The sequence below is a fragment of the Paenalicyclobacillus macrosporangiidus genome, from assembly GCF_900116805.1.
Lineage (GTDB): Bacteria > Bacillota > Bacilli > Alicyclobacillales > Alicyclobacillaceae > Alicyclobacillus_H > Alicyclobacillus_H macrosporangiidus.
The window spans coordinates 57672-115342 of sequence record NZ_FPBV01000008.1 but is presented as its reverse complement, the minus strand read 5'-3'; the positions used below and the strand labels follow the sequence as shown (position 1 = coordinate 115342).

At 65.0% G+C, this 57671-nt stretch carries 52 protein-coding genes, 1 pseudogene and 1 other annotated feature (2 of these 54 cut by a window edge); of the genes and pseudogenes, 44 read left to right on the top strand and 9 right to left on the bottom strand.

The genetic code is table 11. From position 1 onward, the window contains the following. From BM357_RS08925 to BM357_RS08905, 6 genes are all read left to right on the top strand, one after another. A protein-coding gene (locus BM357_RS08925; protein WP_245783913.1) for a S1C family serine protease crosses the window boundary here: on the top strand, positions 1 to 727 show its 3' portion. The gene continues 476 nt to the left of window position 1, outside the view; 727 of the gene's 1203 nt are visible here — the last part of the coding sequence; its start codon lies beyond the left edge, outside the window; the stop codon is at positions 725 to 727. A 159-nt stretch (positions 728 to 886) separates the two neighbouring features. After that, on the top strand, positions 887 to 1258 hold the full coding sequence (locus BM357_RS08920; RefSeq protein WP_074951856.1) for a hypothetical protein: 372 nt from the start codon (positions 887 to 889) through the stop codon (positions 1256 to 1258). A gap of 132 nt (positions 1259 to 1390) precedes the next feature. After that, positions 1391 to 1924 carry a YceI family protein gene (locus BM357_RS08915; protein WP_074951853.1) on the top strand — a complete coding sequence of 178 codons (534 nt, stop codon included), beginning with the start codon at positions 1391 to 1393 and terminating at the stop codon, positions 1922 to 1924. Continuing rightward, positions 1924 to 2472 (top strand): NADPH-dependent FMN reductase, encoded by a 549-nt coding sequence (locus tag BM357_RS08910; RefSeq protein ID WP_342741612.1) that lies wholly within the window; start codon positions 1924 to 1926, stop codon positions 2470 to 2472. The genes BM357_RS08915 and BM357_RS08910 overlap by 1 nt, the downstream gene beginning before the upstream one ends. Positions 2473 to 2537: 65 nt before the next feature. Next, a complete protein-coding gene (locus BM357_RS19270) occupies positions 2538 to 2723 on the top strand; it encodes a hypothetical protein (RefSeq protein WP_139234641.1) in 186 nt (61 codons plus the stop codon). 98 nt (positions 2724 to 2821) lie between these two features. Next, positions 2822 to 3553 carry an SDR family NAD(P)-dependent oxidoreductase gene (locus BM357_RS08905; RefSeq protein ID WP_074951850.1) on the top strand — a complete coding sequence of 244 codons (732 nt, stop codon included), beginning with the start codon at positions 2822 to 2824 and terminating at the stop codon, positions 3551 to 3553. A gap of 52 nt (positions 3554 to 3605) precedes the next feature. On the opposite strand, the gene BM357_RS08900 is transcribed toward BM357_RS08905, so the two are convergent. Then, entirely contained in the window at positions 3606 to 4793 is a 1188-nt protein-coding gene (locus BM357_RS08900; protein ID WP_074951847.1) for a pyridoxal phosphate-dependent aminotransferase, read from the bottom strand. Between the two features lie 175 nt (positions 4794 to 4968). Between BM357_RS08900 and BM357_RS08895 the strand changes: the two genes are divergently transcribed. From BM357_RS08895 to BM357_RS08820, 16 genes are all read left to right on the top strand, one after another. Beyond that, positions 4969 to 6297, top strand: coding sequence for an MFS transporter (locus tag BM357_RS08895; RefSeq protein WP_074951844.1), 1329 nt, complete (start codon positions 4969 to 4971; stop codon positions 6295 to 6297). A gap of 118 nt (positions 6298 to 6415) precedes the next feature. After that, positions 6416 to 7198 (top strand): HpcH/HpaI aldolase family protein, encoded by a 783-nt coding sequence (locus BM357_RS08890; RefSeq protein WP_074951841.1) that lies wholly within the window; start codon positions 6416 to 6418, stop codon positions 7196 to 7198. A 106-nt stretch (positions 7199 to 7304) separates the two neighbouring features. Next, positions 7305 to 8048: a (Fe-S)-binding protein gene (locus BM357_RS08885; protein ID WP_074951838.1), complete on the top strand. Its 744-nt coding sequence runs from the start codon at positions 7305 to 7307 to the stop codon at positions 8046 to 8048. Then, positions 8048 to 9571, top strand: coding sequence for a LutB/LldF family L-lactate oxidation iron-sulfur protein (locus BM357_RS08880; protein ID WP_074951973.1), 1524 nt, complete (start codon positions 8048 to 8050; stop codon positions 9569 to 9571). Before BM357_RS08885 ends, BM357_RS08880 begins: the two co-directional genes overlap by 1 nt. Further along, positions 9568 to 10266 carry a LutC/YkgG family protein gene (locus BM357_RS08875; RefSeq protein WP_074951836.1) on the top strand — a complete coding sequence of 233 codons (699 nt, stop codon included), beginning with the start codon at positions 9568 to 9570 and terminating at the stop codon, positions 10264 to 10266. The genes BM357_RS08880 and BM357_RS08875 overlap by 4 nt, the downstream gene beginning before the upstream one ends. A 122-nt stretch (positions 10267 to 10388) precedes the next feature. Beyond that, on the top strand, positions 10389 to 10766 hold the full coding sequence (locus tag BM357_RS08870; protein ID WP_074951833.1) for a hypothetical protein: 378 nt from the start codon (positions 10389 to 10391) through the stop codon (positions 10764 to 10766). A gap of 409 nt (positions 10767 to 11175) precedes the next feature. Further along, positions 11176 to 12081, top strand: coding sequence for a branched-chain-amino-acid transaminase (gene ilvE / locus BM357_RS08865; RefSeq protein WP_281245578.1), 906 nt, complete (start codon positions 11176 to 11178; stop codon positions 12079 to 12081). A 69-nt stretch (positions 12082 to 12150) separates the two neighbouring features. Next, on the top strand, positions 12151 to 13818 hold the full coding sequence (ilvD, locus tag BM357_RS08860; protein WP_074951830.1) for a dihydroxy-acid dehydratase: 1668 nt from the start codon (positions 12151 to 12153) through the stop codon (positions 13816 to 13818). 44 nt (positions 13819 to 13862) lie between these two features. Next, positions 13863 to 15587: an acetolactate synthase large subunit gene (ilvB, locus tag BM357_RS08855; protein WP_074951827.1), complete on the top strand. Its 1725-nt coding sequence runs from the start codon at positions 13863 to 13865 to the stop codon at positions 15585 to 15587. Beyond that, the gene (gene ilvN / locus BM357_RS08850; RefSeq protein WP_074951824.1) at positions 15584 to 16114 is read left to right on the top strand and encodes an acetolactate synthase small subunit; all 531 of its coding nucleotides are present in this window, start codon (positions 15584 to 15586) and stop codon (positions 16112 to 16114) included. The genes ilvB and ilvN overlap by 4 nt, the downstream gene beginning before the upstream one ends. A gap of 84 nt (positions 16115 to 16198) precedes the next feature. Then, entirely contained in the window at positions 16199 to 17227 is a 1029-nt protein-coding gene (gene ilvC, locus BM357_RS08845; RefSeq protein ID WP_074951821.1) for a ketol-acid reductoisomerase, read from the top strand. Further along, positions 17214 to 18767 (top strand): 2-isopropylmalate synthase, encoded by a 1554-nt coding sequence (locus BM357_RS08840; RefSeq protein ID WP_074951819.1) that lies wholly within the window; start codon positions 17214 to 17216, stop codon positions 18765 to 18767. The genes ilvC and BM357_RS08840 overlap by 14 nt, the downstream gene beginning before the upstream one ends. Before the next feature lie 11 nt (positions 18768 to 18778). Next, positions 18779 to 19846, top strand: coding sequence for a 3-isopropylmalate dehydrogenase (gene leuB / locus BM357_RS08835; protein ID WP_074951816.1), 1068 nt, complete (start codon positions 18779 to 18781; stop codon positions 19844 to 19846). 10 nt (positions 19847 to 19856) lie between these two features. Further along, complete coding sequence (leuC, locus tag BM357_RS08830; RefSeq protein WP_074951813.1) at positions 19857 to 21293, top strand: 3-isopropylmalate dehydratase large subunit; 1437 nt, start codon at positions 19857 to 19859, stop codon at positions 21291 to 21293. Positions 21294 to 21296: 3 nt separating this feature from the next. Then, on the top strand, positions 21297 to 21908 hold the full coding sequence (gene leuD, locus BM357_RS08825) for a 3-isopropylmalate dehydratase small subunit (protein ID WP_074951810.1): 612 nt from the start codon (positions 21297 to 21299) through the stop codon (positions 21906 to 21908). Between the two features lie 96 nt (positions 21909 to 22004). Continuing rightward, positions 22005 to 22673 carry a LysE family translocator gene (locus tag BM357_RS08820; RefSeq protein ID WP_175511489.1) on the top strand — a complete coding sequence of 223 codons (669 nt, stop codon included), beginning with the start codon at positions 22005 to 22007 and terminating at the stop codon, positions 22671 to 22673. Positions 22674 to 22908: 235 nt separating this feature from the next. Here the strand turns inward: BM357_RS08820 and BM357_RS08815 are convergent, their stop codons facing one another. Then, entirely contained in the window at positions 22909 to 23961 is a 1053-nt protein-coding gene (locus BM357_RS08815) for a class I SAM-dependent methyltransferase (RefSeq protein WP_245783912.1), read from the bottom strand. A gap of 74 nt (positions 23962 to 24035) precedes the next feature. Here BM357_RS08815 and corA point away from each other — a divergent pair, with 74 nt between their 5' ends. Continuing rightward, positions 24036 to 24974, top strand: a complete 939-nt coding sequence (gene corA, locus BM357_RS08810; protein ID WP_074951804.1) for a magnesium/cobalt transporter CorA — start codon at positions 24036 to 24038, stop codon at positions 24972 to 24974. Positions 24975 to 25046: 72 nt separating this feature from the next. On the opposite strand, the gene BM357_RS08805 is transcribed toward corA, so the two are convergent. The 3 genes from BM357_RS08805 to thrC are packed head-to-tail and all read right to left on the bottom strand — an operon-like array spanning position 25047 to position 28485. After that, positions 25047 to 26336: a homoserine dehydrogenase gene (locus BM357_RS08805; RefSeq protein ID WP_074951801.1), complete on the bottom strand. Its 1290-nt coding sequence runs from the start codon at positions 26334 to 26336 to the stop codon at positions 25047 to 25049. After that, entirely contained in the window at positions 26333 to 27406 is a 1074-nt protein-coding gene (gene thrB, locus BM357_RS08800) for a homoserine kinase (RefSeq protein ID WP_074951798.1), read from the bottom strand. The genes BM357_RS08805 and thrB overlap by 4 nt, the downstream gene beginning before the upstream one ends. Further along, on the bottom strand, positions 27403 to 28485 hold the full coding sequence (thrC, locus tag BM357_RS08795) for a threonine synthase (protein WP_074951795.1): 1083 nt from the start codon (positions 28483 to 28485) through the stop codon (positions 27403 to 27405). Before thrC ends, thrB begins: the two co-directional genes overlap by 4 nt. Before the next feature lie 378 nt (positions 28486 to 28863). Here thrC and BM357_RS08790 point away from each other — a divergent pair, with 378 nt between their 5' ends. From BM357_RS08790 to trxB, 8 genes are all read left to right on the top strand, one after another. Beyond that, the gene (locus BM357_RS08790) at positions 28864 to 29541 is read left to right on the top strand and encodes a GntR family transcriptional regulator (RefSeq protein WP_074951791.1); all 678 of its coding nucleotides are present in this window, start codon (positions 28864 to 28866) and stop codon (positions 29539 to 29541) included. Positions 29542 to 29572: 31 nt separating this feature from the next. Beyond that, positions 29573 to 31135, top strand: a complete 1563-nt coding sequence (locus tag BM357_RS08785) for an ABC transporter substrate-binding protein (protein ID WP_074951964.1) — start codon at positions 29573 to 29575, stop codon at positions 31133 to 31135. A 127-nt stretch (positions 31136 to 31262) separates the two neighbouring features. Then, entirely contained in the window at positions 31263 to 32216 is a 954-nt protein-coding gene (locus BM357_RS08780) for an ABC transporter permease (protein ID WP_074951788.1), read from the top strand. Between the two features lie 3 nt (positions 32217 to 32219). Next, positions 32220 to 33125, top strand: a complete 906-nt coding sequence (locus tag BM357_RS08775; protein ID WP_139234638.1) for an ABC transporter permease — start codon at positions 32220 to 32222, stop codon at positions 33123 to 33125. A gap of 83 nt (positions 33126 to 33208) precedes the next feature. Further along, positions 33209 to 34813, top strand: coding sequence for a gamma-glutamyltransferase family protein (locus tag BM357_RS08770; RefSeq protein WP_074951785.1), 1605 nt, complete (start codon positions 33209 to 33211; stop codon positions 34811 to 34813). A 12-nt stretch (positions 34814 to 34825) separates the two neighbouring features. Beyond that, positions 34826 to 35440 (top strand): chromate efflux transporter ChrB, encoded by a 615-nt coding sequence (gene chrB, locus BM357_RS08765; protein ID WP_074951782.1) that lies wholly within the window; start codon positions 34826 to 34828, stop codon positions 35438 to 35440. Next, positions 35437 to 35976 (top strand): chromate efflux transporter ChrA, encoded by a 540-nt coding sequence (gene chrA, locus BM357_RS08760; protein WP_074951779.1) that lies wholly within the window; start codon positions 35437 to 35439, stop codon positions 35974 to 35976. The genes chrB and chrA overlap by 4 nt, the downstream gene beginning before the upstream one ends. Before the next feature lie 173 nt (positions 35977 to 36149). Next, positions 36150 to 37112: a thioredoxin-disulfide reductase gene (trxB, locus tag BM357_RS08755; RefSeq protein WP_074951776.1), complete on the top strand. Its 963-nt coding sequence runs from the start codon at positions 36150 to 36152 to the stop codon at positions 37110 to 37112. A 118-nt stretch (positions 37113 to 37230) separates the two neighbouring features. Here trxB and BM357_RS08750 read toward each other — a convergent pair. Beyond that, positions 37231 to 38412 (bottom strand): annotated as a pseudogene (locus tag BM357_RS08750) (aminotransferase class I/II-fold pyridoxal phosphate-dependent enzyme). Positions 38413 to 38709: 297 nt separating this feature from the next. On the opposite strand from BM357_RS08750, the gene BM357_RS08745 reads away from it, so the two are divergent. From BM357_RS08745 to BM357_RS08710, 8 genes are all read left to right on the top strand, one after another. Continuing rightward, a complete protein-coding gene (locus tag BM357_RS08745; protein WP_074951773.1) occupies positions 38710 to 39900 on the top strand; it encodes a M20 family metallopeptidase in 1191 nt (396 codons plus the stop codon). Positions 39901 to 39945: 45 nt separating this feature from the next. Then, positions 39946 to 41577: an ABC transporter substrate-binding protein gene (locus tag BM357_RS08740; protein ID WP_074951770.1), complete on the top strand. Its 1632-nt coding sequence runs from the start codon at positions 39946 to 39948 to the stop codon at positions 41575 to 41577. A 98-nt stretch (positions 41578 to 41675) separates the two neighbouring features. After that, complete coding sequence (locus tag BM357_RS08735) at positions 41676 to 42890, top strand: amidohydrolase (RefSeq protein ID WP_074951767.1); 1215 nt, start codon at positions 41676 to 41678, stop codon at positions 42888 to 42890. 4 nt (positions 42891 to 42894) lie between these two features. After that, the gene (locus tag BM357_RS08730; RefSeq protein WP_074951764.1) at positions 42895 to 43914 is read left to right on the top strand and encodes an ABC transporter ATP-binding protein; all 1020 of its coding nucleotides are present in this window, start codon (positions 42895 to 42897) and stop codon (positions 43912 to 43914) included. A gap of 4 nt (positions 43915 to 43918) precedes the next feature. Beyond that, complete coding sequence (locus tag BM357_RS08725; protein WP_074951761.1) at positions 43919 to 44887, top strand: ABC transporter ATP-binding protein; 969 nt, start codon at positions 43919 to 43921, stop codon at positions 44885 to 44887. 37 nt (positions 44888 to 44924) lie between these two features. Continuing rightward, complete coding sequence (locus tag BM357_RS08720; RefSeq protein ID WP_175511488.1) at positions 44925 to 45929, top strand: ABC transporter permease; 1005 nt, start codon at positions 44925 to 44927, stop codon at positions 45927 to 45929. Between the two features lie 13 nt (positions 45930 to 45942). Continuing rightward, positions 45943 to 46842, top strand: a complete 900-nt coding sequence (nikC, locus tag BM357_RS08715; RefSeq protein ID WP_074951754.1) for a nickel transporter permease — start codon at positions 45943 to 45945, stop codon at positions 46840 to 46842. Between the two features lie 161 nt (positions 46843 to 47003). Continuing rightward, complete coding sequence (locus BM357_RS08710; RefSeq protein ID WP_074951751.1) at positions 47004 to 48638, top strand: ABC transporter substrate-binding protein; 1635 nt, start codon at positions 47004 to 47006, stop codon at positions 48636 to 48638. A 104-nt stretch (positions 48639 to 48742) separates the two neighbouring features. Here the strand turns inward: BM357_RS08710 and BM357_RS08705 are convergent, their stop codons facing one another. Beyond that, on the bottom strand, positions 48743 to 49204 hold the full coding sequence (locus BM357_RS08705; protein WP_074951748.1) for an IDEAL domain-containing protein: 462 nt from the start codon (positions 49202 to 49204) through the stop codon (positions 48743 to 48745). Between the two features lie 290 nt (positions 49205 to 49494). Further along, positions 49495 to 49734 (top strand) — a binding site (T-box leader). Positions 49735 to 49844: 110 nt separating this feature from the next. On the opposite strand from BM357_RS08705, the gene pheS reads away from it, so the two are divergent. From pheS to BM357_RS08685, 4 genes are all read left to right on the top strand, one after another. Next, on the top strand, positions 49845 to 50882 hold the full coding sequence (pheS, locus tag BM357_RS08700) for a phenylalanine--tRNA ligase subunit alpha (protein WP_074951958.1): 1038 nt from the start codon (positions 49845 to 49847) through the stop codon (positions 50880 to 50882). Positions 50883 to 50936: 54 nt separating this feature from the next. Beyond that, positions 50937 to 53375, top strand: coding sequence for a phenylalanine--tRNA ligase subunit beta (pheT, locus tag BM357_RS08695; RefSeq protein ID WP_074951745.1), 2439 nt, complete (start codon positions 50937 to 50939; stop codon positions 53373 to 53375). 56 nt (positions 53376 to 53431) lie between these two features. Continuing rightward, on the top strand, positions 53432 to 53707 hold the full coding sequence (locus BM357_RS08690) for a cell division protein ZapA (RefSeq protein WP_074951742.1): 276 nt from the start codon (positions 53432 to 53434) through the stop codon (positions 53705 to 53707). A gap of 115 nt (positions 53708 to 53822) precedes the next feature. Next, positions 53823 to 54329, top strand: coding sequence for a CvpA family protein (locus BM357_RS08685; protein ID WP_245783911.1), 507 nt, complete (start codon positions 53823 to 53825; stop codon positions 54327 to 54329). A gap of 107 nt (positions 54330 to 54436) precedes the next feature. Here the strand turns inward: BM357_RS08685 and BM357_RS08680 are convergent, their stop codons facing one another. Beyond that, positions 54437 to 54784 (bottom strand): phage holin family protein, encoded by a 348-nt coding sequence (locus tag BM357_RS08680; RefSeq protein WP_029420994.1) that lies wholly within the window; start codon positions 54782 to 54784, stop codon positions 54437 to 54439. A gap of 106 nt (positions 54785 to 54890) precedes the next feature. On the opposite strand from BM357_RS08680, the gene BM357_RS08675 reads away from it, so the two are divergent. Continuing rightward, the gene (locus BM357_RS08675; protein ID WP_245783910.1) at positions 54891 to 57251 is read left to right on the top strand and encodes an endonuclease MutS2; all 2361 of its coding nucleotides are present in this window, start codon (positions 54891 to 54893) and stop codon (positions 57249 to 57251) included. Positions 57252 to 57491: 240 nt separating this feature from the next. Here the strand turns inward: BM357_RS08675 and BM357_RS08670 are convergent, their stop codons facing one another. Beyond that, a protein-coding gene (locus tag BM357_RS08670; protein WP_139234637.1) for a transglycosylase domain-containing protein crosses the window boundary here: on the bottom strand, positions 57492 to 57671 show its end. Its footprint extends 2718 nt past the window's final position; only the last 180 of its 2898 coding nucleotides appear in the window; its start codon lies beyond the right edge, outside the window; its stop codon occupies positions 57492 to 57494.

Below are 57671 nucleotides of genomic sequence, written 5' to 3'. Positions count from 1 at the left end.
CAACGTTCAAGACATCACCCCGGTGACCTTCGGGAACTCCGACAATCTGCAGGCCGGCGAACCCGCCATCGCCATCGGCACGCCGATGGGGCTCGACTTCGCGGATACCGTGACCTCCGGCATCATCAGCGCGCCGAAACGGGTCATGCCGGTGCAGGACGAGCAGACCCAGGAGACCCTCAACTATCAGACGGTCATCCAGACGGACGCCGCCATCAACCCGGGCAACAGCGGCGGACCGCTCCTGAACATCGCCGGTCAGGTGATTGGAATCAACAGCAGCAAGATCGTCGCCCAAGGCGTGGAAGGCATGGGATTCGCCATTCCTTCCAATCAAGTCGTCAAGATCGCGTACCAGATACTGAAGACCGGACACGCCAACCACCCGGCGCTCGGCATCGAAGGCTATTCGCTGGCGAGCCTGCCCGACGCCTATCAGCCCAATGTCCCGGTGAACTACGGGGTCTGGGTGCGCGCCGTGACCTCCACGCAGGCCCAACAAGCCGGGTTGAAGGCGCAAGACGTGATCGTCGCCATCGACGGGAAGACCGTGCAGAATATCGCCGATCTTCGCACCAACTTGTTTGAGCATCAGCCCGGCGACCAGGTGACGCTGACGGTATACCGAGGCAGCGAGCGGTTGAGCCTCAAGGTGACTTTGACGGACATGCAGTCTGCGTCGAGTGCCAGCGGCCAGACCCGCCCCTCTTCCCCGTACGGAAATTGAGATGCAGACGTCAGGCCGGTGCGGCGGTTTCCCGATTTTCCAGGAGGGCACGGGGTTCCCCGTGCCCTCCTGCTGCGTGCGGCGGACTTGCACGCTTCGACAGGATGCGATGCGTTGGCTTGATACAATGAATGGAACGAGAGAAAGGAGGCGGCAGAGGTGTGGTGGAGGCATCTGGTCAACGGATTCGCCGGGCTGTTCTGCGTGTTGGCCGCGGTCTGGATTGGGTTGCAGTCGTACGCCATCGCGGCCGTGGGGGTGGGAAACGCCATCCCGCAGTTGGAGGGAGACGGCGGAGCCGGCATGATCTTCGCCGTCATGCTCTTGTTGGGGGGATTCCTCCTGTGGTGGCGGCCGTTATGGTCGACGGTACCGTTCGCACTGGCCATCGTACCCGCGCTCTTGGCCGGATGGTTGTACCAGGATGTGACCATGTGGTGGTGGTGCCTCGCCCCGGTGCTGTTTGGCCTGGCGGGCGTCGGTCTTCACCGGTGGCGCCGCCGCGCGCGCCCAGCCCGCGCGACGGTTTGAGACCGACACGAACAGGGAAGATTGTGTCGGTAAGGGGGCAGCTTGACAATCTCTTCAGCCGATGGCATACTCCCGATAGGGTCTGTAATTTTGTGAGCAAGTTCGATTTTGTAAGTATAAGGAGGATGGACCATGGCCAAATCGCAGTGGAAGATTGACCCCGCCCACAGCAGTGTCGATTTCAGCATCAAGCACATGGTGATCTCCCGCGTAAAAGGAACCTTCCATACCTTTGACGCGGTCATTGAGGCGGATCCGGAGGATCTCACCACAGCCCACATCGAGTTTACGGTGGACGTCGCCAGCGTGGACACGCGCAACGAGGACCGGGACAACCACCTGCGCGGGGCCGATTTCTTCGACGCCGAGAACCATCCGAAGATGACGTTCAAGGCCACCCGCATCGTCAAGAAGAGCGAAGGCGAGTACGAGGTGACCGGTGACCTGACCATCCGCGGTGTGACGCGTCCGGAGACGTTCCTGGTGACATACGAGGGCCAGGGCAAGGATCCGTGGGGCGGCATCCGCGCTGGATTCAGCGCCAACGGGACCATCAACCGGAGCGACTACGGCCTGAAATGGAACGCGGCGCTGGAGACGGGCGGCGTGCTGGTCGGGGACCAGGTTCAGGTGTCCTTGGAAATTGAAGCGGTGAAACAGGGCTGATGACGGTCATGCGTGGCGTTGCATTGGTGGGCAGCCTTCGTCAGGCGTCGTACAACATGCGCTTGGCGCGTTGGATGCAGGCGCGGTACCAAGGGACGTGGGACATCGAGATCGCGGACATCGCCAACCTGCCTTATTTCAACCAGGACCAGGAGCTGAACCCTCCGGAGCCGGTGAAGGCGTTCAAGCGCCGGATCGCCAAGACGGACACGGTGCTGCTGGTGACGCCCGAGTACAACTGGTCCATCCCGGGCGTATTGAAAAACGCCCTCGACTGGTTGTCGAGAGGCGACAAGGTAATGAACGGCAAACCGGTGCTCGTGGCGGGGGCAACGACAGGCATGGTCGGTACCGTGCGCGCACAGCTGCACCTGCGGGAGATCCTCGCGTCGCCGGGGGTGGCTGCCCGTACGCTGCCGCCGGGCGGGAACGAGATCCTCATCCCGTTCGCGCAGGACAAGTTTTCCGAGGACGGTCTGACCGACGAGGCCACCATTGCGTTTATTGACCAAGTGGTCCAAAAGTTCCTTCAGTTCGCCTCGGCGTGAGATGTGGACAAAACCGAGAGGATGCGGGCCGGCGTTCCCGGATACGGGCGCCGGCCTCATTTGCTTTGCGCGTCATGACGTCGCCGGATCAGATCCGTCAGGGGCTGCTGGGTACACATGATTATCACGGTGCGGAGGGCGTGTACAACTTCGACGAACACGGCGACGGATTGCACGGATACAACGTGGTGCAGGTGAAAGACGGCAAGATTGTCGAAATCAAATATGTAGACTTGTCTAACCCGTCCTGAGGCCTCTGTGTGCGGGAAGGGTCTCCCGCCGGCGGCCGGGGCGTCCCGGCCCGGGACCGGGTAGCGACAGATCCATCTTGCTGGAGGGGGAGAGGCGCTTGACACGGAAAATCGCTCTCATCACGGGGGGAGGGACCGGCATTGGGCGCGCCTGCGCATTGGCGTTCGCCCGCCAGGGCATGGGCGTGGTGGTGAATTATTCACGTTCGGAGGCGGATGCGGAGGCGACCGCGGCCGAGGTCCGCGCGCTTGGGGTGCCGGCCTTGGTGCTACGGGCGGACGTGGCGGATGACCTCCAGGTGCGTGCGATGGTCACTCAGGTGATGGAGGCGTTTGAGCGCATCGACGTCCTGGTCAACAACGCCGGTACCACCGACTATGTCGATCACGCCGACCTGGAAGGGTTGACCGATGCGCACTGGGATCGGGTGTGGGACGTGAATGTCAAGGGTCTGTTCCACTGCGCCCGGGCCGCGGCGCCAGCGCTGCGGCAGGCACGCGGGGCGATGGTGAACGTGGTGTCGGTGGCCGGATTGACGGGACTCGGCAGTTCCATCGCCTACGCGGCGTCGAAGGCGGCCGCCATCAGCGTCACCAAGTCCTTGGCGCGGGTGTTGGCGCCGGAGGTGCGGGTCAACGGTGTCGCGCCCGGGATCGTCATGACGCGCTGGGTCGAGGGCCACGACGACCACGTTCAGCGCCTCGCGTCGGACACGCCACTGCGGCGCGCCGCCACACCGGAGGACGTCGCCGAGGTGGTGTCCGCGCTGGCGAATGCCGCGTTCGTCACCGGCGAGATCGTCAAGGTGGATGGCGGCCGATTCATGTGACGGCGGAAGGACGCGGGTCCCGGCCCGCGTCCGATGCGCGATGCGCCCAGGTTCAGGGCGCGAGCGCGTTCCGGATGCGGGCGAGGCCCCGCTCGATGTTCTCCCGCGACGTCGCGTAGGACAGGCGCACGTATTCCTCGGTTTCCTCTGCCGCCCGGGACCCGAACGCCGTCCGCGGGAGCACCGCCACGCCGTGCTCGTGCAACAGGTACTGCTGCAGCGCCCGGCCGTCCGCCAGGCCGAGGCGTTGACAGGCCCGGGTCACGTTCGGATACACGTAGAACGCGCCGCCGGGGGCGCGGCAGGAGACGCCCGGGATGGCGTTGAGTCCGTCCACCATCATTTTTCGGCGCGCCCGGAACTCGGCGACCATGCGGTCGACGGGCTCTTGGGGGCCGGTGAGGGCGGCGATGCCCCCGTATTGGACGAAGGTGTTGACGCAGGACGCCGAGTTGGTGACCAGTCGCGCGACCTCCTCGGCCAGCGCGGCCGGCATCACCCCGTAGCCGAGCCGCCATCCGGTCATGGCGTACGTCTTGGAAAACCCGTCGAGGAGGATGGTCCGCTCCTTCATGCCGGGCAGGGACGCGATACTCGTGAACGGGCCGTCGTAGACGATGCGGCTGTAGATCTCATCCGACAACACCCACAGGTCGTGCGCCGCGGCCAGTTCCGCCACCACCTCCAGATCGGCGCGGGAGAGCAGGCCGCCGGTCGGGTTGTGGGGGCTGTTGAGGATAATCATTTTCGTGCGCGGCGTCACCAGGGAACGCAGGCGCTCGGCGTCGAAGGCGAAGTCTCGTTCCTCCACGAGCGGCAGGGGGACCGGGGTGCCTCCGACGAAGCGGATCACCGACTCGTAGATGGGGAACCCCGGATTCGGGTAAATCACCTCGTCCCCCGGGTCCACGAGGGCGTGGATGGCGAAATAGAGAATCGGCTTGGCCCCCGGTGTGACGACCACCTCCTCGGGGTCGGCCGCGATCCCGCGGGTGTCCCGGATGTGTTCGGCGATGACCTGGCGCAACTGGGGGATGCCGGCCGACGGCGCGTAGTGGGTCTGGTTGTCCCGGAGCGCGCGGATGCACGCCTCCTTGATGTGGTCCGGAGTGTCGAAATCCGGTTCGCCGATGGCGAAGCTGATGATCTCGCGCCCTTCGGCCCGCAGGCGGGTCACCTCCGCTAACACTTCAAACGCGTTCTCCGTGCCGAGTCTCGCCATTCTCTCTGCAAACCGCAAACGTATCCCTCCACCCGCTCCCGTCCTGGGCGACCAACCGCACAGGATGACGGTCTGATGCGCGCACACAGGGCAGGAACCATTTCATGAGTTTCTCAATGTGGTTGAAATCAAATAAAACATGCTATTATTCGAGTATTATATCACCGGCTCTGCCGGACAAGGGGGTATCCGAATGGCGAATGCCACTGCCGTGGATGAAGTGGCGGCGAGCGCGACGCGGAAAGTCCGGAACCACATCATCCCGTGGATCATCATCCTGTACATCGTCGCGTTCCTCGACCGCACCAACACCAGTTACGCGGCGCTGACGATGAACAAGGCACTGGCCATCAGCTCGGAGGCGTTCGGCCTCGTCTCTGGCATCTTCTTCATCGGTTACTTTCTCTTTGAAGTCCCGAGCAACATGATCCTGCACCGGGTGGGGGCACGCGTGTGGATCGCCCGCATCCTCGTCACCTGGGGCATCGTCGCCATGTTGACGGGCGCGGTCGAAAACGTCACGCACCTGTACATCCTGCGGTTCTTGCTCGGCGTCGCGGAGGCCGGTTTCTTCCCGGGCATGATTCTCTACATCACGTACTGGTTCCGCACGCGGGATCAGGCCAAAGCCGTCGGCCTGTTCATGACAGCGCTTGCACTGTCGAACATCATCGGCGCGCCCATCTCCGGGGTGATCCTCGATCACGTGAACTGGCTCGGTTGGGGCAGCTGGCGCTGGTTGTACATCCTGGAGGGCCTGCCGGCGGTCGTCTGCGGCGTCCTGACCTTGTTCCTGCTGCCCGACCGTCCGAGCCGCGCCAAATGGTTGACGCAGGAGGAGAAGGACTGGCTCAACGGCGAGTTGGAGAAAGAGCGCGAAGCGAAGATGAACCGCGAGAAGTTGACCGTCGGCCAAGTGTTCACCAACGGCCGCGTGTGGCTGTTCGCCGCCGTCTACTTCTGCCTGACCACCGGGTTTTACGGGATCAACTTCTGGTTGCCCCAGATTGTCAAGGCGTTGTCGACGCAATTCTCGAACACCACGGTCGGCCTGTTGACCATGATCCCGTACATCGCCGGCGCAATCGGAATGATTGCCAACGGCCGCCACTCCGACCAGACGCTCGAACGCCGTTGGCACACCGCCATTCCGCCGCTCATCGGGGCGGTCACGCTGGTGTTGGTGGGCCTGGCCACGAACAGTCCGACCGCATCCATCATCCTGTTGACCATCGGCGTGTTTGGCATTTACAGTTTCTATGGACCCTTCTGGGCACTGCCGAACCTGTTCCTGACGGAGGCCACGGCTGCCGTCGGCATCGCCATCGTCAACTCGGTCGGCAACCTCGGCGGCTTCGTCGGCCCGTACATCCTTGGGTATGTGAAGCAGGCGACCGGCAGCACGCAGATTGGTCTGTATGTGATGGCCGCGTTCCTCGTCCTGTGCACCCTGTTGGTCTTGTCCCTGCGCAAGGAACACGCTGTGTCGACCCACCTGGAGGCGGCGCAGAACCTGCATTGAACGACGTACACGACGGGTCCGTCGGCCTCGTCACCCTTTCGTCATGAGACATCGGGGGGCCCGCGCTCATCCCTCACAAGGGCGCGGCGCCCCCCGGATCCGTGGAGGAGGAACCTGGATGACACACACCCATCGAAACCCTCACGCAGAAGGCGTGGAGACGCGGCGCTTCGGCACCTTCCTGCTCGGCCATGACCCCGCCGTGGTCCGCGTCGCCGCAGCGGCCGGCCTGGACTTCGTCGTGTTGGATGCTGAGCACGGCACCTACCCGGTGGACCGGATGACCCAATTCATCGACGCGGCCCAGGGCATCGACGTGTTCGTGCGCTGTCCGGTGGAAGACGCCCTGCATTTGGCACCGGTGTTCGATCACGGTCTGACCGGGGTGATTGTCGCGGGTTCTCCGTCTCCGGAGGACATTGCTCGGGTGATGGAACGGGTGAAGTTCCCGCCGCAGGGGCACCGGGGAAGCAACCCGTTCGTGGCCGCGGCCGGATTCGGCCGCATCGGAGGCGCCGAGTTCGCTGCCAAGTCGAACGCCGACACCCAGGTGTGGGTGATGGCAGAATCCCGGGCCCAATTTGAGGCACTGCCCCATTACTGCGACATCCCCGGGGTGAGCGGCGTGTTCCTCGGCCCCTACGACCTGTCCGTTGATCTGGGGGTGCCCGGGCAGATGGATCACCCCGCGGTGACGGAGGCGCTGAACGGGGCGATTCGAACGGTGCGCGAGCAGCATCTGCCGGTGGCCATCTTCGCCCGGGACGGGGCATCTGCGCGCGCGTGGCTGGAGCGGGGGGTCACCTGGGTGGCCCTCAGCGCCGACTGGGGTTTGTTGGCCGAGTCGTGGCGGAGATTGCGGGCGAGCGCGCAGGGGATTGCGGGTAAACCGATTTCATAAGCTGTCTTCCCGCATATGACCATTGCAGTTTTCCTGGACTTGGCTCACACTAGAGGCCGAACGATGGGACACGCGCCCGGCTCCGGGGCGCGAGGGGGAAGAGAGCTTGAAGGTTGCACTGTTCATCACGTGTCTGGTGGATAACTTCTTCCCGGACGTGGGGGAGGCGATGGCGCGGATCCTTGCGGCGCACGGTGTGCACATGGAATTCCCGGAGGGACAGACCTGCTGCGGACAACCGGCGTTCAACAGCGGCTACGCCGACGAGGCGCGGGAGGTGGCGAAGAATCTCCTGGATGCGTTTGCGGACGCCGATTACGTCGTGTCGCCCTCGGGGTCCTGTGTGGGGATGATTCATCACTGCTATGCGGAATTGTTCGCCGACGACCCGGCGCTGGCCTGGCGGGCCCACGAACTGGCCAAGAAGACCTATGAATTCTCCCAGTTCCTGGTGAACGTCCTGGGTGTCGAGGATCTCGGAGCCCAGTTTCCGTACCGGGTCACCTACCACCCGTCGTGCCACGGCTCCCGCCTGCTCGGGGTCCGCGATGAACCCTTGCGGCTCCTGCGCCGCGTGCGTGATTTGCAGTTGGTCGATCTCCCGGGCGCCAGCGATTGCTGCGGATTCGGCGGGACTTTCGCCGTCAAGATGCACGAGGTGTCCACGGCGATGGTGGATGAGAAGGTCGAGCATGTCCTGGAGACCGGCGCGGAGGTTCTGGTCGGCACGGACATGGGGTGCCTGATGAACATCGGCGGGCGGCTGCGCCATCAGGGAAAACCGGTGCGGGTGCTGCATCTGGCGCAGCTGTTGTATGAAGGCATGCGGATTGGAAAGGTCGTGGTGTGATGGAGGACGGGCGCCGAACAACCGTGATGGAGCGGGCACACCACGCTCTGCAGGACGAATTCTTGCGCAAGGCGGTTCGCTTCACCACCGCCCGGCTCAAGAACAACAAGTTGAAGGCGTCGGAAGAACTCGGGCGCTGGGAGGATTGGCGCGAACGGGGCCGGCGGATCCGCGCGCACACGGTGGCGCATCTGGATTACTATCTCAAGCAGTTCGCCGATCAGGTCCGCGCACGCGGCGGCAAGGTGTACTTCGCCGCCGACGCCGCGGAGGCGGCCCGCGTTGTCAGCGGGATCGTCGAGGAGAAAAAGGCCAAGTTGATCGTGAAATCGAAGTCGATGGTCTCGGAAGAGGTGCACATCAACCGCCATCTCGAGGCGCTGGGGGCCGAGGTGGTGGAGACGGACCTCGGCGAGTACATCATTCAGCTCGCGGGCGAGGGGCCGTCCCACATCATCGCGCCGGCGATTCACAAGAACCGGGAGCAGATCCGCGATCTCTTCATGCGGGCCGGCGGCGAGGGGCTCGGCACAGACACCCCCTCGTTGGCGGGGTTCGCCCGGAGGCAGCTGCGGGAGAAGTTTTTGAGCGCCGACATCGGCATCACCGGGTGCAACTTCGCCATTGCGGAGTCGGGAACGGTCGTGCTGTTCACGAACGAGGGAAACGGCCGGATGGTGACGACGCTGCCGCCCGTGCACATCGTGATGATGGGGATGGAGCGCCTGTTGCCGACGTTCGCCGACCTGGAGGTGATGGCCAATCTCCTGCCGCGCGCGGGCACGGGCCAGAAGCTGACGGCGTACATGAGCATGATCACGGGGCCGCGCCGCCCCGGCGAGCTGGACGGACCGGACGAGCTGCACGTCGTCATCCTCGACAACAACCGGTCGTCTCAACTGGGCGATCCCGATTTTCAGGAGGTGCTGCACTGCATCCGCTGCGGCGCCTGTTTGAATGTGTGTCCGGTGTACCGGCAAATTGGCGGGCACGCGTACGGGGCCGTGTATTCGGGGCCGATTGGCGCGGTCCTGACGCCGCTGCTCAATCAGGGTTCGGAGTACGCCGACCTGCCGTACGCCTCCAGCCTCTGCGGGGCGTGCTTCGAGGCGTGCCCGGTCAAGATCCCGCTGCACGACATGCTGGTCCGGCTGCGCAGGCGCAATGTCCGCGAAGGACGGGTGAAGGCTGCCGAACGCTTCGCGTTCCGCGGCTTTCGCCAGGCGTTTTCCAGCCCGGGCCGCTACCGCTTTGTGATGCGCCTGGCGCGCACCGCCCAGCGGCCCTTGGTCCGGCAGGGGTACATCGAATCGACGTTCGGACCGCTGTTCGGCTGGACGCACAGCCGCCATGCGCCCGCACTGGACCCTGTGCCGTTCCGCGAGCGGTGGAAGCGCCTGGCGCCCGAATTGGAAGAGCGGGCGCTGGACCGGGAGGCCGTCGGGCAGCCGGCCGCAGTGGATAGGCGGCAGGCGGATCCATCGCGGGCGGACGACGGCGGCAAAGGAGGGGCTGAGCGGTGAACGAGGCCGACTTTCTCAAGCGGATTGCCGGGCGGCTGGGCCGGTCCACGCCCCTGGCCGAGGCGCCGCCGCGCGAAGAGATTGGTGCACCGGACTTCTGGCAGACGTATGCGTTGCCGTTGCCCGAGCGGATGGATAAGTTCATCGTGGAGTTGGAGAAATTGGGCGGCCACGCGCGCGCCTTCGACAGCTTGGCGGCGCTGCACCAAGGGCTTCGTGAGCTGCTCGCCCAGTTGGCCCCTGCCCGCGTAGGTACCTGGGGGCCGGAGTGGGTGACGGAGCACGGGCTGGAGGACGTGCTCAGCGGCTACGACGTCGTCCAGTGGACGGGCGCGGAGGCGGATCGCCGCCAGGTGGTGGAGCGGTTCGCCCAGGTGGACGTCGGCATCACAGGGTGCGCCTTCGCGGTGGCCGACACGGGGACCATCGCCGTGGTGACGTCGCCGCAGCAGGGCCGGTCCGTCAGCCTTCTGCCGCCGGTGCACATCGCCTTGGTCCCGGTGAGCCGGCTGTACACGCGTCTCGGCGAGGCGCTGGCGCAGGTCGCCGCCAATGCCGCGGGCATCCCTTCGTCCGTCAACTTCATCACGGGCCCGAGCCGCTCGTCCGACATCGAGGGGGACGGGACGGTGGGCATCCACGGCCCCGCCGCGGTGTACGCGCTGCTCTGGCAGGACGAGGGCGAGGCGCCGTAAGGCCGCTGCCGCTCGCGTCCCCTCCCCGTGTCCCTCCGGCGGCATCCTGGGCTCCTGTCCGCGCCCGTGTCCGCAATCGCGCATACGCATATCATCATCACCCTGCGCGGGAGGGATGCGGGATGCTGCGGGAAGCCTGGTACGCGGTGGCCTTGACGGAGGAGGTGCGCCCGGGGCCGTGCCGTGTGACGGTGCACGGGCAGGAGCCCTTCCTCACCTTCACGCCGGCGGACGAGGAGACGACGTGGATTTTTGGCATGTGTTTGCGCAACTTCGCCCACGACGCCGCGCTGATGGATGAACACCACCTGTCCCACACACTGCACGTGCTCGAGGAGGATCAGCGCATCGTCGAGTCGCTGCGGCCGCGGCGCGCACCGTTCCAGATGCAGGACGAGGTGCACGTGCCGTCGGACGGCCCGATGCTGCGGTATCGCCACATGCTGCGGCGGGCCCTCGGAAGGGGCCCGCGTGGTTCCGGGGACACGACGTCCCGCTGAGTGGCCGGCGGAGGCCGGCGGTGGTCGGTCAAGCCCGCCGAACGCTGGGGGCGCGGCGCGCGTCTACGGATGGAGCGGGCGGATCCGCCCGCCGTTGGCGCAGGTGGCGCAAAAAATTTCGAAGTCTGACGATTTCCAAGCCTGGCAAGAAAGTAAGCGTTTACGAAAAAATCTCGTAATCGCTTACATTCGGTCGCCAGGCTCATTCGTACATTGACATGCTTTTGAAACCGACTTACAATCACGAACAAACCACAGCTTCTTGCTACACTCGCGAGCGTTCGAAGGGTTCCAAGCGGACGGGCGACGGGACTGCTCCCGGCAAACGCCTTTCTTTGGAACATTCGGACATTTTTCGTGGTAACGGCACTGTGGCGGGGAACGAACATGACTTGGGAGTGTGGAAACGGTGACGCAGGCGACGCAGTGGATCTTCATGAATGGGGCGTTCGTGACCAAAGAGGACGCAAAAGTCTCCGTCTACGACCACGGTTTTCTGTACGGCGACGGCATCTTTGAAGGCATTCGCGCGTACGGCGGAAACATCTACCGGCTGCGGGAGCACCTCGTGCGACTCTACGACTCCGCGCAAGCGATCCTCCTCACCATCCCTTATTCAATGGAAGAGATGGAAAAAATCGTTGTGGACACCGTACGCAAGAACAACCTCGAGAATGCGTACATCCGCCTGGTCGTCTCGCGGGGCGTCGGCAACCTGGGCCTGGATCCTGCGAGCTGCAAGGAGCCGAACGTCATCGTGATCGCCGAACAATTGGCCCTGTATCCGAAGGAATTCTATGAACGCGGGATGGAAGTGGTGACGGTCGCCACCCGCCGCAACCGTTCGGACATCCTCAACCCGAAAGTGAAGTCGCTGAACTACCTGAACAACATCCTCATCCGCATCGAGGCCAGTTTGGCCGGAGCCGGCGAGGCCCTGACGCTCAACACGGAGGGATACGTCGCCGAGTGCTCCGGGGACAACGTCTTCATCGTGCGCAACCGCGTCCTGTGGACCCCGCCCGCGTATCTCGGCGCCCTGGAGGGCATCACGCGGAACGCCATCATCGAAATTGCCCGCGAGCTGGGGTATGTGGTGAAGGAAGAGCCCTTCACCCGCCACGACGTGTACACCGCGGATGAGGTGTTTCTCACCGGTACGGCCGCCGAGATTGTCCCCGTCATCAAGGTGGACGGCCGCGTGATTGGCGACGGCAAACCGGGGTCCATCACCCATGAGCTGTTGGCCGAGTTCCGCAAGCGCGCCGTGACGGACGGCGTCAAGGTGTACCCGGAACGGCAGCCGGTGACCTGACCGGATGGCGGCCCACGAGCTGCCCGGTGAATCCAGTGACCGAGTGGAGAAAGGCGGGACCAGGTTCTTATGCGCAGCGACATGATTAAGAAAGGGGTCGATCGCGCCCCCCACCGCAGCCTCCTGTACGCGACGGGCGTGAAGCCCTCCGATCTGCCCAAACCATTCATCGGCGTGTGCAACTCCTACGTGGACATCGTCCCGGGCCACGTCCATCTGCAGGAGATGGGCAAGATGGTCAAGGAGGCCATCCGGGAGGCGGGCGGCATCCCGTTTGAGTTCAACACCATCGGCGTGGACGACGGCATCGCCATGGGCCACATTGGCATGCGCTACTCCCTGCCGAGCCGTGAGCTCATCGCCGACTCCGCCGAGACGATGATCAACGCCCACTGGTTTGACGGTGTGTTCTACATCCCGAACTGCGACAAGATCACCCCGGGGATGTTGTTGGCCGCGGTGCGGACGAACGTGCCGGCGGTGTTCGTCTCCGGTGGCCCGATGGAGGCCGGGCGATCCCGCAGCGGCAGGACGCTGTCCCTGTCGTCGGTGTTCGAGGGCGTGGGCGCCTACCAGGCGGGGCGCATCTCGGCGGAAGACCTGCAAGAGCTGGAGACGCTGGCCTGTCCGACCTGTGGATCCTGTTCCGGCATGTTCACCGCGAACTCGATGAACTGCATCATGGAGATGCTCGGTATCGCCCTCCCCGGCAACGGGACCATCGTCGCGACCTCGAAAGACCGCTACCAGCTCATCCTCGACGCAGCGAAGCACCTGATCCGCATGGTGCAACAGGATATCCGGCCGCGGGACATCATCACCGCCGAAGCGATTGACGACGCGTTCGCGCTCGACATGGCGATGGGCGGGTCGACCAACACCGTGCTGCACCTGTTGGCCATCGCCAACGAGGCGGGCATCGAATACGACCTGCGGCGCATCAATCAGGTGGCAGAACGGGTGCCGTACCTGGCCAAGATCAGCCCGGCATCGGAGTACTCCATCCAGGATGTGCACCGCGCCGGCGGGATCAGCGCCATCATCAAGGAACTGCTGTCCATCCCGGGGCTGCTCCACGGGGATCGCATCACCGTCACCGGCAAGACCCTCGCGGAAAATGTGGCAGACGCGGAGATCCTCGACGAGCGGGTCATCCGCCGCAAGGAAAATCCCTACAGCCCGGTCGGCGGTCTGTCCATCCTGTACGGCAACCTGGCGCCGGACGGGGCCGTCATCAAAGTGGGTGCGGTCGATCCGTCGATCCAGCGCTTTGAAGGCGAGGCTATCATATACAACTCGCAGGAGGAGGCCCAACAGGGCATCGATAGCGGCGAGGTGCGCGAGGGACACGTGGTGGTCATCCGGTACGAGGGCCCGAAGGGCGGGCCGGGTATGCCAGAGATGTTGGCTCCGACGTCGTCCATCGTCGGCCGGGGGCTGGGGACGAAGGTGGCCCTCATCACCGACGGGCGGTTTTCCGGCGCCACGCGCGGGATCGCGGTCGGCCACATCTCCCCGGAGGCGGCCGAGGGCGGTCCCCTGGCGCTCTTGGAAAACGGGGATCGCATCGTGATTGACCTGCCGAACCGGCGTATCGACGTCCTGCTCCCCGAGGAGGAGCTGGCGCGCCGGAGGGCGGCCTGGCAGCCGCCGGAGCCGAAGGTGAGAAGCGGCTACTTGGCTCGCTATCAAAAATTGGTGACCTCCGCGAACACAGGCGGTATTTTAAAGGTCTGACGCGCCGGGACCGGCGCGCAATACGGGATGAGGAGGGGAGTTGTATGGGTGTCGATCTGAAACCATCGGCAAAGACCTGCACCTCGGTGAAACCGTTGATGAACGGATCCCGAATGCTCGTCGAAGCGCTGAAGCGGGAGGGAGTCGAAGTCATCTTCGGCTATCCCGGCGGAGCTGTGTTGACGATTTACGACGCGCTCTACGACGGGGGGATCCCGCACATCCTTGCCCGCCACGAGCAGGGCTGCATCCATGCGGCCGAGGGATACGCCCGGGTGACGGGAAAGCCGGGCGTGGTCATCGCCACGTCGGGGCCGGGGGCGACCAACTTGGTCACCGGGATCGCCGACGCCATGCTGGATTCGCTGCCGTTGGTCGTGTTCACCGGCCAGGTGGCCACCCAGGTCATCGGCAGCGATGCGTTTCAAGAGGCATCCATCATCGGCATCACGATGCCGATAACGAAGCACAACTACCAAGTGCGCGACGTGTCGGAGCTCCCCCGCATCATCCGCGAGGCGTTTCACATCGCGACGACGGGGCGGCCCGGTCCGGTGCTGGTGGACATTCCGAAGGATGTCTCGAACGCGATGGGCTGGTTTGAAGACCAGGAAGAGGTGCATCTGCCCGGCTATCAGCCGACGGTGATCCCGCACCGCATGCAGATTCGCAAGGTGCTGGACGCCATCCGTACGGCCAAGAAACCGGTGCTGCTGGCGGGGGCCGGAGTGCTGCACGCGCGCGCCCAGGACCTGCTTCGCGAATTCGCCGAGCGGGCGCAGTTGCCGGTGGTCAACACCCTGCTGGGACTGGGCGGTTTCCCAGCGAGCCACCCGCTGTTTCTCGGGATGGGCGGCATGCACGGCTCGTACGCCGCCAACAAAGCGCTGTACGAGGCGGATCTGCTGATCAACATCGGCGCGCGCTTCGATGACCGCTTGACCGGCAGCCTGGAGCATTTCGCGAAGTCCGCGACGGTGGCGCATATCGACATCGATCCCGCGGAGATTGGGAAGAACGTGCCGACGGACATCCCGGTGGTGGGCGACGCGGGCGAGGCGTTGAAGATGTTGCTCGAGGAACGGCCCGAGCCGGGGGACGTCGCCGAGTGGCTGGCGGAGCTCGGCGAGGCCAAACGGCAGCGGCCGTTCTGGTACCACGACAGCGACCGGGAGTTGAAGCCGCAGCGGTTGATTCAGATGATCCACGAATTCACCGGCGGCGGCGCCATCGTCGTCACGGATGTCGGGCAGCATCAGATGTGGGCGGCCCAGTTCTACCCCCTGGAGGAGCCGCACCGTTGGGTCACCTCGGGGGGACTCGGGACCATGGGCTTCGGATTGCCGGCGGCCATCGGGGCGCAGCTGGGGCGTCCGGACGCGCTCGTGGTGGCGGTGCTCGGCGACGGCGGGTTCCAGATGACCATGCAGGAGCTGGCCTTGCTCAAGGAGTACAACCTGCCGGTGAAGGTCATCATCGTCAACAACCAGGCGCTCGGCATGGTGCGCCAGTGGCAGGAGTTGTTCTACCAGGGGCGCTACGCGCACTCCATCATTCCGAATCTCCCGGATCTGGTGAAACTGGCGGAAGCTTATCAGATCCCCGGGTACCGGGCGAAGACCCCTTCGGAAGCCAGCGAAGTCCTGCGGCGCGCCCTGGCGGAACCGGGGCCGGTGTTGGTGGACTGCTGGGTGACGCCCGGCGAGAACGTGTATCCGATGGTGCCGCCGGGCAAAGGACTGCACGAAATGGTGGGGGTGACGCCGTGAACCGCATTCTCTCCGTGGTCGTCAACAACCGTTCCGGCGTGCTCAACCGCATCACCGGCCTGTTTCTGCGCCGCGGGTTCAACATCCAGAGCCTGACGGTCGGGACGTCGGAGACGGAGGGTCAGTCGCGGATGACCATCGTGCTCGACGTGGACGATGAACGCACGGCCGAGCAGGTCATCAAACAGTTGCACAAGCAGATTGACGTCCTCAAGGTGTCGGACATCACCGACCAGCCCATCGTCGCCCGCGAACTGGTCCTCATCCGGGTGAACAGCCCGCTGCAGACCCGTTCCGAGCTGACCGCGCTGATTGAGCCTTTTCGCGCCTCCATCATCGACGTCAGCCGCGACACGGTCACCATCCAGGCGGTGGGCAGCCCGGAGAAGGTGGATGCCTTGATCTTCCTGCTGCATCCGTACGGCATCAAGGAGCTGGCCCGCACCGGCCTCACGGCGTTCGTGCGCGGCACCGACGTGGCGGCGGAAGCCCCGCGGCCGTACCGCAACCGCGTCCTATCCATTTAATTGAACCCGTTCAAAACAGATTTCCCATCATCATACACGCTGGGCCCGGGCAAGGCGCCCCGCCCATTCGGAGGAGGATTTCTTATGGCCAACATGTACTTTGACAAGGACATCACGCTCGACGCGCTTCGCGGGAAGCGGGTGGCGATCATCGGCTACGGTTCGCAAGGCCACGCCCACGCACAGAACCTGCGCGACAGCGGCATCGAGGTCATCGTCGGCCTGCGCAAGGGCCGCTCCTGGGACCAGGCGGCCGAAGATGGGTTCGAGGTGTACTCTGTGGCAGACGCCGCCAATCTCGCGGACGTCATCATGGTGCTGTTGCCGGACGAGAAACAGCCGGCGGTGTACCGCGATGAAATTGAACCCGGCCTGGCGCCCGGCAAGGCAATTGCGTTCGCGCACGGCTTCAACATCCACTTCACGCAGATTGTGCCGCCGAGCGATGTCGACGTCTTCATGGTGGCGCCGAAGGGACCGGGGCACCTGGTGCGCCGCGTGTATGAGGAAGGGGGCGGCGTGCCGGCGCTGATCGCCGTCCATCAGAACGCCACCGGACGGGCGAAGGAACTGTCGTTGGCGTACGCGAAGGCCATCGGCGCCGGACGTGCGGCGGTGATTGAGACGACGTTCAAAGAGGAGACCGAGACCGACCTGTTCGGCGAACAGGCGGTGTTGTGCGGCGGCCTGTCCTCGCTTATCAAGGCGGGCTTCGAGACGCTCGTGAAAGCCGGATACCAGCCCGAGATCGCTTACTTCGAGTGCTTGCATGAGATGAAGTTGATTGTCGATCTCATCTACGAGGGCGGTCTGGCGTACATGCGCTACTCATGTTCCGACACGGCCCAATGGGGCGACTTCATCTCCGGTCCGCGCGTCGTGACGGAGGAGACGAAGAAGGAGATGCGGCGGATCCTCGAGGACATCCAGTCGGGCGCCTTCGCCAAGGGGTGGATCCTCGAGAACCAGGTCGGCCGTCCGATGTTCAACGCCATCAACCGTCGCGAGAACGAACACCCGCTCGAGGTGGTCGGCCGCGAGCTGCGGGAGAAGATGCCGTTCATTCAGCGAAAATCCAGCGCGAGGAGAGTGGTCGTCGGTGCGCAAAATTGAGATCTTCGACACGACGCTGCGGGATGGGGAGCAGTCGGCCGGGGTCAATCTGCACATCCACGAAAAGCTGGAGATCGCGCATCAATTGGCGCGCTACGGCGTCGACGTGATTGAGGCGGGGTTCCCCGCCTCCTCCCGCGGGGATTTCGAGGCGGTACAACTGATCGCCCGGCAGGTCAAAAGCTGTACCATCGCGGGCTTGGCGAGATCGACCGAGCGCGACATCGACGCGGTGCGCGACGCTCTGCGCGAGGCCGCGTCCCCTCGCATCCACGTGTTCATCGCCACTTCTCCCATCCACATGAAACACAAGCTGAACCTCACGCCGGAGGAGACCCTCGAGACGGCGGTGGCGGCGGTGCGGTATGCGAAGCGGTTCTGCGCGGACGTGGAGTGGTCGGCAGAGGACGCGACGCGAAGCGACTGGGATTTCCTCGTGAAGCTCATCACGAGGGTGATTGACGCAGGCGCGACGGTGATCAACCTGCCGGATACGGTGGGATACACCACACCCGAGGAATACGGCAACCTCTTCCGCTATGTGCGGGAGCACGTGCCGAACATCGACCGCGTCAAGCTGTCCGCCCACTGCCACGACGACCTCGGGATGGCGGTCATCAACACCCTGTCGGCCATCCAGGCGGGGGTGTCCCAGGTGGAGGTCACGGTCAACGGCATCGGCGAGCGCGCGGGCAACACGTCCCTGGAGGAGGTCGCGGTGGCGCTCGCCATCCGCAAGGATTACTTCCAGGCGGAGACGGGCCTGCATTTGGAGCAGACCATTCGCACCAGCCGCTTGGTCAGCAAGCTGACGGGGATGGCGGTCCCGCCCAACAAAGCGGTGGTCGGGGCGAACGCCTTCGCCCACGAGTCGGGCATCCACCAGGACGGGGTGCTGAAGAACCCGCTCACGTACGAGATCATCCGTCCGGAGATGATCGGCCTGACGTCCAACGTGATGGCCATCGGGAAACATTCCGGCCGCCACGCCCTGCGGGAGAAGTGCAAGGAGCTGGGATTGCAGCTGGATGAGCAGGAGTTCAACCGGCTCTTCCGCGCCTTCAAGGACCTCACCGGGAAGAAGAAGGAGATCACCGACGACGACATCCTGGCGCTGGCCCTCGAGTCGTCCAGCGAAGCGATGGCTTCCCGGTACGAGTTGGAGTTCCTCAACGTCTTTTACGGCCAGGACTCCATCTCCACCACGACCCTCGGCATCCGCCGGCCGGATGGCACCGTGGTGCGCGAGGCGGCGACCGGCAACGGCAGCGTCGAGGCGATCTACAATACCATCGAGCGCATTCTCGGCGAGCCGGTGCAACTGATTGACTACCGCATCCAGTCCACCACGGGCGGACAGGACGCCCTGGCGGAGGTGTACGTGAAGGTGCAACACCGCGGGGTGACGAGCAGCGGCCGAGGCATTGACAACGATGTGCTGTCCGCTTCCGCGAAGGCGTTCTTGGACGCCATCAACCGCGCCGCGCTGAAGGAACGGGTGGAGGACAAGGTCGCGGCATCCGCATCACCGACCGCTTGAGGAGGAACAGCATGGAAAAGACCATCGTGGTGTTGCCGGGGGACGGCATCGGGCCGGAGGTCACCCGAGAGGCGGTCCGTCTCCTGGAGACGGTCGGCGAGCGCTTCGGCCACACATTTCACTTTGCGTACGCGAAACTCGGCGGCGTCGCCATCGACGAGACCGGCACGCCCCTGCCCGAGGAGACGCTGAAGGCGTGCCTCGAGAGCGACGCGGTGTTGCTCGGTGCGGTGGGCGGTCCCAAGTGGGACCGCCTGCCCGGGCCGCAGCGGCCGGAGGCGGGGCTGCTGGCGCTGCGGAAGGCGTTGGGCGTGTTCGCGAACCTGCGGCCCATCACCGTGTACCCGCCGTTGGCCAGCGCTTCGACCCTCAAACCGGAGGTCGTGGACGGGGTGGACTTCGTCATCGTCCGCGAACTGACCGGCGGCCTGTACTTCGGGCCGAAGGAGCGGCGAAAGGGAGACCACGGCATCGAGGTGTCCGACACCCTGGTGTACAGTGAACAGGAGATTGAGCGCATCCTGCGCCTCGCCTTCGAGCTGGCGCGGCAGCGGCGCGGGCATCTGACGTCGGTGGACAAGGCCAACGTGCTCGAGTCGAGCCGGGTGTGGCGGGAGATCGCCGAACGCCTGGCGCCGGAGTACCCGGACGTGCAGTTGACCCACCTGTTGGTGGACAACGCGGCCATGCAGCTGGTGAAGAACCCGCGGCAGTTCGACGTGATAGTCACGGAGAACATGTTCGGGGACATCCTCAGCGACGAGGCGGCGATGATCACAGGCTCCATCGGCCTGTTGCCCTCGGCGAGCCTGGGTTCCGGCGGGCCGGGTTTGTACGAGCCCATCCACGGTTCGGCACCCGACATCGCGGGCAAAGGTTTGGCGAATCCGCTGGCCACTTTCGCCTCTGTCGCCATGATGCTCGATTACGGCTTCGGGCTCGGGGCGGAGGCGGAGGCGGTGCGCCAGGCCATCGCGAGGACGCTGGCGGAGGGTTGGCGCACGGCCGACATCGCGGCCGGCGGACCGGCGCTTTCGACGGAACAGATGGGTGAGACGGTTCGGAACGCACTGCGGTGAGGTGAGGGAGATGGCACCGAAGACGCTGTTGGACAAGATTTGGGAAGCACACGAGGTGGTGTCGCAGGGCGAGGGCAAGCCGAGCCTGCTGTACATCGACCTGCATCTGGTGCACGAGGTGACGTCGCCGCAGGCGTTCGACGGCCTGCGTGCGGCCGGGCGCCGGGTGCGGCGGCCGGATCTGACGTTCGCCACGATGGACCACAACATCCCGACGGACGTCCCGTCGGTGATCCGTGATCCGATTGCCCGCAAACAGGTCGAGGTGCTGGCGAAAAACTGCGCCGAGTTCGGCATCCACCTGGCCGGCATCGAGAGTCCGGATCAAGGCATCGTGCACGTCATCGGCCCGGAGCTGGGCCTGACCCAGCCGGGCAAGACCATCGTCTGCGGGGACAGCCACACGTCCACCCACGGCGCGTTTGGCGCGTTGGCCTTCGGCATCGGCACCAGTGAGGTGGAACACGTGCTGGCGACGCAGTGCCTGTGGCAGCAGAAGCCAAAGGTGCTGAAGCTGGAACTGACAGGCCGGCGTCCCGCGGGTGTGACGGCGAAGGACATCATCCTCGGCGTGATTGCGAAGCACGGCGTGGGCTTCGGCACGGGCCACATCATCGAGGTGTGCGGCGAAGTCGTGGCCACGATGTCGATGGAGGAGCGGATGACCGTCTGCAACATGGCCATTGAGGCGGGGGCCCGCGCCGGTTTGGTCGCGCCCGACGAGACCACGTTCGCCTACCTGCGCGGGCGCCCGTTCGCGCCGCAGGGGGAGGCGTTTGAACGCGCGGTCGCGGTCTGGCGCACCCTGCGCGCGGACGAGGGCGCCGTGTACGACAAGACCATCACCTTTGACGTCAGCGATCTCGAACCCCAGGTGACCTGGGGCACCAACCCGGGGATGTGCACGGGCATCAAAGGCGTCGTGCCCGACCCGGCGCAGGCGGCGTCGGAGGTCGAGCGCCGCGCGATGGAGCGGGCGCTGGAGTACATGGGGCTGGCGCCGGGCACCCGAATGGAGGAGATTCCGATCCAGCACGTGTTCATCGGCTCCTGCACCAACGCGCGCATTGAGGACCTGCGCCAGGCGGCGGCGGTAGCCAAGGGCCGAAAGGTGCATCCCGGCGTGCGGGCGCTGGTGGTACCGGGATCGAAACGGGTGAAGCAGCAGGCGGAAGCCGAGGGCCTGGACCGGGTGTTCAAAGAGGCCGGCTTCGAGTGGCGGGAGCCGGGTTGCAGCATGTGCCTCGGCATGAACCCGGACATCGTGCCGCCGGGCGAGCGGTGTGCATCCACCTCGAACCGCAATTTCGAAGGCCGTCAAGGCAGGGGCGCGCGCACGCATCTGGTCAGCCCGGCGATGGCGGCGGCCGCCGCGATTGCGGGGCACTTCGTCGACGTGCGCGAGTGGCTGGGCCAAGCCGAAGCGGCCGCGACGGGAGGGCGATGAGACATGCAACCGTTTGTGAAACTGACGGGCGTTGCGGCGCCGCTGGATCGCGTCAATGTGGACACGGATCAGATCATCCCGAAGCAGTTTCTGAAACGGGTGGAGCGGACCGGATTCGGCCAGTTCCTCTTCTACGACTGGCGCTTTTTGGCCGATGGCCGTGAAAACCCGGACTTCGTGCTGAACGACCCCCGCTATCGAGGGGCGTCCATCCTGGTCGCCGGGCACAACTTCGGCTGCGGATCGTCCCGGGAGCACGCCGCGTGGTCGCTGCTCGACTACGGGTTCCGCGTGGTGATTGCGCCGTCGTTCGCCGATATCTTCTACAATAACTGCTTCAAGAACGGCATCCTGCTGGTGACGCTGCCGGAGGACGCGGTGCGCGCGCTCATGGACGCGGCCGCGCGGAGCGTCGCCGTGACCGTGGACCTGGAGCGGCAGGTGGTGGAGACGGCGGAAGGCCTGTCTTGGAACTTTGAGGTCGATCCGTTCCGGCGTAAATGCCTGCTGGAGGGCCTCGACGACATCGGCCTCACGCTGCAGCACGAGGATGCCATCGCGGCGTACGAGGCCCAGCGGAAAGACGATCCGCTGGCGGTATTCGCCGCGAGGTGACGGCGAAAGCGCATTTTGTCAGATGCGGCAAGAATGGCAGGCGGATGACGCAAGCCTGGCCCGATGCGGCCAGGCTTGTCGCACGTATGCGGAGGGATGGCTGTCGGGATGTGGGGCTTGTTCGTGTCGGGATTTCTTCTGTCTCTGTCGCTGTGCCTCGACATCGGCCTCGTCAATGTGGCCATCATCAAGACGGGGCTGGAACGCGGGGCATGGCCGTCCTTCCTCGTCGGATTGGGCTCGTCCTTCGGGGACCTCACGTACGCGGTGGTCTCGATGCTGGGCATGTCGGTACTGCTGCGCTTCGCTGCCGTCCGGTGGGCCCTGTGGTTCGGCGGCTCCGCGGCGCTCTTGTACCTGGCGGGGCACATGGTTAAAGAGAGCCTGCGGCCGCGGGCCATCGCGGCGACGGCGGACGGGGCCGCCGGCGGAACGGACGGCCGCGGCGGCGGGATGAAATCGTTGTGGATGGGGCTCGGGCTCGCGTTGGCCTCGCCCTCCGCCATCCTGTGGTTCGCGGCGGTGGGGGGCAGCGTGATTGCCGCGACCGGCCAGCATGTGCCCGTCCGTGGCTTGGCCGCGTTTTACGCGGGATTTTTTTGTGCCGGCGTCCTGTGGTCGGCACTGGTGGCGTTGGTCGCCGGGCGGGCCCGCCAGTGGCTGGGGCCGCGGACGATGCGGGGCGTCTCCCTGTTGTCGGCCTTGCTGTTGGTCTATTTCGCCATCCGGGTGTTCCTGCAGGGATTGCACACCTGGGTGGGATGAGGGGACGAGAGGGGGCACAGGAGGAAGGCCCCAGTGAATATGAAGGCGGTGTTGCCGGTCAGGCGGGTGGATATGGCAGGAATGAAGGGTACGCAACCGGTCTCGTTGTCCGATTCCCCTGCAGACAACCATCAAAGAAGCCACCTGAGACCTCAGGTGGCTTTCTTGGGTGCTGGGGGCCATGGCTGAACGCGGAATGACGGGTCCATGATGTTGGAGATGGCAGACACGCAATCTACCGAACGACGGCCCACGCCAGGTGCACATTTTCATTGGCGTGGTACCCGTGTGCATTCCCCTTGAAATATCGCTCCTGGATGGCTGCCGGACCGAAATCCTCAACGACGTCAAGTCCCAACTTCCGAAGGTCCGCGGCCAGTAGATCTGGGTCAAAGGTGGTATTCATGGACTCCCCCATTTTTTGCAATTCCTTGCGAATCTCATTCAGATTGGCATCCGTCTCCGTATGGTAATCAAAAATCACCGAGCTGCCAGCCGGCGCAATCCGAGTGATGGACCGCAGCGTTTCAAACACATCATTCGGAGGGAGATACATCGTCACACCCAGCAAACTAAAGAGACTTTTCACGCGAGGGTTGTACGACGTTCTCGCGAGTGCCTCTGCAACACGCTCCTGTGTGAAATCCGTGGACACAAAGTGGAGACCCGCAGGAATTTCCCAGCCCAGATTCGTCAGCCGTTCGCGCTTGAATGCCTGTGTGGCTGGCTGATCGACCTCAAATACCTCGATTTGTCCTTGCTCCAGAAGGTGTTGATGGCGAAGAGCGAAGGTATCCAATCCAGCGCCGAGGATCACGTATTGCCTGACACCCTTTTGCATTTCTGACTGAAGCTTTTCTTCTGTGTATCGCGATCGAGTGACGACATTCGGGAGTCCCATGGATTGCAGCAAACTCGACAAACTGGCGCCGGCCTCACCGTCATGAGCCTGCAGAGCCGCCTTCAGGCCCTGTTCAATGAGATGGCGTCTTTCCTCTGGTATCAACGAATAGGCCAGAGAGTCATTGAAGATCACGGGATCGTCGTGTGTGGCGTGGTAAGCGCGGATGAAGGCGGTCATGAGGGCAGTCACGCTCATCGGGTTTGCTTTCAACTGAATATCCTCCTCTTGGGCGCCATCCCAGCCGTGTGGCGGGATAGGGTATTCAGCGAAAGCATAACAAGCAAAGGGGCTAAATTCAATACATTTAAACTCCATCATACCACACATAAAAATTTTTGTCAAGATAAAATTTGGAGGGGCTTGTTCGCAAACACCTCTCTCCATTGCCAATGGCCTCCACGTGGGCTATCATGGGCGCAAAGCCAGGTGTGGCCATCGGCAGGAATGGAGGGATACGGGTGCTGTTGTACCGGGAGGAGCAGGTCATCGATGTGCCGCCGCGGTTGCCGGCGGTGGGGGAGGTGGCCTGGATCCGTCTGCGGCAGCCCAGCGATGACCAGGTGCAGCGCATCCTCGGCGATTTATTCGGATGCCACCCGTTGGTCATCGAGGACGTGCTGCACTTCGGCCAACGCCCCAAGCTGGATCATTACGCGCATCAGCAGCACCCGCCGCAGGTGTTCATCACCTTTTATGCGCTGGCCGATTCGCTGGAGGCCAGGGAATTCTGCCTGGTGCTGGGGCAGGGCTTTCTCATCACGGTGGATCGCGCGCCCGTACCGGAGCTGGACGAGGTCGAGCGGCGCGTGCGGGAGAACCCCGCCTCCATGGCGTCCATCGGCCGCCTGTTGCATCAGATTTTCGACCTGTGCGTCGACCATTACTTGAGCCACATCGACCGCCTGGAGGAACGCTTCGACGCCCTCGAGCGGCACGTGTTCGATCACCCGGACGCCAAAGTGGCCGGGACCATCTTCCGGATCAAGCGGCAGCTCGGACGCGTGCGGCGCATCGTCGCCGACGGGCGCAACGTGATTGGCGCCTGCGCGCACGAAGCGTTCCCGTACACCGACGAGCGCGAGGCGGTGTACTTCCTCGACGTGTACGATCACGCCACCCGCGCCGTCGACACCCTGGACGCCATTCGCGACAACCTGAGCGGTCTGTTGGACCTGCAGACCGCGCAGCGTTCCAACCGGATGAACGAGGTCATGAAGACCCTGACCGTCTTCAGCACGCTCTTTCTGCCGCTCAACTTCATCGTCGGGTTGTACGGGATGAACTTTGAACACATGCCCGAACTACATTGGAAGTACGGCTACTTGTACGCGTGGGGCTTGATGATCTCCGTCGGCGGGGCGATGATGGTGTACTTCAAGCGGCGCCGGTGGTGGTGATCTCCGTCGGCGGGGGCGCCCGGTCGGCCCATTCGGCCCACCCGGGTCACCCGTTCGCTCCGCTCGCTCTCCTCACTCCGGCGCTTCCACGACCGGCATCACATTGTGGACCGCCTCCACCTGCGGCAGGGCGCGCAGGCCTTCGACCACGTTGGCGAGCGGCCCCGGCTCCGTCGCATGCGTGACAATCACGATGTCCGCCGTATTCCCTTTCGCGCGCTTCTGCAATACCGTCTCCATACTGACGTTGTGGACGCCGAAGATGCTGGCGATGGCGGCGAACACCCCCGGCTTGTCGGCGGCCGTCAGACGCAGGTAATGGCGGGCCGGTGCGGCGTGGAGCGGACTCACCCGTTTGCCGGGCAGGTACATGCGTGAGACGCGGCCCGAGACGCCGAGGCGAATGACGCGCAGCACCTCAATCACGTCGCCCACCACCGAGCTGGCCGTCGGCAGGGATCCGGCGCCGCGACCGAAGAACATCAGGTCGCCAGCGGCGTCCCCGCGCACGAACAGCGCGTTGAACGGCCCCGACACGTGGGCCAGCGGGTGCTGTTTGCTGACGAGGGCAGGGCGCACGTGCAGGGACAGGACGCCAGCCCGGTCGCTGCCGGTGGCCAGCAGTTTGACGACACAGCCGAGCTCCTCGGCAAAGCGCACGTCCTGCGCCGAGATGGAGCGGATGCCCGCCACCTGGACGTCGTCCAGCGTGACCCGGGCGTGGAACGCGATGGACGCCAGGATGGCTAATTTGCGAGCGGCATCGAGGCCGTCCACATCGCTGGACGGGTCGGCCTCCGCGTAGCCGAGCCGCTGCGCTTCCGCGAGGGCGTCCGCGAAGTCCGCGCCCGTCTCCGTCATCTGCGTCAGGATGTAGTTGGTCGTGCCGTTGATGATGCCGAGCAGATCGCTGATCTCGTTGGCCGTCATCTGTTCCGTGAGCGGCCGGATGAGCGGAATGGCGCCGCCGACCGCCGCCTCGTAGAACACATCCACGCCGTGTCTCTCCGCGGCGTCGAGGATCTCCGCGCCGTGCACCGCGATGAGGTCCTTGTTAGCCGTCACCACGTGCTTGCCGGAGGCGATGGCCTGCAGGATATACGTCCGGGCCGGCTCAATGCCGCCGATGGTCTCAATCACGATGCGGATGGACGGGTCCTCCAGCACTTCCGCCGGTTGATTCGTCACGAGGCCGGGCGCCAGCTCGACCGGCCGCGGCTTGTCCACCTGACGCACCAGGATCTTCTTGATGGCCGGCCGCAGGCCGGTCATATCCGCAATCTTCCCCTGCCGTCGATTCATCAGCTCGACGACGCCCGATCCGACCGTCCCGCATCCGAGCAGTCCCACTTCGACAATCATTTCGACACCCCTTTCTCCGCCGCGCCCGGAGCGGCACTTCGGGTCTCCGGCACCGGGCCGGCGAGCACCTCCACGCGCGTCTCCAATCGCCGCGGCTGCAGCACGTACGTGTAACACTCGATGTTGAATTCGCGCCACACCAGGGTCATCTCGTCCGCCACCTGGGAGGCGGTCCCTTCGCTGTCGCACCAGGCGAGCAGGGTGGGGCCTGCGCCGCTGAGGGTGGTGGTGATGGCCCCGGCGCGGATGGCGGCCTGGCGGACCTCCTCACACCCCGGGATGAGCCGGCGGCGGTACGGCTCATGAAGTCGGTCGCCGAACCCCCCCTTGAGCAGTTCGAGTTGACCGGTGGACAGCGCCAGCGTCAGGCGAGCGGCCTGGGCCGTGTTCCACACCGCGTCCTCCCGCGGGATGGCGGTGGGCAGGACGCGCCGGGCGTCCTCTGTCCGCAGCGGAAAGTTGGGGACCGCCGCCGTGAATACCAACGCCTCCGGGATGGGCAGCGCGAAGGAACGGGCCTGGCGCCCGTCCACCACGCTGAGCCAGGCGCCCCCGAGCAACGCCGGTGTGACGTTGTCGGGGTGGCCCTCCATCTCGACCGCGAGATCGAGCAACTGTTGGCGGGACCACTCGTGTTCTGGCGCGTACCGGGCGAGGAGGGCGTTGGCGAGCAACAGCCCGCCCACGATGGCCGAGGCGCTGGAACCGAGCCCCGCCGCGACGGGGATCCCGTTGCTCAAACGCAGCCGCCAATCCCGCGGGACGTCCGCCGCGGGGGTGAGGTCCAGGACCCGGTCGATGGCCTGGACGACGGCGTTCGTCCGATCCCGGGGGAGCAGCGTCGCGCCCTCCCCCTCGACGTGGACGGAGAACGGGCCCCGCACCTCCAATTCCATCTCGTTGCACAGGCCGAGCGCCAAACCCATGCAGTCAAACCCTGGTCCGAGGTTGGCGGAGGTGGCGGGCACGCGGACGCGGAATCGGGGCGCGTCTGCCGGCGCCTGGGCGGAGGACGCCGATGTGTCCGGAAGGTCGCGCGTGGACATCCCAGCCGGGCTCTGTACGTTCATAGCCATCGCTCCAGGGCCGTCTGCACCGCGTCGGTGCTCGCCTCCGTCACCAGAGGCGCGCGATCGCTGTGCTGGATGGCGTTGTCCGGGTCTTTGAGTCCGTTTCCGGTGAGGACGCACACCACCGTCTCGCCCGGCTGCAGGACGCCCTGCGCGTGCAGTTGCAGCAGGCCGGCCACGGAGGCTGCGGACGCCGGTTCGGCGAACACCCCTTCGCGGGCAATCAGCTTGTACGCATGGCGGATCTCGTCATCGCTGACGGCGCGGATGCCGCCGTTCGATTCCTGCACGGCGGCGACCGCCAGGTGCCAGGACGCGGGGCGCCCGATGCGGATGGCGGTGGCAAAGGTCTCCGGGTGATCCACGGGTTCTCCGCGCACCAGCGCGGCCGCGCCCTCCGCCTCGAAGCCCTGCATGCGGGGGAGGTTGCCGACGATGCCGGCGGCGTGGTAGGCACAGAATCCCTTCCAATAGGCACTGATGTTTCCCGCGTTCCCCACGGGGATGCACAGGTGATCGGGCGCGCGGCCGAGGGCGTCGCAGATCTCGAACGCGGCGGTCTGCTGCCCTTCGAGGCGGAAGGGGTTGACCGAGTTGACGACCGTCACAGGCAGCCGTTCCGCCAGCTCGCGCACGATGGCGAGCGCTTCGTCGAAGTTCCCTCGAACGGCGACCACCTCGGCGCCGTACATCATGGCCTGGGCTAGCTTACCCATCGCCACGTATCCGTCCGGGATGAGGATGACCGCTTTCAACCCCGCCCGGGCTGCGTAGGCGGCGGCGGACGCGGAGGTGTTGCCGGTGGACGCGCAGATCACCACCTGGCTGCCGGCTTCGGCCGCCTTGGCCACCGCCAGAACCATGCCGCGGTCTTTGAACGATCCGGTGGGATTTGCCCCTTCGTATTTGAAATACACGTTTGCGTGGAGCTGTTCACTGAGCCGGTGGGAGCGGATCAGCGGGGTATTGCCCTCGCACAGCGTCAATGCGGGCGTCTGGTCGGTCACGGGCAGCCAACGCCGGTAGGCCGCCAGAAGTCCTGGCCATGGCCGGTGCGGATGCTCATGGTCTGCATGCATGGGTGTTCCTCCTGCGTGCGTTTCTCTGCCGGCGGGCAGAATTCGCGTTGGAGTCGGGCCGGTGGCGCGGGACGGAGTGCCCCGATCCCCGGCCTCCCGCCGTCCGGTGCGGGTTCTATATTGATGAATTAGAGTTATTATTCACTCGCCGCCGGCGTCTGTCAACGCGGCGCCTCCCATCTCCCGCGGGTTGAAAGCCCTTTCTCGATATGAAAGCCTTTTCTATCAAACAAAAATCGATTGACAGTTCAAAGAGCGAGAACCTATAATGCTCTTAATCTTTTTTCGTAGACCGTCGACGGTCGACAAGATGGGGGTGGGAGGCCACCACAGGGGTGGGTGGCATACAGGCATCGCGAGGGCAGGGGGTGACCGACAGTGGCATACGAGATCGTGCGTTCTGAACCGCTCGCCCAACAGGTATATAGGGTGCTTCGGGACGGCATCCTCAACGGCCGGTTTCTACCCGGCGAAAAGCTGGTGGAGACCAAACTGGCGGCCGAACTGAAGACCAGCCGCAGTCCGGTGCGCGAGGCCCTTCGCCAGCTGTGTACCGAACAGCTCGCGTGCCAGGTGGACGGTGCCATCCGGGTCTTCAATCCATCTTATGAGGACTATCTGGAACTGTACGAGCTTCGTCTGACCATCGAGTCGATGGCGGCGCGCTTGGCCGCCTCGCGCATGACGGAGGCGCAGTGGCAGCGGCTGTTGGCCGTGCAGCAGGAGACGGCGCAGGTGCTTCAGGCGATGGACGCCCAGCGGCTGGTGGCGCTCAACACGGCGTTCCACGCCGAGGTCGTCGCGGCCTGCCAAAACCGGCGGCTGCAACGGGTCTTCGCGGAGGTTTCCACGCTCATCGAGTATTACTGCCGTCTGATCCTGCACATCAACCAGATGCAGACCAACGTGTTGTCCGAACATCAGCGGGTGCTCGACGCCTTGGCACGTCGCGACGGGGATGCCGCGTACACGGCCATGTACGAACACATCCTGCGCGACACCGAAGTGATTGAGCGGGCGATGCGCGAGGCTGGCGCGGAATCCGCAGAGATGTGACACAGAGATGCGAATGGAAGGGGTATGTGTGATGAACCGAAAGGCACTTGTCACCGCAATGGCCCTGTTGTTGGGATCCGGGGCCTTGACGGCCTGCGGCGGAGGGGGTGGCGGTGAAAACCAGACGGGCAACCAGGCGTCAGCCGGTGCGCCGGCCGCGGCCAACAGCGACACGCTGACGGTGGGTCTGAGCGCCGACCCGCCGAAGCTCGATCCGAAGCTGTCGACGGCGCTCGTCGACCGCCAGGTGATGATCAACATCTATGACACGCTGTTCACCATCGGACCCAACAACGAGATTGAACCGGACCTGGTGGAGAAATACGAGGTGTCCCAGGACGGCAAGACATACACGTTCCACCTGCGCCACGGCGTGAAGTTCCAGGACGGCACCCCGTTCAACGCGGCGGCCGTGAAGTTCAACATTCAGCGCGATCAGGAAAAGGATTCGCTCCAGCGCAGCTACCTGACGCCCATCGTCGGGATCGACACGCCGGATGACTACACGGTGGTCCTGCATTTGAACAAGCCGTACAGCCCGCTGCTCGCCATCTTGACGGACCGCCCGGGCATGATGGTGTCCCCGACGGCGGTGCAGAAAGAGGGCGACGACTTCGTCAACCACCCGGTCGGCACCGGCCCGTATGCGTTCAAGGAGCGCGTCAAGGGCGACCATGTCACGCTGGTGAAGAACCCGAATTACTGGCAGTCTGGCCAACCGCACTTCAACACGGTGACGTACAAGATCTTCACGGACCAGAACGTCGAGGTCGCGAACCTGCAGAGCGGCCAGGTGCAGATGATTGACACCATTCCCGCGCAGCAGGTGGCCACGCTGTCCCAGAATCCGAACTTCACCGTCATCAACCAACCCGGTTTCGGGTTCCAGGGCCTGTACCTGAACGTCAAGAAGGCGCCGTTTGACAACAAGTACCTGCGCGAAGCCGTGGAACTGGGCATCGACCGTAAAGCGCTCGTCGATACCGTCTTCAAGGGTGCGGCCTCGCCCGGTTACACACCGTTCAGCCAGGCCTCGAGCGCGTACAATCAGGCACAGGACACCCCGCCGCAGCCGGATCCGGCAAAGATCAAGGATCTCCTGGCCAAGGGCGGAAAGCCCAACGGCTTCAGCTTCGAGCTTCAGACCGCGGCGACGCCGGTGACCGTCCAGGCGGCGCAGGTCATTCAGGGGATGCTCAGCCAGTACGGCATTCAGGTGCAGATCAAGCAGATGGAGTTTGGGACGGTCCTGGACAACGCCACCAAACACAACTTCCAGGCCAGCGCGCTCGGTTGGTCCGGCCGTCTGGACCCGGATCAGAACATCTACTCCTGGTTCCATACGGATGGATCGCAAAATGACGAACAGTACAGCAATCCGACGGTGGACCAGTTGTTGGATCAAGCCCGTGCCCAACTCGATCCGCAGGAGCGCGCGAAGACCTACAGCCAGGTCATGGACATCATCCACGACGAGGCGCCGTACGTGTTCCTGTACCACCAGAACAACCTCATTGCGTACAGCAAGCATCTGACCGGCTTTGAGTACCGGGCCGACGGCCTGCTGAGGCTGGCCACGGTTTCGGCTCAGTAACCGGGAATCGGACCGGGCGACGGCCGCAGGACGGCCCCCCGGTTGGGGTTGGGCACCGCCCCGGGTGGTATCGCGCCCGGGGCGGACCTGTTCCCGAAGCGAAACGGAGAGTGGGGGAATCGTCGAGATGGCCTATGTGTTGCAACGCATCGTGACCATGGTGCCGGTGCTGTTCTTTTTGTCCGTGATGGTGTTCGGCCTCATCCACCTGATCCCCGGCGATCCGGCGCAGGTCATCCTAGGCCAGGAGGCGACACCCGAGGCCATCCAGCAGATGCGTGCGAAGCTCGGGTTGGATCAGCCCGTTCCGCTGCAGTACTGGCACTGGCTGCAGCACGTCCTGACCGGAAATTTGGGCCAGTCGCTGGTGGACGGGGAGCCGGTCAGCCACCTCATCGCCCAGCGGCTGCCCGTCACCATTGAGCTCGCGGTCGGCACCATCGTGGTGGCCTTGCTCATCGCCTTCCCGTTCGGCATTCTCGCCGCGGTCTACCGCGGCCGGTGGCTCGACGCCGCAGCGCTGTTCACCTCGACGGTCGGGTTGTCGGTGCCGCCCTTCTGGCTCGGCATTCTGCTGTTGATTGGATTCACCGTGAAACTGCACTGGTTCCCGTCTTCCGGGTATGTGCCGCTGTGGCAGAACCTCGGGCAGAATCTGCACGCGATGGTCCTCCCCGTGGTGGCCACCGGCGTGCGCGAGGCCGCGGTGCTGATGCGGATGTTGCGCTCGTCCCTGCTCGATGTCCTGCATCAGGACTACGTGCGCACTGCGCGTGCCAAGGGGTTGTACGGATGGGTGGTCATCACCCGGCACGCCCTGCGCAACGCCCTCATTCCCGTGATCACGACGGGCGGGCTTCAGATCGCCGGATTGCTGGGCGGCCTCGTGATCACGGAACAGATCTTCGCGCTTCCGGGATTCGGCAGCCTGCTGGTGCAAGCCGTCTTCAGCCGCGACTACACCACGGTGCAGGGGGCCACGTTGGTGGCCGCACTGTTGGTGGTCATGGTCAACCTGGTGGTGGACCTGGTGTACGGTGTGGTCGATCCCCGCATGCGCTTGGGAAAGGAGAGTCGGTGAGCGATGAGCCAAACGCCCCATTCGATTCCGGACGCCGCGGGTGTGCCGGCCGGGACGGCGCCCGCCGCAATCCGGGCGCGCCGCAGACACCTGAACCTGTGGCGGCACCGGTCGCTCGTGTTGGGCGGCATCATCGTCGGCGTGATTGTGGTGGCGGCTGTGCTCGCGACCTTCGCCACGCCCTATGACCCGAACAAGCAAAACTACGCCGCGCTCCTGCAGGGCATGAGCGGCCAGCACTGGCTGGGCACCGACCAGTTGGGCCGCGACGTGTTCTCGCGGATCCTCGTCGGAGCGCGCACGTCCCTGGCGGTGGCCGCGGGCGCCGTCGCGGTGGCGCTGGTGATCGGCGTTCCGGTGGGCCTGGTCTCCGGCTTCTACCGCGGGTTCTGGGACAACTGGGTGATCATGCGCATCGTCGACGCGCTGCAGGCGTTTCCGTTCCTCATCCTGGCCCTGGTGCTGGCGGCCGTGATGGGCCCCGGGATCCGCAACGCGATGATCGCCATCGGAGTCGGTTACCTGCCCGTGTTCATCCGCATCGTCCGCGGCCAGGTGCTGGCCGAGGTGCGCAAGGAGTATGTGGATTCGGCCCGGGTCGTCGGCTGCAGCGACTGGCGGATCATGCTCCGCCACATCTTCCCCAACATCACGACGCCGCTCATCGTCCAGGTGAGCATCGCGATGGCGGGCGGCATCGTGGCGGAGGCGAGTCTCAGCTACCTGGGCCTGGGCGTCATTCCACCGACCGCCAGCTGGGGCACCATGCTCCATGATGCGCAGGGCTATCTCTCCCAAGACGCGATGTTGGCGGTCATTCCGGGTGTGGCCATCGCGGTGGCGGTGCTCGGCTTCAACCTGCTCGGGGAAGGACTGCAGGAGATCTGGGATCCGAAATTAAAAGAATAGCGAACCCTTCAGCACTCGAAGGATTGGGATGTACAGCGTAGAATAAAAACGGGATTCATTCCGTGGGAAATGGAGAGAAGATCATGCCGTTTGATCCGATGTATCATCCGTATCCGTCGCGCCGCACCACCGTGTTCGCCCGGCGCGGGATGGTGGCCACGTCCCATCCCTTGGCGGCGCAGGCCGGGCTGGAAATCCTGCAGCGCGGCGGAAACGCCATCGACGCCGCCATTGCGACCGCGGCGGCCCTGACGGTGGTGGAGCCGACGTCGAACGGGATCGGCAGCGACGCGTTCGCCATCGTCTGGTCGGGCGGGCGGATGTACGGGTTGAACTCGAGCGGGCCGGCACCGCAGCGCCTGACCATCGAGGCGGTGCGGCAGGCGGGGCATGACGAGATGCCGCGGTTCGGATGGCTGCCGGTGACGGTGCCCGGGGCTCCGGCCGCCTGGGCGGCGCTGTCCGAGCGGTTTGGCCGCCTGTCGCTGGCGGAGGTGCTCGCGCCGGCGGTCCGCCTGGCGGAGGAAGGGCACCCGGTGTCGGCCGTGGCGGCGCATTTCTGGGAGATCGGCCGGCGGCGCTATGCCGCGCTCGAAGGCGAGGTGTTCAAGCCGTGGATGGAGACTTTCGCCCCGGGCGGCCGCGCGCCGCGCGCCGGAGAGATGTGGGCGTCGCCGGGCCATGCCCGGACGCTGCGCCGCATCGGCGAGACGCAGGCGGAGGCCTTCTACCGCGGCGATTTGGCCGATGCCATCGACGCATTTTCACGCCAGACGGGCGGGTTTCTGCGCAAAGAGGACCTGGCGGCATTCGCGCCGGAATGGGTAGAACCGGTGCATGTCCCGTACCGGGGCTTTGAGGTCTGGGAGCTGCCGCCCAACGGCCAGGGGATTGTCGCCCTGATGGCGCTCAACATCCTGTCCGGTTTCGAGTTCCACGCCAAGGACGACGTGGAGGCGGTGCACCGGCAGATTGAGGCGTTGAAACTGGCGTTTGCGGACGGCAAGCGGTACATCACCGATCCCCGCTTCATGGATGTCCGCGTCGAACAATTGCTTTCGCCTGAGTACGGGGCCGCGCGGCGCGCGCTGATTGGAGCGGAGGCGCTGGAGCCTGAGCCGGGCAAGCCGGACCGCGGCGGCACGGTGTACCTGGCTGCGGCGGACGGCGAGGGGAACATGGTGTCGTTCATCCAGAGCAACTACATGGGGTTCGGTTCGGGCGTGGTCGTGCCCGGCACGGGGATCTCCCTGCAGAACCGCGGTCACACGTTCTCGCTCGATCCGAATCATGTCAACGCCCTGGTCCCGGGCAAACGGACCTATCATACCATCATCCCGGGATTCCTGACCCGGGGGGGCGAACCGGTCGGTCCGTTCGGCGTCATGGGCGGCTTCATGCAACCCCAGGGCCACCTTCAGGTGGTGATGAACCTGGTGGACTTTCATCTCAACCCGCAGGCGGCGCTGGACGCCCCCCGGTGGCAGTGGACCGAGGGCAAAAAGGTCGTCGTCGAGCGGGAGTTTCCGGCGCACATCGCCCAGGCGTTGGCGCGCCGCGGCCACGACATTCAGGTGGCCAACGACGCCGGCGGATTCGGACGCGGACAGGTGATCTGGCGGCTGCCGGGCGGGGTTTTGGCAGGCGGGACGGAGCCTCGGACCGACGGGACCATCGCCTGTTGGTGACGGGGCACGGCGATGTTGAGGAAAGAAGGCGAGACGGTGGCGAACGACGGGTATCTGCCGTTGGTCTTGGCGATGGTCCGGACGGGGATCCTCACATACGGCGGGGGATCAGCCATCATCCCCCTGATGCGGCATGAGGCCGTGAACCGCTATGCGTGGGTGACGGACGATGAGTACGGCGAAATCGTCGCTGTCGCCAATGCCCTGCCCGGCCCCATCGCCACCAAGCTGGCCGCGTATCTCGGGTACCGGCTCAAGGGGTGGCCGGGAGCCGTCGTCGGGGTCGTGGCGAACATCCTGCCCACCTGCGTCGCCATGCTGCTCCTGTTCGGGGTGTTGTCCGCCATCCGCGAGTCGCGGGTCGCGCAGGGGATGATCGCCGCGGTAAACCCCGTGATTGCCGTGATGATGGGCGTGATGGCGTACGAGTTCGGGGAAAAGGCGTGGAAAGGATTGGGGCGTTGGTTCGCCATCGCCTTCGGCGCGTTGGCCTTCGTGTTGTTGATGGTGCTCGACGTGTCGCCGGCGCTGGTGGTGTTGTTGTACATCGTGTACGGCGCGTTTCACCTGCGCTTGGTGCATCGCGTGCAGCGGGCAAAACGGCGGGATCGGGGGGCGAGCACATGACCTGGTGGCACGTGTTCATCGGGTTTTTCCTGCCCAATCTGCTCGGATACGGCGGCGGCCCTGCGATGATCCCGTTGTTGCAGGACCAGGCGGTGACGCATTACCATTGGCTGTCCAACGCCGAGTTCGCCAACGCGCTGGCGCTCGGGAACGTCCTGCCCGGGCCCATCGCGACCAAGATGGCCACCTTCATCGGCTATCAGGTGGACGGTTGGACGGGGATTGTCCTCGCCCTGGCGGCGACCGTCGTCCCGTCGGCTGTCGGCCTGATCCTGCTGATGCGGCTGCTCAACCGGTTCCGCCAATCGGACGCGGTCAAGGGCATGACGGCCATGGTACAGCCGGTGATCACGGTGCTGATGATCTCACTAACCTGGGAATTCGGCAAGACGTCGGTCATGAAGATCGGCTGGATCCAGTCCCTCGTCATCGCGGCGCTGTCGCTGTGGTTGATGCAATGGCGCAAGGTCCATCCCGCACTGGTCATCGTCGGCGCATTCGCGTACGGCGGCGTGGTGCTGCCCCTGTTTCAATAGATACCGCATGACACCGCAGTCAGACGGTTTACCAGTCGGACCGTCCACACTGCGGCGCCATTCTGCCGGGCTGCCGCGGCGCTTGTGTTCGCGCAGCGGTTTGGGGTACAACAGGGACGTACGATGCACACCGCCGCCGGTCCTGGGCCGGCGGAGAACGCGAGGTGAGACAAATGGAACGGCATCGCGTCATGATCCTCGGCACGGGTCCAGCAGGCTTGACAGCGGCCATCTACGCCGCTCGGGCCAACCTGAACCCGTTGGTCGTCGAAGGCGACCTGCCGGGTGGACAGTTGACACAGACCACGGAAGTGGAGAATTTCCCCGGTTTCCCGGATGGCATCCTCGGTCCGCAGCTGATGGACAACATGCGCAAGCAGGCGGAGCGTTTTGGGGCCCGGTTCATGAACGGGTGGGTGACGGCGGTCGATCTGAGCCGGCGCCCGTTTCGGGTCGTCGTCGACGAAAAGAACACATACGAGGCGGACGCGCTGATCATCTCCACCGGGGCGTCTGCGAAGATGCTCGGCATTCCGGGGGAACAGGAGCTGTTGGGACACGGCGTGTCCACGTGCGCCACGTGCGACGGGTTTTTCTTCCGGAACAAGCGTGTGGTGGTCGTCGGAGGCGGCGATTCGGCCATGGAGGAGGCCACCTTCCTGACCAAGTTCGCGTCCGAGGTCACCATCATCCACCGAAGGAACGAGCTGCGGGCGTCCAAGGTGATGCAGGAGCGGGCCAGGAACAATCCCAAGATTCGATGGGTGCTCAATGCCACCCCCGTCGCGGTCCACGGGGAGGGCGGAAAGGTGACCGGCATTGAGGTGCGGGACAACACCAGCGGGGATACGCGCGTGATTGACACGGACGGCGTCTTCGTCGCCATCGGTCACACGCCAAACACCGGCTTCTTGAAAGGACAAGTGGAGCTGGACGCGCTGGGATACATCCGTACGGACGGGGTGACCACCCAGACGAGTGTTGAGGGCGTATTCGCGTGCGGCGACGTGATGGATTCCCGGTACCGCCAGGCCATCACCGCGGCCGGCAGCGGATGCAAGGCCGCGATGGACGTGGAGCGGTGGCTGGAAGCCTCTGCGGCACACAGCGGCACCCTGGCGGAGACAGGGCGCTGAGGGCGGACGGCCGGGTCGGCAAGCGCCGATCCGGCCGTCTTTTTCTTCGTGAAGCCCGGCGAAAACCGGGACCGAAACGGAGGCTTGCCCGGTGGAGGAAGCATCCGGGCGGGCCCGGTCAGCCCGCCGCGCGCCGGTGCGCCAAGTATGCGCCGATGCGCCGGGCCGCCTCCTCCAGGCGGTCGGGCGGCTGCACGAGGGCGATGCGCACATACCCTTCGCCTTGGCGGCCGAAGGCGTCCCCGGGCGTGACGGCGACGCCGGTGTGTTCCATGAGATCCATCGCGAACGTTCTTGCGCTCCCGGGCACCGGAATCGGCGCCCAAGCGAACATGGTCGCGGGCGGACTCGGCACGTGCCAACCGGCAGCGGCGAAGCTTCGCACCAGCGCGTCCCGGCGCTCCTGGTACAGGCGGGCATGGGCCTCCAGGCTGCCGGCCGGGGCGCGCAAGGCCCGCACGGCGGCGCGCTCGATGGGCATGAAGACGCCGAAGTCGATGTGCGACTTGAGCGTCGCGAGCGCCCCGAGCACGTGTTCGCTGCCCACCAGATACCCGATGCGGCACCCCGCCATGCTGAACGTCTTCGACAGGGAATTGGACTCGATGCCGACGTCGATGGCGCCCGGGATCGACAGAAAACTCGGAGCGCGCCGGCCGTCAAACACCAATTCCGAGTACGCGAAGTCGTGCACGACGAGGATGCCGTGTAGTTTCGCAAATTGCACCACTTCCGCGAAAAAGGCCTTCGTCCCCAGCACTGGCAAGGGATTGCCCGGATAGTTCAAGATCATCATCTTGGCGCGGCGGGCGACCTAGTTTGGAATGCGGCCGAGGTCCGGCAGATAGCCGTTCTCCGGGCGCAGCGGCATGGGAAAGACCTCCCCGCCGGCGATGCGCACGCTGGCTTCATAGATGGGATAGCCCGGGTCGGGCACGAGCACCAGATCCCCCGGGTCCAGCAGAGCCCAGGCCAAATGGGTCAACCCTTCCTGAGACCCCATCACTTGTACGACCTGTCGCTCGGGGTTGAGGGTCACACCGTACCGCGTTTGATAGAATTCAGCGACTGCACGCCGAAATTCGGCTGAAGCCGATACCGTGTACCCATAGTTGCCCGGGTCGCGGGCGGATTGCGCCAGTTCCTCCATCACCCACGGCGGAGGCGGCAGATCCGGGCTTCCGATGCTCAAATCAATCACGTCCACGCCACGTTCGACGGCTTGGCGCTTGCGTGCAGCCAGTTCCGCAAAGATCCCTGCGGACAGCTGGCGCACCCGCGCCGATGCGACCGATTCCACGCTGCCACCTCCCGATGATTCGGTGAATGCGCGCCGATGCCGGCATCGGCGCCATTGGATGCCTTCGATGATACTACAGGCGCAAGGCAGGGACCAGGGGGGCACGGGGGCGTGGACACAATGGTATGGATCACATGACAATGCGGCCGCTTTTGATAAGTTTCATGACAAGACTATTGATTGGTTGAGCAGAATTTCAATATAATTCGTGTGGAGAGGAGGGTTGAATGTAAATTTTTATCATTCTGATTTCCATTTGAATTGCAGGGATGATGCGTCCCAGGAAGGGGCTGTACGATGCCATCACTGCCAGAGGTACATGCGCGGATCCACGAGGCTGTGGAGCAGATTCGTGACGACATGGTCGCGCTCAGTCTCGATCTGCACGCGCATCCGGAACTCTCGTTAGAAGAGCACTATGCGAGCGAGCGATTGAAGGCATGGTTGGAACGCGAGGGTTTTGCCGTCGAGAGCCCGGTGGCCGGCTTGCCGACGGCGTTTGTCGGCCGCAGGGGGGAAGGACGGCCGACGATTGCCTTCCTGTTGGAGTACGATGCGCTTCCGGAAATTGGCCATGCCTGCGGCCACAACCTGATTGCGACCGGAGGATTGGCGGCGGCCATTTCGTTGGCGCGGGCACTGCCTGAACCGCCTGGGTCCATTTGGGTCATCGGCACACCCGGGGAGGAAGGGGCCGGTGGCAAGGTCATCGAATTGGAGGCCGGGGTATTCGAGGGTGTGGACGCCGCGCTGATGTTCCACCCCGGTGACCGGACCATCCCGTGGCGACACGCGACGGCCACGGCCCATTTGCGTATCCAGTTTCACGGGCGGGCGGCGCATGCTGCCGGCAGTCCGCAGGAAGGACGCAACGCGCTGGCGGCGATGATCCAGTTTTTCGTCTCCGTGGACGGACTGCGCCAGCATATTCCGGAGAGCGCACGCCTGCACGGCATCATCACCCATGGCGGGGCGGCTCCCAACATCGTGCCGGATTTCACGGAAGCGGAATTCCTGGTCCGAGCCCTGACACGCGAGAAGGTGTTGGAGCTGGTGGAACGCGTGCAGGCTTGTGCACAGGGCGCCGCGCTGGCCACCGGAACGACCGTGGAAATCGCCCACGCGTCGCCCATCTACGCGGAGCGGAAAAACAACCACACCATGGCGTCACGGGTGTTTCAGTATCTTGCAGAATTGGGGGAAGAGACGGAAGAGCCCGTGCTTCGGGGAGGGACCGGATCGTCCGACATCGGGAATGTCAGCCTGGTGTTGCCGGCCATTCACCCGTACCTGAAAATCGCACCCCGTGGCACACCGGGTCATTCGCACGCATTTCGGGAGGCCGCCCGGTCGCCGGAGGCCCAACAGGCCATGTTGCGCATGGCCGAGGCGATGGCGAAGACCGCGGCCGATCTGTTGCTCGATCCTTCCTTTTTGCAGGCCGTCCAGGAGGAGTTCCGAACGGCGGGGCCCGATTTTCCGCAATGAACCGGCCTGCATGACGATGAATCCGACAGAGGGGGTCTCTGACAGATGCAGATGAAATGGGCGGCATGCGCAGCGGCGGTAGTGGCTCTGCTGGCCGTGACCACCGGTTGCGGGGGTGGTACGACGCAGCCGGCGAACGGCACCGCACCCACCGCTTCGTCGGGTCAGAAGACGTTGATCTTCGGCCGCGGGGGCGACTCTGTGACGCTCGATCCGTCCGGCTCTACGGACGACGAGTCGAACATGGTGTGTGAAGAGATCTACGACACCCTGGTTACATACAAGATCGGCACGCCCGAGTTGCAACCCGACCTCGCGACCAGTTGGGAACCGTCCAAAGACGGGATGTCGTGGACGTTCCACCTCCAACAGGGCGTGAAGTTTTCGGACGGAACGCCGTTCAACGCCGACGCGGTGGTGTTCAACTTCCAACGATGGGGCGATCCCAACAGCCCGTATCACAAGGGAAGCTCGTTCGCGCATTATAAGTCCGACTTGGGCGGATTTTACGGTTCCCCGGGAGCCATCATCAAAGATGTGGAAAAGGTGGACGACTACACCGTCCGCATCGACCTGACCCATCCGTTCGCGCCGTTGCCGAACATTCTGACCCAAGTGGCCTACAGCATCGCGTCTCCGGAGGCCATCAAGAAGTACAACGGGGATATCTCCCATCATCCGGTGGGGACCGGCGCATTCGAGTTCGTCAGCTGGACGCCGAATGATAAAATTGTTCTGAAGAAAAACCCGAATTACCGCACGCCCGGGTTGCCCAAGCTGGATCAGCTCATCTTCCAGGTGATCCCGGACAACACGGCCCGATTGAATGCGCTCCGGGCGGGTCAGATTGACCTGATGGAGGGGCTGAACCCGTCGGACATCCAGTCGGTGAAATCGGACCCGAATTTGAATCTGTATGTCAGCCCGAGCAACAACGTCGGCTATCTCGCTTTCAACACGCAAAAGAAGCCGTTCGACGATCCGCGGGTGCGCCAGGCGATCGCCATGTGCATCGACAAGAAGGCGCTCATTGACGCGTATTACAACGGTCTGGCGGATGCGGGCGTCACCATCCTGCCGCCGAAGAACTGGGCGTATGACAGCAGCATTCAGGATTACCCGGTCGATATCGCCAAGGCGAAACAGTTGCTCGCGGAGGCGGGTTACCCGAACGGGTTTGACACGGAGTTGTGGGCCATGCCCATCCCGCGGCCGTACATGCCGCAGCCGCAGCAGATTGCGACCGCGATCCAGGGCGACCTGGCGAAGATTGGCATCCACGCAAAGATTGTCACCTACGACTGGGCGACGTACCTGAAGAAGACGGACAGCGGCGAACACACCATGTGCTTGCTCGGCTGGTCCGCCGGAACGTGGGATCCGACGACGTTCATGTACACCTTGCTCGATTCGAAGAACGCCGTCCCGCCGGCGAACAACTCCGCCTTCTACAAGAATCCGGCGGTGGACAAGTTGCTCGAGCAGGCGCTCACGGTGTCGGACCAAAATCAGCGGGCGGAGCTGTATAAGCAGGCTCAGAAATTGGTGTTTCAGGACGAACCCTACGTTCCTCTGGTGCACTCGCAACCGGTTCGTGCGGGCAGCAAGCGCGTGATTGGGTTCACGCCGCAGGTGACGGGCGGGCCGCAGTTCACATCTGTCGACCTCTCGAACTGATCTCGGTCCTTCCTTGGGTTCGACGGGTGGCGGTCCCGATCCGCCACCCCTGGTTTTTCCATGCGTGGAGCGTCCAAAACAGATAGGGGCGAGGACAGATGACCACCTTGTGGCCGGAGATGGAAAGTCTGTTGGCGGAAGTGCAGTCCGATGTGGTGGCCTGGCGCCGTCACCTGCACCGGCATCCGGAGTTGTCTTACCAAGAGCATGAAACCGCTCGGTTCGTGTACGACTTGCTGGGCTCCTTCGGTGCTCTGGAGCTGTCTCGCCCGACCCCGACCAGCGTCATGGCGCGATTGCGCGGGACGGGAGAAGGGCCCACGGTGGCCTTTCGCGCAGACATGGATGCCTTGGCGATAGAGGAAGAGAACACCTTTGAGTTTCGGTCTGCCCGCCCCGGCGTCATGCACGCGTGCGGACACGACGCCCATACCGCCATTCTGTTGGCGGCCGCCAAGGTGTTGACCCGGCTGCAGCCGCGGTTGCGCGGGGAGATCCGGTTCTTTTTCCAGCACGCGGAGGAAGTGCATCCCGGCGGCGCCGTGCAGATGGTGGAGGCCGGGGTGATGGATGGCGTGGACATGGTCCTGGGGCTGCACGTCCGCTCTGCATTGGAGGCGGGCGTGTTGGCCATCAGCGCCGGGCCCATCAATGCGGCATCGGATCGCTTCGACATCACCATTCGCGGCCGGGGCGGGCACGCCGCCCATCCCCACACGGCGGTCGACAGCGTGCTGGTCGCCGCCGAAGTGGTGACCCAGTTGCAGCACCTGGTCTCGCGGAACAAAGATCCGCTCGAACCACTGGTCCTCTCCGTGACCAAGATCACCGGCGGCAGTGCGTACAACGTGATTCCGGAGACCGTGCAGTTGGCGGGGACCGTCCGCACCTACAGTCCGCGGCTGCGCGAACAGGTGCCGGCGTGGATGGAGCGCGTCATCGAGGGGGTCACCTCGGCCCACGGCGCCACCTACGAGTTCTCCTACCGGTGCGGCTACGCCCCGCTCATCAACGACCCGGAGGTCGCCCGCTTGGTGGAGGAAACGTTGCAGGAGGCGTTCGGACCGGAACGGGTGCGGAAGTCCCAGCCGGGCATGGGCGGGGAGGACTTCTCCGGGTTCTTGCAGGCCGCGCCGGGTGCGTTTTTCCATCTCGGCACGGGCAACCGGGAGAAGGGCATTGTGTATCCGCACCACCATCCGCGGTTCACGGTGGATGAAGACGCACTGATGGTCGGCGTGGAGGCGTTCGTCCGTTTGGCACTGCGTACCAATGGCAGGCAGCCACAGCCATCCGCAGAGGAGAGGGGCTGAAGGGATGGAACCACTGCTGCGCGTACAGGGTCTGCGTACTCATTTTTTCACCGATGAGGGTGTCGTCCGGTCGGTGGACGGGGTGGACCTGGAGGTCAGAGACGGCGAGACGCTCGGGATTGTCGGGGAATCCGGCTGCGGCAAGAGCGTCACGTCGCTCTCCATCATGCGCCTCGTCCCGTCTCCGCCCGGCCGCATCGTCGCCGGGGAGATCCGCTTCCAGGGCAGGGACCTGCTGAAGCTGAGCGACGCCGAGATGCGGAAGATTCGCGGCAACGAGATCGCGATGATTTTTCAGGAGCCGATGACCAGCCTGAACCCGGTGTTCCGCATCGGGGACCAGATTGGGGAGGTGCTGCGCCTGCACCTGCGCCTGTCGAAGAAGCAGGCGCGGGCGCGCGCGGCGGAACTGCTGCGGGAGGTCGGCATCCCGCGCCCGGAGCAGATTGTGCATGACTACCCGCACCAGTTGTCGGGCGGGATGCGGCAGCGCGTGATGATTGCCATGGCGATGGCGTGCCGGCCCAAGCTGTTGATTGCGGATGAGCCGACGACGGCGTTGGATGTGACCATCCAGGCGCAAATCCTCGACCTGATGCGGGCCATCAAGCAAGAGGCCGGGACGTCCATCGTGATGATCACCCACGATTTGGGCGTCGTGGCCGAGATGTGCGACCGGGTCGTGGTGATGTACGCGGGCAAGGTGGTGGAGGAAGCAGACGTGCACACCCTGTTCAAGCGCCCGCAACACCCGTACACGCAAGGCTTGCTGGCATCCATGCCGCGCCTGAACGAGCGCCGCAAGCGGTTGGTGGCCATCCCGGGGAATGTGCCGACGCCGTTCGAGATGCCGAAAGGCTGCAAGTTCGCGCCGAGGTGTCCGCATGCCACCGCGGTGTGCCATGAATCCGAGCCCGAACTTCTGCCCATTGCGGACGACCGTCCGCACACCGTGCGCTGCTGGCTGCACAGCGAACACCAAGAGGCGTTGGCCGGGGCGGTCGACGGCCGGATGGGAGGGTGATGCCATGGGCGAGGTGTTGCTCGAGGTCAAAGACCTGAAGACGTACTACCCCATCCGTTCAGGCATCCTGCAGCGGGTGACCGGGTATGTCCGGGCGGTCGACGGCGTATCGTTCACGATTGAGGACGGAGAGACGCTCGGCCTGGTCGGGGAGAGCGGTAGCGGAAAGTCGACCACCGGCCGGTCGATTTTGCGCCTGACCCAGCCGACGGGCGGAGAGGTGTGGTTTCAGGGCAAAAACCTGCTCCGCCTGGATGAACGCGAGATGCGCCCGATGCGGCGGCATCTGCAGATCATCTTTCAGGACCCGTATGCGTCGCTCGACCCGCGCATGACCGTGGGACAGATCTTGGAGGAGCCTCTCTTGGTGCACGGCGTCGAGGACCGCGCCGAGCGCCGCCGGCGGGTGCAGGAGCTGCTCGAGGTGGTCGGCCTGGGCGCCTACCACATGCACCGCTACGCGCACGAATTCAGCGGGGGACAGCGGCAGCGCATCGGGATCGCCCGCGCCCTGGCGCTGCATCCGAAACTGATTGTCGCCGACGAACCGGTCTCCGCCCTGGACGTGAGCATCCAGTCGCAGGTGTTGAATCTGATGCAGGACCTGCAGGAGCAGTTTCAGTTGACTTATCTCTTCATCGCTCACGATCTGAGCGTGGTGCGCCACATCAGCACCCGCATCGGCGTGATGTACCTGGGGCGGTTGGTCGAACTGGGGCCGAGCGAATCCGTGTACGATGAGCCCCTGCACCCATACACGCAGGCCTTGCTGTCTGCGGTTCCGGTGCCGGACCCGGAGGCGAAGCGGGAGCGCATCGTGTTGAAGGGGGACGTGCCGAGCGCGTCCAATCCGCCGTCCGGTTGCGCGTTTCACCCGCGCTGCCCGCACGCGATGGACGTCTGCAAGACGGTCCGACCGGAGTGGAAACAGGTGGCGCCGGGCCGTTTTGTCGCCTGCCATCTGCACGCGTGAAGCGGACACGCGGATTGGAAAAGGGGGGAGGATGGACGTGCTTCAGTACGCGATTCGCCGCATCTTGCAACTGATCCCGGTGCTGTTCGGGGTGTCCATCGTGGTGTTCGCCATCATCCACCTGATCCCGGGCGATCCCGCACAGGTGATCCTGGGGCAGCAGGCGGATCCGCAGACGGTCGCGGACCTGCGCCACAACCTCGGACTGGACAAGCCGCTGTACCAGCAGTACCTGATGTTTCTCGCGCAGCTCCTGCACGGTGACCTCGGGAAGTCCCTGGTGACGCAACAACCCATCGCTTCGGAGATGTTCCCGCATCTGGCGGCGACGGCGGAGCTCACCCTGTTCAGCATGGTGTTCGCCATCGTCGTCGGCGTCAACGCCGGCATTCTGTCGGCCTGGAAGCGCAACACGTGGTTCGACTATGTGGCGATGGTCATCGCGCTGGTCGGCGTGTCGGTCCCCATCTTCTGGCTGGGCCTGATGGAACAGTGGTTGTTCGGGCTGAAACTGCACTGGCTGCCGGTGATTGGGCGGGCGGACCCGCGCGATCCGGTGACGGAGGTCACCCACTTCTATCTGATTGACACCCTGCTCGCCGGGAACGCCCATCAGTTTTGGACCGTCGTGCAGCACCTCATCCTGCCGGGCATCGCGCTGGGGACCATTCCGATGGCGGTCATCGCCCGGATGACCCGTTCCAGCATGCTCGAGGTGCTCAAACATGACTACGTGCGCACGGCGCGGGCCAAGGGATTGGCGGACTTCTGGGTGATCTACAAACACGCGTTGAAGAACTCGTTCGCGCCGGTGCTGACCGTGATCGGTATCCAGTTGGGGTCGCTCTTGGGCGGCGCGGTGTTGACGGAGACCATCTTCGGATGGCCCGGTGTCGGGCTGTACCTGTACAACGGGATCGGCGCGCGCGATTATCCCGTCATTCAGTCCGGGATCCTCGTGCTGTCGGTCATCTTCATTGTGGTCAACCTGATTGTCGATCTCTTGTACGCCTATTTCGATCCGCGGATCCAGTACAAGTGACGGGAGGGACGTTATGAACGCAAACGGACAAACGGCGGACGTTCCGGTCGAGGCGGTCCTGCGCACACCGCCGAAGCGCTCCGTCTGGGTGGACGCGTGGAAGCGCCTGAAGCGGCAGCGGGCCGCGATGGTGGGCGGGAGCCTGGTCGCGCTCTTCATCGTGATTGGCCTGTTGGCGCCCGTCCTCGCGCCGTACGATCCGACGGCTCAAGATCTGAGTCATCACCTGCAGCCTGCTTCCGCGCAGCACTGGCTGGGGACGGACGAGGCTGGCCGCGACGAACTCTCCCGTCTCCTGTACGGGGCGCGGATCTCGCTGACCATCGGGTTTTTCTCGGTGGTCTCCTCGCTGATTGTCGGGGCGCTGCTCGGCCTCGTGGCAGGGTTTTTCGGCGGTTGGGCGGATGTGTTGATCTCGCGCGTCTTCGATGTGATGCTGGCCTTTCCGAGCATCCTGTTGGCCATCGCCATCGTCGCCATCCTCGGCCCGGGGCTGTTCAATGCCCTCCTGGCCGTCGCCATCATCAACGTGCCGACCTACGGGCGATTGATTCGATCCCGGGTGTTGAGCGTCAAGCAGGAGGAGTACGTGTTGGCCTGCCGCGCCCTGGGGATGTCCAATGCGCGGCTGCTGTTTCGCCATGTGCTGCCCAACAGTTGGGCGCCCCTGATTGTGCAGGCGACGCTCGGCATCGGCACCGCCATCCTCGATGCGGCGGCGCTCGGATTTCTCGGTCTGGGTGCACAGCCCCCGAGCCCGGAATGGGGGAAAATGCTGTCCGACGCGAAGGATTACATCTCGAATGCCCCCTGGATTGTCGCGGCCCCTGGCATTGCCATCGCCCTCAGCGTGCTCGGCTTCAATCTGTTCGGGGATGGCCTGCGCGACGCGCTGGATCCGAAGATGAAGTGACCGCGCGTGCGCGCGGGCAGGAGGCTGGGCCGGCGCCCCGGGCGGGCGTCGGCCAACCGGCCGGCCGGATTGACGGGTCCACGACACCCTAAGTATACTGAACATATCTATTCTATTTTGATTTCAGAGATTACAAACCAAGGCGAAGAGGGGGAAGATGCGTGGGCACTCGATGGTACGCGGCAGGAGGGGCAGCGGCCGCGCTGTTGTTCCTGTTGGCCGGATGCGGGGGAACCCCCGCGAGCACCAATGCGGCGTCCAACGCCGGTGGCGGCACCGCCTCCGCGGGGAAAACGCTGGTGTTCGGACGGGGCGGGGACAGCGTCAAACTGGATCCCGCCGATGTGACGGACGGGGAATCGTTCCGCGTCACCGAGCAGATCTATGAGACGCTGGTGAACTACAAACCGGGGACGTTCGACATCGTGCCGGGCCTGGCGACGGACTGGACCACTTCCAGCGACGGGCTCAAGTGGACGTTCCATCTGCGCCAAGGCGTCAAATTCCAAGACGGTACCGATTTCAACGCGGACGCCGTGGTGTTCAACTTCAACCGCTGGATGGACAAATCGAATCCGTACCACAAAGGCGACTTCGAGTATTTTGCATCGATGTTCGGCGGATTCAAGGGCGATCCCGGCCTCGTCCTCCAGGACGTGAAGAAGGTCGATGATTACACGGTCGAGGTGGATCTCAAGCATCCGTTCGCGCCGTTCTTGGCGGATATGGCCATGCCATGCTTCGCGATCGCCTCTCCGAAAGACATTCAAGACCACCAGGGAGACATCTCGCGCAATCCCGTCGGGACGGGACCGTTCACCTTCGTGAGCTGGACGCAGAATGACAAGATTGTGCTGAAGAAAAACTCGAATTATTGGCAAAACGGCCTGCCGCACCTGGATCAGGTCGTGTTCCAAGTGATCCAGGACAACAAGGCGCGTCTCAACGCGTTGCAGTCGGGCGAGCTGGACATCATCGACGGCGTGAACCCGGCCGACGTGCAGACCATCAAGTCGGATCCGAACCTGCAGTTGTTCCTGCGCCCGAGCAACAACGTCGGGTACTTGGCGTTCAACACGCAGAAGAAGCCGTTCAACGACGTCCGAGTGCGCCAAGCCATCAACATGGCCATCGACAAGAAGGCCATTGTCGACGCCTATTTCAACGGCTTGGCGGAACCGGCGGCGACGCCGCTGCCCCCGACGATGTGGGGGAACGACCCGTCCATCCAGAGCTATCCCGTCGACATCGAAAAGGCCAAGCAACTCCTGGCGGAGGCCGGATACCCGAACGGGTTCCAAACGGAGCTGTGGGTGATGCCCGTGGCGCGCCCGTACATGCCGGATCCGCCGAAGATCGCCGCCGCGATTCAGGCGGACCTGAAGAAGATCGGCATCGATGCCAGGATTGTGACATACGACTGGGCGACTTATCTGAAGAAGACCGCGAACGGAGAACACACCATGTGTCTGTTGGGGTGGAATGGTGACAACGGCGATCCGGACGACTTCCTGTACGTCCTGCTCGACTCGGATAACGCCAAGGCGCCTGCGCAGAACGTGGCGTTCTATGTCAACCCGCAGGTCCACCAGCTGCTGACGCAAGCGCAGAAGGAGACCGACCAACAGAAACGGGCGCAGCTCTATCAGCAGGCAGAACAGATCATCTATAAAGAGGCGCCGTGGGTACCGTTGGATCACTCGACACCGCCGCTGGCGGCCAGCAAGAAGGTCACCGGATTCGTTCCGTCTCCCACCGGCTCGGATTCGCTATTGAACGTCGACATCCAGGGTTAAACCGCACATGGAACGCCGTGGCGCTTGCGGGAGGATCACAAGGGCCGCCGTTTCCCGGTGGGGGAGAACGGCGGCCCTCCGTCATGGCGGGCGGATAGGAGTCATCAGGGCGTGTTGCTGGTGAAGCGGCGCTGGGAAGACTGGACGCGCAACGTCTTGGACGGGTGCGCGATGGCCAAGTCCATCGGATGGACGATGCGGCAGCTGCGTTGGATAGCCTGCCAGTCGCCCGCATCGACAGCACGCCACTCGCTCTTAAACCGAAAGCCGGCGCTGCGCAGCCGGTCGTAAAACGTCAGCCCGTACGGGTCCCGCCATCCGTTGCTGTCCCACTCGTCCTCCGGTACCGCGAACACGGTCGGCTGCGGGCAATCGGGCAGCTGCAGCTTGACGACCGTCTTCGTGTCGCGATCGTGCATCACCAGGACGGGGGCTTGGTCGACCGACTCCACGGGTTGGACGACAAATTGCTCCCAGTCGGCGGACGTCAGGCGCATGAACAGCTCCCTGTCGCGGTGATCCAGTGCGTAGTCGATGAGGAGGTCGCGCAGCATTTGGAGAATCATACACGCCACACCAGCCTTTTTTTGGTCCGCTGGGCGCCGGATGCGGCGGGCGGGTTCCGCCGGCCCGCGCCCACGCCGGGAATTAAGACGGAATAGTCTGACAGAACGACTGCACCTGGCACTGACAGGAGCGACCCGTTTGCTCATATCATATGCTGTTTTGCGGATAAAAGACAGAGGGTTATGAAGGGTCCGCTGGATTTCTTGGACAAGTGGTTGCGAACGGAGGCCGGGTTCCATTATACTTCGCATAGACCGGCGGCCTTCGCGCCCGGAAGGATTCGGATTGGACAACGGCGAGGAAAGGGAGAGTAACGGCCGTTCCCCTCACAGGGAGCCCAGCCGCGACTGAGAGCGGGGCAGGCGGGATGGTCGTGAAGTTCACCCTGGAGCTGCGCGGCTGAAGGCGGGACACCTGTTGGTAGGCGGCGCCGTCCGGTGCACGTTACGCACCATGGAGTGGATGATCATCCGCACGGGCGCGGAGGGTCATCAACAAGGGTGGTACCACGGAGCAGTTCGTCCCTTGAGGGCGGGCTGCTCATTCATTTTCATCTCCGGGGAACCCGGGCGGCGGGTTGCGCGCCGGGTTCCGGCCGGTGCAAGGTCACAAGGGGGTCGGACTGTGGACGTCAAGGAATTGGAAACCGCCGTCCTGCAGGTGCAGCGGGAGGCGGAGGACGCCTTGGGGCAGGTGCAGGACGCGCGCGCGCTGGACGAGTGGCGGGTCCGCTATCTGGGGAAGAAGAGCGCCCTGTCCCAGGTGATGCGGCAGATGGGCACGCTGCCCGCCGAGGAGCGGCCGCGGGCCGGCGAGGTGGTCAACCGCTGCCGGGAGCGCCTGCAGGCGGCGTGGGAGGCGGCGCGCACCGCGCTGTCCGAGCGGTTGCTGGCCGAGCGCCTGGCGTCCGAGCGGATCGACGTCACGCTGCCGGGGCGAAGGCAAGAACGAGGCGCCCTGCATCCCTCGGTGCGGGTCATTCAGGAAGTGGAGGATATCTTCCTGGGGATGGGGTTCTCCATCGCCGAGGGACCCGAGGTGGAGACGGACGAATACAACTTTGAGAAGCTCAACCTGCCCCAGGATCACCCCGCCCGGGACATGCAGGACACCTTTTACCTGACCGACACGCTCCTTCTGCGGACGCACACCTCGCCGATGCAGGTGCGGACGATGGAACGGATGCGGCCCCAGGCACCAGTCAAGGTGATTGTGCCGGGGCGCGTCTACCGCCGCGACGAGGACGACGCCACGCACTCGCACGCCTTCAACCAAATTGAAGGTTTGGTGGTGGACGAAGGCATCCGCATGAGCGATCTCAAAGGCGTGCTCGAGCAGTTCGCACGCGCCATGTTCGGGCCGGAACAGGCGGTCCGGCTGCGGCCCAGCTTCTTTCCGTTCACGGAGCCGAGCGCCGAGGTGGACGTTCTCTGCATCAACTGCGGGGGCGCCGGGTGCCGCGTGTGCAAGGAGACGGGCTGGATTGAGATCCTCGGCGCGGGCATGGTACATCCTCACGTGCTCGACGGGGCCGGGTACGACAGCCGCCGGTTCAACGGATTCGCCTTCGGCATGGGTGTGGAGCGCATCGCCATGTTGAAATACGGGATCGAGGACATCCGGCACCTGTACCAAAACGATCTGCGCCTGCTCCGGCAATTCGCGCGCCCGGTGTGAGTGTGGCGGGATGTGAGGAACGCCGTGAGCGTGAGGATGTGAGGAGGTTCTCGCATGAAATTGTCCTATCAGTGGCTGTGTGAGTACGTGGATGTCCGCGACATCTCCCCCGAGGCGCTGGCGGACAAGTTGACGTCGGCGGGCTTGGAGGTGGAGGCGGTGACGCCACGAAACCAAGGGGTGCGCGGCGTGGTCGTGGGGCAGGTGTTGACCTGTGAGCCGCACCCGAACGCTGACCGTCTGAAGGTGTGCACGGTGGACGCGGGGGTGGGCGAGGCGCTCACCATCGTCTGCGGGGCCCCCAATGTCCGGGCCGGACAGAAGGTGCCGACCGCCCTGCCCGGAGCCACGCTTCCGGGCGGCCGCTCCATCGGGAAGGTCAAGCTCCGGGGCGTGGAGTCCAACGGGATGCTCTGCTCCGCCCAGGAGATTGGCCTGGAGGTGAAGCTGCTGCCCAAGGAGCAGACCGAAGGTCTGTTCCTCCTCCCGGACGACGCACCCGTCGGCGCGGATGTCGTGACGCTTTTGCACCTGGACGACGTCGTGCTGGAGATTGGCCTCACGCCCAATCGCAGCGATTGCCTGTCGATGCGGGGGCTGGCGTACGAGGTGGGGGCCCTGTACGATCGGCCGGTGCGGTTCCCATCGCCGGCGGAACCGGCTGCATCCGGTGCGTCCCCCGTGCGGGTGACCCTCGAGACGGAGCGCTGCCCGCGTTATGATGCCCAGGTGATCACGGGCCTCACGCCGAAGCCGTCGCCCCTGTGGATGCAAATGCGGCTGCTCGCCATGGGCGTCCGCCCCATCAACCTGATGGTCGACGTCACGAACTACGTGATGTTGGAATGGGGGCAACCCCTGCACGCGTTCGACTTCGGGCAGGTCCGCGGGGGCCACATCGTCGTGAGGCAAGCGCGGCCGGGAGAACGCCTGGTCACGCTGGACGGGCAGGAACGGGAATTGAAAGAGGACACCATCGTCATTGCGGATCCCGAACGGGCCATCGGCATCGCCGGGGTGATGGGTGGCGAGAATTCCGAGGTCAGCGCGGCGACGCGCCAGGTGGTGATTGAATCGGCCGCCTTCGACGCCGCTTCGGTGCGGCGCACCGGGCAGCGGTTGGGGCTGCGGTCGGAGGCGCAGCAGCGGTTTGAAAAGGGGATCGATCCGGTCGCCATCCGGGCCGCCCTCCTCCGCGCGGCGGAGCTCCTGTGCGAACTCGGCGGCGGCCGTCGCGAGGGCGGCGTGGTGTCAGTCGTGCGCGGCCAGCCGTCACAGCCGCATACGGTGGCATTCTCCCCGGCGCGCTGCAACCGGCTGCTCGGCACGGACATCTCCGCCGAGACCATGCGCGGCGTATTCCGCCGACTCGGGTTCACGGTCGAGGAATCGTCACCGGATCTGTGGCGCATCGAGGTGCCGACGCGCCGCCCGGACATCACCCTGGAGGCGGACCTGGCGGAAGAAGTGGCGCGGCTCGTCGGATACGAGGCCATCCCGTCGACGCTGCCCTTTGGCGCCACGACAGCCGGGGTGCGCACCCCGAGTCAACGCCTGCGCAAGCGGACGCGTGAGGTCCTGACCGGGATGGGGATGACCGAGGTGTTCACCTACGCCCTGACGCATCCGGGGTCCCTCGACGCGCTGCGCGTCGGGCCAGATGCTCCGTACCGTCAGATGATCTCGCTGCGCATGCCGATGTCGGAGGAGCGGTCGGTCCTGCGCACGCACCTGCTGCCCAGTCTGGCCCAGGTAGCCCAGTACAACCTGGCCCGAGACGTCGCGGGCGGGCGGGTGTTCGAGATCGCGCGCGTATACCTGCCGGCCCGGTTGCCGCTTGACGAACAGCCCAGCGAGCGGACGCAGTGGGCGGGGTTGTGGTTCGGCGTGACCGAGGCGGACGTTTGGAACCGGCCGCGTGCGTACGATTTTTACGACGCCAAAGGCGTCGTGGAGGGGTGGCTGGGCGCCTTCGGTTGGTTGGACCAGGCGGAGTTCCGGCCGGCGTCCGCACCGTGGCTGCACCCCGGCCGGTCGGCCGAGGTGTGGTTGGACGGCGAGCGCATCGGCAGCTTCGGGGAACTGCATCCGGAGACGGCGGCGGCGTTCGAACTGGATGTGGCGGTCTACGCCGAGTTTGACCTCGATCTCCTGGTGCCCCGCCTGTCCGACCGGTGGCTGGTGACGCCCCTGCCGCGGCATCCCGCCTCGCGGCGGGACCTGGCCGTGGTGGTGGGGCGCGACGTCCCGGCGGACGCCCTGTTGGCCGCGGCGCGGGAAGCGGCCCGGGAGGGCGGCGAGAACCTGTTGGAGGACATCCGGGTCTTCGACGTGTACACCGGTTCGGGTGTGCCGGAGGGCATGAAGAGCGTCGCCATCCGCCTGACCTGCCGCGCGCAGGATCGGACGTTGACGGATGACGAGGTGGACGCGTTGGTCGGGCGCGTGCTGGCGGCTTGGACCGCGCGATTTGCCGCCGTCCTGCGCGGATAGAGGGGCAGGAATTCGCGGGCGGAGGACGAAATCAACGGGAAGGAGGGAGCCGATCCATGGGCACGGAGAACAATCATCGCATTCGCGTCACCATCTGTGGACAGGAGTACACCGTGCGCGGCCCGGCGAGCGAGGCGCATCTGCGTGAGGTCGCACAGCTGGTGGACGCGGTGATGCAGCGCGTCGCAGCGGCCAACCCGAATTTAGATCTGCGCCGCCAGGCCGTGCTGGCCGCGCTCAACATCGCGGACGACCTGGTTCGGCTCCAACAGGAGTACCGGGAGTTGCTGGAATTGTTGGACCAACAGACCCGGTCTTCATCCACCCGTTGAAGGCGCCGCCCGGCCTGTGCAGGCAGAGGGCCGCAGGCCGTGTGTCGGCGGTCACCGTGCGCCCTGGCGGGCGTGCGTCCCGGTGGAGGGGATCGCGGATAGGAGCGTTGTGCAGGTGGATCTGCTGGATCTCGTGATCGTGGCTGTGATTGCCCTGGGTGGTTGGAACGGCTACCGGCTGGGGCTGGTGCGTCAAGTGACCCGCCTGTGCGGCGGGATCGCCGCCTATGCATTGGCGTGGTGGCTTCGGCCGTACGTCCAGCCGGCGGTGGCCAGTTGGATTGGGCAGGTGCAATCCGCGAACGTCCGTCCCGGTGTCGCGGCCTTGCTGCTGGGAGATCTGTCCGGTGCCGTGTCGTTCGCCGCGGTGTTCCTGCTGTCGTGGGTGCTGCTCCGGTACACGGCGGGGTTGGTGGACGCGGTGTTTCACCTGCCCGTCCTGTCCCTGGTCAACCGTCTGGCCGGGCTGGTCGGCGGTGTTGCGCTGGCCCTGCTCTTCGTCTATGTCGCCGTCTTGGTCATGAACCACGTGGAAAACGACAGACTGCAGGCGCAGTTGACGAATTCGAGCGTCGTGTCGTGGCTCGACGCGCAGACCCGAAACGCCGCAGGCTTGCGCTAGGCCGCGCTCGGGCGCCGCAGGCGGTCCGGGTTCAGCGGGGGTGCACGAAGCAGAACAGGACAAAAGCGGGCTGTCCCATGGAGCGGACAGCCCGCTTTCGCGCGGCGTCACGTTTCTCGCTTACGGCGCAGTTCGGTGGGCACGAACAGATCGATGATCCCGATGACGAGTGACGCCAACAACGCCCCGAGGACGGTGACTCGCATGCCGGGGACGAACATCTGTGCGATGTACAGGACCACCGCACCGGAGATGAACCCCACGATGCCGCGGCCATAGGGCGACATTCTGCGGCCGAACAGCGCCTCGATGGCCCAACCCAACAACGCGATCACGACGGCGGCGAGGAGCGCGGTCCAGAAGTTCACCACGCCGAATCCCGGCACGAGGAATCCGACGAACATCAGAACCAACGCGGATACCACGAACCGGACCACGGTTCCGATGATGTTCATGTAGCTCCTCCTTTCGTCTGACGTATCGTTATCTTTCCCAGCCTTTCATCGGGCATGTGGTACAATAGATGGGATTTCTGGGCCGGCCCGGCCGACGGGGCCCGGCATGGACAAGGCAGGGTGGCACGGCATGCAGGAACGCGTGTTGCACATTCTTGAATACGACAAGGTTCGCCAGCACGTCCGCGGCTTTGCGGCGACCCGGCTGGGGCAGGAACGGCTGGAACAGATGCGGCCGCTGTCCTCCATCGCCGAGGCGGAGGCGGAGCTGGCGGCGGTGGATGAAGCGCTGCGGATGCTGCTTCGCCGCGGCGGGATCCCGTTTGGCGGCATCCGCGACATCCGCCCGCACCTGCGGAAGGCGGCCATCGGCGGCGTGCTCACGGCCGGGGACCTGAACGAGGTGGCGTTCTTCATCGCCGGGGGCCGGCGGGCCCGGACGGCGATTGAGGCGGCCGCCGAGGCGATGGACATCCCCCGCCTGCAGGAGATGGCTGCCGGCCTGTTCGACGCGCGACAGACGGAGCTGGAACTCCGCCAGGCGATTGATGAGGATGGCCTGGTTCTGGATCAGGCCAGTCCGGAACTGCGCCGCATCCGGAACCAGCGCCGGGCGGAGGAGGCCCGGATCCGGGAACGGCTGGACCAGATGGTGCGGCACCTGCAGCGTTGGCTGCAGGACCCGGTGGTGACCGTGCGCGGGGACAGCTTTTGCCTGCCCGTGCGGGTGGAGTTCAAGAACCAGGTCCCGGGCGTCGTGCACGACGTGTCGTCCTCGGGCGCCACGGTGTTCATCGAACCCCAGGAGATTGTCCAGATGAGCGCCCGCGTGCGCGCCTTGGCGGCGGAGGAGGACCGCGAGATCGAGCGGGTGCTGCAGCGGCTCTCCGGCGTGGTGGCGGCCGTGGCCGAACCGTTGGCGGAAAATGCCGAGCGCCTGGCGACCCTCGACGCCTGGATGGCGAAGGCGGAGTACGCCCGGCGGGAGGACGCGCAGCGGCCGCGGCTTCGCACGGACGGGGTTTGGCGCCTGACGGGCGCGCGGCATCCGTTGATCCCGAAGGAGGCGGCGGTCCCCATCGACATCCGCCTGGGGGACGACTTCCGGATGGTGATCATCACCGGGCCGAACACCGGCGGGAAGACGGTGACCCTGAAGACCGTGGGCCTGTTGACCCTGCTCGCCATGTCCGGCTGCTTTCTGACGACGAGATCGCCCAGCGACATCGGTTGGTGCGGTGAGGTCTTCGCGGACATCGGCGATGAGCAGAGCATCGAACAGAGTTTGTCCACCTTCTCGTCCCACATGCGCAACATCATCGGGATGCTCGAGCACGTGGGCCCGGACAGCCTGGTGCTGCTCGACGAGCTCGGCGCCGGGACCGACCCGGCGGAGGGCGCGGCCCTGTCGATGGCGATTCTGGACTGGCTGAAGGCGCGCGGGGCTCGGGTGGTGGCGACGACCCACTACGCGGAGCTGAAGGCGTACGCTTTCCGGGAGCCTGCGGCCATCAACGCCAGCGTCGAGTTCGACGTCGACACGCTGCGCCCCACGTACCGTCTGTTGCTGGGCGTGCCCGGGAGATCCAACGCGTTGGCCATCGCGGCCCGCCTCGGCATGCCGGAGACCTTGATTGACCAGGCGCGCCATCACCTGCGCACGGACGATGTCCGCGTCGAGGACCTGATTGCCCAACTGGAAGCGGCGCGGCGGGAAGCGGAGCGCCTGCGCGCGGAGGCGGAACAGGAGCTCGCGGAGGCGCGGCGCGAACGCGCACAGTGGGTTCAGGAACGGGAGGCGTTCGAGCAGTCGGTGGAGCAGGCGCGGGAGGCCGCGTTGCGCGAGGCGCGCGAGGTGGTGGCGAGAGCCCGCACCGAGGCGGAGCGCGTCATCCGGGAGCTGCGCGATCGCCAGCGCGGCGGCCCGGTGAAGGACCACGAGCTGGTCGAGCTTCGCAAGGCGCTGGAGGACGCCCTGCCGGAGGAGCGGCGGGTGGCGCGGCGCAAGGGGGGCGACGCCGGGCGCGCGGCCGTGGGCAGCACCGTGCGGGTGCTGTCGGTCGGGCAGAAGGGCGAGGTCGTGGAGCGCTCGGCCGACGGACGGGAGTTGACGGTTCAACTGGGGATGCTGCGGATGAAGGTGCCGGTGGACGACGTCGAGGTGCTCTCCGCCGCACCGGAGCGGGTGCAGGCGGTCCGGACCGTGAAGCGGTCGGTGCAGACGGTCCCGCTGCAACTCGACATCCGCGGACAGACCGTCGAGGAGGCGCTGCCGTCCGTGGATCGGTATCTGGATCAGGCGGTCCTGAGCGGTCTGCCGCGGGTGACCATCATCCACGGGAAGGGGACCGGCGCCCTGCGCGACGGCGTTCGCCGCTACCTGTCCAAGCATCCGCACGTGTCGTCCTGGGCGCCCGGTGGTCCGGGCGAAGGCGGCGACGGCGCCACGGTGGTCGAATTGAAGTGAGTTGACACACGCCGCCCTCCGCTTCGACTCTTACGAGAGACGCTTCGCGCGGCGTGTGCCAACCATCACGAAGACGGCGGAACAAGGCTGCGGCTGGCGTCTATCGAACTGGTCCCCCCACCACATACTCCGGGTGACGGTGGGTGTGTTGCGGAGCGGTTCGCTTTAGTTCAGAAGCGGAGCAACACACCCACCGTCCCTTTCGCGCAGGAGCGGAGCGGTACGCCCACCGGTGCGGGGTCAGCCGCGCGCTCTGGCCGGGAGCCCGCCCGGCCAGAGCAGATCGGGCAGCCCGGTGGTGTTGCCGGTGTCCGCGCCGCCCTTGCCGCGGCCCTGTCCCGGAGGCGTTCGCTGGCCGTTGACGGTGTTGCCCGTTCCGCCCGACCCGCCGGTGGAATTTCCCTGGCCCGGCGGGGTGCC

Coding starts and splice junctions, on each gene's coding strand:
- BM357_RS08915 (WP_074951853.1), top strand. CDS start 1,391: ATGGCCAAATCGCAGTGGAAGATTGACCCCGCCCACAGCAGTGTCGAT.
- BM357_RS08910 (WP_342741612.1), top strand. CDS start 1,924: ATGACGGTCATGCGTGGCGTTGCATTGGTGGGCAGCCTTCGTCAGGCG.
- BM357_RS08895 (WP_074951844.1), top strand. CDS start 4,969: ATGGCGAATGCCACTGCCGTGGATGAAGTGGCGGCGAGCGCGACGCGG.
- BM357_RS08890 (WP_074951841.1), top strand. CDS start 6,416: ATGACACACACCCATCGAAACCCTCACGCAGAAGGCGTGGAGACGCGG.
- BM357_RS08880 (WP_074951973.1), top strand. CDS start 8,048: ATGGAGGACGGGCGCCGAACAACCGTGATGGAGCGGGCACACCACGCT.
- BM357_RS08870 (WP_074951833.1), top strand. CDS start 10,389: ATGCTGCGGGAAGCCTGGTACGCGGTGGCCTTGACGGAGGAGGTGCGC.
- ilvD (WP_074951830.1), top strand. CDS start 12,151: ATGCGCAGCGACATGATTAAGAAAGGGGTCGATCGCGCCCCCCACCGC.
- ilvB (WP_074951827.1), top strand. CDS start 13,863: ATGGGTGTCGATCTGAAACCATCGGCAAAGACCTGCACCTCGGTGAAA.
- ilvC (WP_074951821.1), top strand. CDS start 16,199: ATGGCCAACATGTACTTTGACAAGGACATCACGCTCGACGCGCTTCGC.
- leuB (WP_074951816.1), top strand. CDS start 18,779: ATGGAAAAGACCATCGTGGTGTTGCCGGGGGACGGCATCGGGCCGGAG.
- leuC (WP_074951813.1), top strand. CDS start 19,857: ATGGCACCGAAGACGCTGTTGGACAAGATTTGGGAAGCACACGAGGTG.
- leuD (WP_074951810.1), top strand. CDS start 21,297: ATGCAACCGTTTGTGAAACTGACGGGCGTTGCGGCGCCGCTGGATCGC.
- BM357_RS08820 (WP_175511489.1), top strand. CDS start 22,005: ATGGCTGTCGGGATGTGGGGCTTGTTCGTGTCGGGATTTCTTCTGTCT.
- BM357_RS08815 (WP_245783912.1), bottom strand. CDS start 23,961: ATGGAGAGAGGTGTTTGCGAACAAGCCCCTCCAAATTTTATCTTGACA.
- BM357_RS08805 (WP_074951801.1), bottom strand. CDS start 26,336: ATGATTGTCGAAGTGGGACTGCTCGGATGCGGGACGGTCGGATCGGGC.
- thrB (WP_074951798.1), bottom strand. CDS start 27,406: ATGAACGTACAGAGCCCGGCTGGGATGTCCACGCGCGACCTTCCGGAC.
- thrC (WP_074951795.1), bottom strand. CDS start 28,485: ATGCATGCAGACCATGAGCATCCGCACCGGCCATGGCCAGGACTTCTG.
- BM357_RS08785 (WP_074951964.1), top strand. CDS start 29,573: ATGAACCGAAAGGCACTTGTCACCGCAATGGCCCTGTTGTTGGGATCC.
- BM357_RS08780 (WP_074951788.1), top strand. CDS start 31,263: ATGGCCTATGTGTTGCAACGCATCGTGACCATGGTGCCGGTGCTGTTC.
- BM357_RS08775 (WP_139234638.1), top strand. CDS start 32,220: ATGAGCCAAACGCCCCATTCGATTCCGGACGCCGCGGGTGTGCCGGCC.
- BM357_RS08770 (WP_074951785.1), top strand. CDS start 33,209: ATGCCGTTTGATCCGATGTATCATCCGTATCCGTCGCGCCGCACCACC.
- chrB (WP_074951782.1), top strand. CDS start 34,826: ATGTTGAGGAAAGAAGGCGAGACGGTGGCGAACGACGGGTATCTGCCG.
- chrA (WP_074951779.1), top strand. CDS start 35,437: ATGACCTGGTGGCACGTGTTCATCGGGTTTTTCCTGCCCAATCTGCTC.
- trxB (WP_074951776.1), top strand. CDS start 36,150: ATGGAACGGCATCGCGTCATGATCCTCGGCACGGGTCCAGCAGGCTTG.
- BM357_RS08745 (WP_074951773.1), top strand. CDS start 38,710: ATGCCATCACTGCCAGAGGTACATGCGCGGATCCACGAGGCTGTGGAG.
- BM357_RS08740 (WP_074951770.1), top strand. CDS start 39,946: ATGCAGATGAAATGGGCGGCATGCGCAGCGGCGGTAGTGGCTCTGCTG.
- BM357_RS08735 (WP_074951767.1), top strand. CDS start 41,676: ATGACCACCTTGTGGCCGGAGATGGAAAGTCTGTTGGCGGAAGTGCAG.
- BM357_RS08730 (WP_074951764.1), top strand. CDS start 42,895: ATGGAACCACTGCTGCGCGTACAGGGTCTGCGTACTCATTTTTTCACC.
- BM357_RS08725 (WP_074951761.1), top strand. CDS start 43,919: ATGGGCGAGGTGTTGCTCGAGGTCAAAGACCTGAAGACGTACTACCCC.
- nikC (WP_074951754.1), top strand. CDS start 45,943: ATGAACGCAAACGGACAAACGGCGGACGTTCCGGTCGAGGCGGTCCTG.
- BM357_RS08705 (WP_074951748.1), bottom strand. CDS start 49,204: ATGATTCTCCAAATGCTGCGCGACCTCCTCATCGACTACGCACTGGAT.
- pheT (WP_074951745.1), top strand. CDS start 50,937: ATGAAATTGTCCTATCAGTGGCTGTGTGAGTACGTGGATGTCCGCGAC.
- BM357_RS08690 (WP_074951742.1), top strand. CDS start 53,432: ATGGGCACGGAGAACAATCATCGCATTCGCGTCACCATCTGTGGACAG.
- BM357_RS08680 (WP_029420994.1), bottom strand. CDS start 54,784: ATGAACATCATCGGAACCGTGGTCCGGTTCGTGGTATCCGCGTTGGTT.
- BM357_RS08675 (WP_245783910.1), top strand. CDS start 54,891: ATGGACAAGGCAGGGTGGCACGGCATGCAGGAACGCGTGTTGCACATT.